General features: G+C 52.5%; 55 protein-coding genes and 1 pseudogene (2 of these 56 cut by a window edge). 19 read left to right on the forward strand and 37 right to left on the reverse strand.

The window, feature by feature from the left end; translation table 11 throughout:
- On the forward strand, positions 1-247 hold the 3' portion of the coding sequence (locus AC1MDE_RS11525; RefSeq protein ID WP_182058968.1) for a cation acetate symporter. 1,406 nt of this gene lie to the left of the window's left edge; 247 of the gene's 1,653 nt are visible here — the last part of the coding sequence; its start codon lies beyond the left edge, outside the window; the stop codon is at positions 245-247.
- An 83-nt stretch (positions 248-330) separates the two neighbouring features.
- On the opposite strand, the gene AC1MDE_RS11530 is transcribed toward AC1MDE_RS11525, so the two are convergent.
- The 3 genes from AC1MDE_RS11530 to AC1MDE_RS11540 form a co-directional block, all read right to left on the reverse strand.
- Positions 331-876, reverse strand: a complete 546-nt coding sequence (locus tag AC1MDE_RS11530) for a YfaZ family outer membrane protein (RefSeq protein ID WP_034826879.1) — start codon at positions 874-876, stop codon at positions 331-333.
- Between the two features lie 120 nt (positions 877-996).
- The gene (locus tag AC1MDE_RS11535) at positions 997-1,692 is read right to left on the reverse strand and encodes an LrgB family protein (protein ID WP_034826881.1); all 696 of its coding nucleotides are present in this window, start codon (positions 1,690-1,692) and stop codon (positions 997-999) included.
- Positions 1,685-2,110 carry a CidA/LrgA family protein gene (locus tag AC1MDE_RS11540; protein WP_034826883.1) on the reverse strand — a complete coding sequence of 142 codons (426 nt, stop codon included), beginning with the start codon at positions 2,108-2,110 and terminating at the stop codon, positions 1,685-1,687. Before AC1MDE_RS11540 ends, AC1MDE_RS11535 begins: the two co-directional genes overlap by 8 nt.
- A gap of 104 nt (positions 2,111-2,214) precedes the next feature.
- Here AC1MDE_RS11540 and AC1MDE_RS11545 point away from each other — a divergent pair, with 104 nt between their 5' ends.
- On the forward strand, positions 2,215-3,117 hold the full coding sequence (locus tag AC1MDE_RS11545) for a LysR family transcriptional regulator (protein ID WP_058960088.1): 903 nt from the start codon (positions 2,215-2,217) through the stop codon (positions 3,115-3,117).
- 30 nt (positions 3,118-3,147) lie between these two features.
- Here AC1MDE_RS11545 and AC1MDE_RS11550 read toward each other — a convergent pair whose 3' ends face one another.
- The 4 genes from AC1MDE_RS11550 to soxR form a co-directional block, all read right to left on the reverse strand.
- A complete protein-coding gene (locus tag AC1MDE_RS11550) occupies positions 3,148-4,797 on the reverse strand; it encodes a Na+/H+ antiporter (RefSeq protein ID WP_058960087.1) in 1,650 nt (549 codons plus the stop codon).
- Positions 4,798-4,936: 139 nt separating this feature from the next.
- Positions 4,937-6,286, reverse strand: a complete 1,350-nt coding sequence (locus AC1MDE_RS11555) for an NCS2 family permease (protein WP_479397962.1) — start codon at positions 6,284-6,286, stop codon at positions 4,937-4,939.
- A 714-nt stretch (positions 6,287-7,000) separates the two neighbouring features.
- Complete coding sequence (locus AC1MDE_RS11560) at positions 7,001-7,663, reverse strand: glutathione S-transferase family protein (protein WP_479397961.1); 663 nt, start codon at positions 7,661-7,663, stop codon at positions 7,001-7,003.
- A 44-nt stretch (positions 7,664-7,707) separates the two neighbouring features.
- Positions 7,708-8,184 (reverse strand): redox-sensitive transcriptional activator SoxR, encoded by a 477-nt coding sequence (soxR, locus tag AC1MDE_RS11565; RefSeq protein WP_034826898.1) that lies wholly within the window; start codon positions 8,182-8,184, stop codon positions 7,708-7,710.
- Between the two features lie 97 nt (positions 8,185-8,281).
- Here soxR and soxS point away from each other — a divergent pair, with 97 nt between their 5' ends.
- Positions 8,282-8,710: a superoxide response transcriptional regulator SoxS gene (soxS, locus tag AC1MDE_RS11570; RefSeq protein WP_034826899.1), complete on the forward strand. Its 429-nt coding sequence runs from the start codon at positions 8,282-8,284 to the stop codon at positions 8,708-8,710.
- A gap of 252 nt (positions 8,711-8,962) precedes the next feature.
- Positions 8,963-9,244, forward strand: a complete 282-nt coding sequence (locus tag AC1MDE_RS11575; protein WP_034826901.1) for a YjcB family protein — start codon at positions 8,963-8,965, stop codon at positions 9,242-9,244.
- A 55-nt stretch (positions 9,245-9,299) separates the two neighbouring features.
- On the opposite strand, the gene AC1MDE_RS11580 is transcribed toward AC1MDE_RS11575, so the two are convergent.
- On the reverse strand, positions 9,300-10,250 hold the full coding sequence (locus AC1MDE_RS11580) for an ATP-grasp fold amidoligase family protein (protein ID WP_034826903.1): 951 nt from the start codon (positions 10,248-10,250) through the stop codon (positions 9,300-9,302).
- A gap of 8 nt (positions 10,251-10,258) precedes the next feature.
- On the reverse strand, positions 10,259-11,515 hold the full coding sequence (locus AC1MDE_RS11585; RefSeq protein ID WP_058960083.1) for an oligosaccharide flippase family protein: 1,257 nt from the start codon (positions 11,513-11,515) through the stop codon (positions 10,259-10,261).
- A 527-nt stretch (positions 11,516-12,042) separates the two neighbouring features.
- On the opposite strand from AC1MDE_RS11585, the gene AC1MDE_RS11590 reads away from it, so the two are divergent.
- A complete protein-coding gene (locus AC1MDE_RS11590) occupies positions 12,043-12,438 on the forward strand; it encodes a transposase (RefSeq protein ID WP_034826907.1) in 396 nt (131 codons plus the stop codon).
- A gap of 903 nt (positions 12,439-13,341) precedes the next feature.
- Here the strand turns inward: AC1MDE_RS11590 and AC1MDE_RS11595 are convergent.
- Complete coding sequence (locus tag AC1MDE_RS11595; protein ID WP_479397960.1) at positions 13,342-14,295, reverse strand: DMT family transporter; 954 nt, start codon at positions 14,293-14,295, stop codon at positions 13,342-13,344.
- A 72-nt stretch (positions 14,296-14,367) separates the two neighbouring features.
- Positions 14,368-15,198, reverse strand: a complete 831-nt coding sequence (locus AC1MDE_RS11600; RefSeq protein ID WP_479397959.1) for an AraC family ligand binding domain-containing protein — start codon at positions 15,196-15,198, stop codon at positions 14,368-14,370.
- A 124-nt stretch (positions 15,199-15,322) separates the two neighbouring features.
- Between AC1MDE_RS11600 and AC1MDE_RS11605 the strand changes: the two genes are divergently transcribed.
- On the forward strand, positions 15,323-15,850 hold the full coding sequence (locus AC1MDE_RS11605; RefSeq protein WP_034826913.1) for an isochorismatase family protein: 528 nt from the start codon (positions 15,323-15,325) through the stop codon (positions 15,848-15,850).
- A gap of 55 nt (positions 15,851-15,905) precedes the next feature.
- Here AC1MDE_RS11605 and AC1MDE_RS11610 read toward each other — a convergent pair whose 3' ends face one another.
- From AC1MDE_RS11610 to ssb1, 3 genes and pseudogenes are all read right to left on the reverse strand, one after another.
- Positions 15,906-17,135: a DNA-processing protein DprA gene (locus tag AC1MDE_RS11610; RefSeq protein ID WP_480344565.1), complete on the reverse strand. Its 1,230-nt coding sequence runs from the start codon at positions 17,133-17,135 to the stop codon at positions 15,906-15,908.
- Positions 17,135-19,230 (reverse strand): annotated as a pseudogene (locus AC1MDE_RS11615) (RecQ family ATP-dependent DNA helicase). The gene AC1MDE_RS11610 and the pseudogene AC1MDE_RS11615 overlap by 1 nt, the downstream one beginning before the upstream one ends.
- Positions 19,231-19,344: 114 nt before the next feature.
- Complete coding sequence (gene ssb1 / locus AC1MDE_RS11620; protein WP_034826920.1) at positions 19,345-19,896, reverse strand: single-stranded DNA-binding protein SSB1; 552 nt, start codon at positions 19,894-19,896, stop codon at positions 19,345-19,347.
- Positions 19,897-20,118: 222 nt separating this feature from the next.
- On the opposite strand from ssb1, the gene uvrA reads away from it, so the two are divergent.
- Entirely contained in the window at positions 20,119-22,950 is a 2,832-nt protein-coding gene (uvrA, locus tag AC1MDE_RS11625) for an excinuclease ABC subunit UvrA (RefSeq protein ID WP_480344566.1), read from the forward strand.
- 290 nt (positions 22,951-23,240) lie between these two features.
- Positions 23,241-24,305 carry an NAD(P)-dependent alcohol dehydrogenase gene (locus tag AC1MDE_RS11630; RefSeq protein WP_034826924.1) on the forward strand — a complete coding sequence of 355 codons (1,065 nt, stop codon included), beginning with the start codon at positions 23,241-23,243 and terminating at the stop codon, positions 24,303-24,305.
- On the opposite strand, the gene AC1MDE_RS11635 is transcribed toward AC1MDE_RS11630, so the two are convergent.
- Positions 24,306-24,662 carry an MmcQ/YjbR family DNA-binding protein gene (locus AC1MDE_RS11635; RefSeq protein ID WP_480344567.1) on the reverse strand — a complete coding sequence of 119 codons (357 nt, stop codon included), beginning with the start codon at positions 24,660-24,662 and terminating at the stop codon, positions 24,306-24,308. It lies immediately after the preceding gene.
- A gap of 327 nt (positions 24,663-24,989) precedes the next feature.
- On the opposite strand from AC1MDE_RS11635, the gene AC1MDE_RS11640 reads away from it, so the two are divergent.
- Positions 24,990-25,616 carry a sce7726 family protein gene (locus AC1MDE_RS11640; protein WP_480344568.1) on the forward strand — a complete coding sequence of 209 codons (627 nt, stop codon included), beginning with the start codon at positions 24,990-24,992 and terminating at the stop codon, positions 25,614-25,616.
- On the opposite strand, the gene AC1MDE_RS11645 is transcribed toward AC1MDE_RS11640, so the two are convergent.
- From AC1MDE_RS11645 to dnaB, 7 genes are all read right to left on the reverse strand, one after another.
- Positions 25,599-26,633 (reverse strand): beta family protein, encoded by a 1,035-nt coding sequence (locus tag AC1MDE_RS11645; protein ID WP_480344569.1) that lies wholly within the window; start codon positions 26,631-26,633, stop codon positions 25,599-25,601. The two genes, AC1MDE_RS11640 and AC1MDE_RS11645, sit on opposite strands and share 18 nt — an antisense overlap.
- Before the next feature lies 1 nt (position 26,634).
- Positions 26,635-27,189 (reverse strand): ImmA/IrrE family metallo-endopeptidase, encoded by a 555-nt coding sequence (locus AC1MDE_RS11650; protein WP_211729074.1) that lies wholly within the window; start codon positions 27,187-27,189, stop codon positions 26,635-26,637.
- Entirely contained in the window at positions 27,176-27,925 is a 750-nt protein-coding gene (locus AC1MDE_RS11655; RefSeq protein WP_480344570.1) for a hypothetical protein, read from the reverse strand. The genes AC1MDE_RS11650 and AC1MDE_RS11655 overlap by 14 nt, the downstream gene beginning before the upstream one ends.
- A 562-nt stretch (positions 27,926-28,487) precedes the next feature.
- Positions 28,488-29,681: an amino acid aminotransferase gene (locus tag AC1MDE_RS11660; protein WP_153012282.1), complete on the reverse strand. Its 1,194-nt coding sequence runs from the start codon at positions 29,679-29,681 to the stop codon at positions 28,488-28,490.
- Positions 29,682-29,729: 48 nt separating this feature from the next.
- Complete coding sequence (locus AC1MDE_RS11665; RefSeq protein ID WP_034826930.1) at positions 29,730-30,344, reverse strand: YitT family protein; 615 nt, start codon at positions 30,342-30,344, stop codon at positions 29,730-29,732.
- 230 nt (positions 30,345-30,574) lie between these two features.
- Positions 30,575-31,066 carry an Lrp/AsnC family transcriptional regulator gene (locus tag AC1MDE_RS11670; protein WP_034826932.1) on the reverse strand — a complete coding sequence of 164 codons (492 nt, stop codon included), beginning with the start codon at positions 31,064-31,066 and terminating at the stop codon, positions 30,575-30,577.
- A 128-nt stretch (positions 31,067-31,194) separates the two neighbouring features.
- Positions 31,195-32,601 carry a replicative DNA helicase gene (gene dnaB, locus AC1MDE_RS11675; protein ID WP_034826934.1) on the reverse strand — a complete coding sequence of 469 codons (1,407 nt, stop codon included), beginning with the start codon at positions 32,599-32,601 and terminating at the stop codon, positions 31,195-31,197.
- Between the two features lie 73 nt (positions 32,602-32,674).
- Here dnaB and AC1MDE_RS11680 point away from each other — a divergent pair, with 73 nt between their 5' ends.
- Entirely contained in the window at positions 32,675-33,658 is a 984-nt protein-coding gene (locus tag AC1MDE_RS11680) for an NADPH:quinone reductase (RefSeq protein WP_480344571.1), read from the forward strand.
- A 185-nt stretch (positions 33,659-33,843) separates the two neighbouring features.
- Here the strand turns inward: AC1MDE_RS11680 and pspG are convergent, their stop codons facing one another.
- The 6 genes from pspG to AC1MDE_RS11710 form a co-directional block, all read right to left on the reverse strand.
- Entirely contained in the window at positions 33,844-34,110 is a 267-nt protein-coding gene (gene pspG / locus AC1MDE_RS11685; RefSeq protein ID WP_034826939.1) for an envelope stress response protein PspG, read from the reverse strand.
- A gap of 383 nt (positions 34,111-34,493) precedes the next feature.
- Positions 34,494-35,489, reverse strand: a complete 996-nt coding sequence (dusA, locus tag AC1MDE_RS11690) for a tRNA dihydrouridine(20/20a) synthase DusA (protein WP_479401256.1) — start codon at positions 35,487-35,489, stop codon at positions 34,494-34,496.
- A gap of 91 nt (positions 35,490-35,580) precedes the next feature.
- Entirely contained in the window at positions 35,581-36,906 is a 1,326-nt protein-coding gene (locus tag AC1MDE_RS11695; RefSeq protein ID WP_058960074.1) for an MFS transporter, read from the reverse strand.
- A gap of 48 nt (positions 36,907-36,954) precedes the next feature.
- Entirely contained in the window at positions 36,955-37,812 is an 858-nt protein-coding gene (locus AC1MDE_RS11700) for an NAD(P)-dependent oxidoreductase (protein WP_479401257.1), read from the reverse strand.
- 20 nt (positions 37,813-37,832) lie between these two features.
- A complete protein-coding gene (locus AC1MDE_RS11705; RefSeq protein ID WP_058960072.1) occupies positions 37,833-38,837 on the reverse strand; it encodes a transketolase family protein in 1,005 nt (334 codons plus the stop codon).
- Positions 38,834-39,694: a transketolase gene (locus AC1MDE_RS11710; RefSeq protein WP_480344572.1), complete on the reverse strand. Its 861-nt coding sequence runs from the start codon at positions 39,692-39,694 to the stop codon at positions 38,834-38,836. Before AC1MDE_RS11710 ends, AC1MDE_RS11705 begins: the two co-directional genes overlap by 4 nt.
- 183 nt (positions 39,695-39,877) lie before the next feature.
- Here AC1MDE_RS11710 and AC1MDE_RS11715 point away from each other — a divergent pair, with 183 nt between their 5' ends.
- The gene (locus tag AC1MDE_RS11715; RefSeq protein WP_034826948.1) at positions 39,878-40,771 is read left to right on the forward strand and encodes a LysR substrate-binding domain-containing protein; all 894 of its coding nucleotides are present in this window, start codon (positions 39,878-39,880) and stop codon (positions 40,769-40,771) included.
- 119 nt (positions 40,772-40,890) lie between these two features.
- Here the strand turns inward: AC1MDE_RS11715 and AC1MDE_RS11720 are convergent, their stop codons facing one another.
- Positions 40,891-42,141: a conjugal transfer protein TraF gene (locus AC1MDE_RS11720; RefSeq protein WP_058960069.1), complete on the reverse strand. Its 1,251-nt coding sequence runs from the start codon at positions 42,139-42,141 to the stop codon at positions 40,891-40,893.
- Between the two features lie 452 nt (positions 42,142-42,593).
- On the opposite strand from AC1MDE_RS11720, the gene zur reads away from it, so the two are divergent.
- Positions 42,594-43,115: a zinc uptake transcriptional repressor Zur gene (gene zur / locus AC1MDE_RS11725; protein ID WP_480344573.1), complete on the forward strand. Its 522-nt coding sequence runs from the start codon at positions 42,594-42,596 to the stop codon at positions 43,113-43,115.
- Positions 43,116-43,180: 65 nt separating this feature from the next.
- On the opposite strand, the gene AC1MDE_RS11730 is transcribed toward zur, so the two are convergent.
- The 4 genes from AC1MDE_RS11730 to AC1MDE_RS11745 form a co-directional block, all read right to left on the reverse strand.
- Complete coding sequence (locus AC1MDE_RS11730; protein WP_034826959.1) at positions 43,181-43,393, reverse strand: CsbD family protein; 213 nt, start codon at positions 43,391-43,393, stop codon at positions 43,181-43,183.
- Between the two features lie 164 nt (positions 43,394-43,557).
- Complete coding sequence (gene dinF / locus AC1MDE_RS11735; RefSeq protein ID WP_058960068.1) at positions 43,558-44,880, reverse strand: MATE family efflux transporter DinF; 1,323 nt, start codon at positions 44,878-44,880, stop codon at positions 43,558-43,560.
- 126 nt (positions 44,881-45,006) lie between these two features.
- A complete protein-coding gene (gene lexA / locus AC1MDE_RS11740; protein WP_034826962.1) occupies positions 45,007-45,621 on the reverse strand; it encodes a transcriptional repressor LexA in 615 nt (204 codons plus the stop codon).
- A 105-nt stretch (positions 45,622-45,726) separates the two neighbouring features.
- Entirely contained in the window at positions 45,727-46,095 is a 369-nt protein-coding gene (locus AC1MDE_RS11745) for a diacylglycerol kinase (RefSeq protein WP_034826963.1), read from the reverse strand.
- 127 nt (positions 46,096-46,222) lie between these two features.
- Here AC1MDE_RS11745 and plsB point away from each other — a divergent pair, with 127 nt between their 5' ends.
- The gene (gene plsB, locus AC1MDE_RS11750) at positions 46,223-48,646 is read left to right on the forward strand and encodes a glycerol-3-phosphate 1-O-acyltransferase PlsB (RefSeq protein WP_058960067.1); all 2,424 of its coding nucleotides are present in this window, start codon (positions 46,223-46,225) and stop codon (positions 48,644-48,646) included.
- A 63-nt stretch (positions 48,647-48,709) separates the two neighbouring features.
- Here the strand turns inward: plsB and ubiA are convergent, their stop codons facing one another.
- The 4 genes from ubiA to AC1MDE_RS11770 form a co-directional block, all read right to left on the reverse strand.
- Positions 48,710-49,576: a 4-hydroxybenzoate octaprenyltransferase gene (gene ubiA, locus AC1MDE_RS11755; protein WP_200538060.1), complete on the reverse strand. Its 867-nt coding sequence runs from the start codon at positions 49,574-49,576 to the stop codon at positions 48,710-48,712.
- Positions 49,577-49,600: 24 nt separating this feature from the next.
- Positions 49,601-50,119, reverse strand: a complete 519-nt coding sequence (ubiC, locus tag AC1MDE_RS11760; RefSeq protein WP_160868411.1) for a chorismate lyase — start codon at positions 50,117-50,119, stop codon at positions 49,601-49,603.
- A 90-nt stretch (positions 50,120-50,209) separates the two neighbouring features.
- The gene (gene psiE / locus AC1MDE_RS11765; protein ID WP_058960065.1) at positions 50,210-50,620 is read right to left on the reverse strand and encodes a phosphate-starvation-inducible protein PsiE; all 411 of its coding nucleotides are present in this window, start codon (positions 50,618-50,620) and stop codon (positions 50,210-50,212) included.
- Between the two features lie 70 nt (positions 50,621-50,690).
- Positions 50,691-51,389, reverse strand: a complete 699-nt coding sequence (locus tag AC1MDE_RS11770) for a UTRA domain-containing protein (RefSeq protein WP_058960064.1) — start codon at positions 51,387-51,389, stop codon at positions 50,691-50,693.
- A gap of 223 nt (positions 51,390-51,612) precedes the next feature.
- Between AC1MDE_RS11770 and AC1MDE_RS11775 the strand changes: the two genes are divergently transcribed.
- The 6 genes from AC1MDE_RS11775 to AC1MDE_RS11800 form a co-directional block, all read left to right on the forward strand.
- Positions 51,613-52,674 carry an ABC transporter substrate-binding protein gene (locus AC1MDE_RS11775; protein WP_058960063.1) on the forward strand — a complete coding sequence of 354 codons (1,062 nt, stop codon included), beginning with the start codon at positions 51,613-51,615 and terminating at the stop codon, positions 52,672-52,674.
- Between the two features lie 98 nt (positions 52,675-52,772).
- Positions 52,773-53,582: an alkaline phosphatase family protein gene (locus AC1MDE_RS11780; protein WP_058960062.1), complete on the forward strand. Its 810-nt coding sequence runs from the start codon at positions 52,773-52,775 to the stop codon at positions 53,580-53,582.
- Positions 53,582-54,430 (forward strand): ABC transporter permease, encoded by an 849-nt coding sequence (locus AC1MDE_RS11785; protein ID WP_480344574.1) that lies wholly within the window; start codon positions 53,582-53,584, stop codon positions 54,428-54,430. The genes AC1MDE_RS11780 and AC1MDE_RS11785 overlap by 1 nt, the downstream gene beginning before the upstream one ends.
- Positions 54,431-54,433: 3 nt before the next feature.
- Entirely contained in the window at positions 54,434-55,219 is a 786-nt protein-coding gene (locus AC1MDE_RS11790; protein ID WP_034826980.1) for an ABC transporter permease, read from the forward strand.
- Positions 55,220-55,221: 2 nt separating this feature from the next.
- On the forward strand, positions 55,222-56,214 hold the full coding sequence (locus AC1MDE_RS11795; RefSeq protein ID WP_058960059.1) for an ABC transporter ATP-binding protein: 993 nt from the start codon (positions 55,222-55,224) through the stop codon (positions 56,212-56,214).
- A gap of 180 nt (positions 56,215-56,394) precedes the next feature.
- Positions 56,395-57,671 carry the 5' portion of a Na/Pi cotransporter family protein gene (locus tag AC1MDE_RS11800; RefSeq protein WP_479397950.1) on the forward strand. It continues 349 nt past the right edge of the window, so 1,277 of the gene's 1,626 nt are visible here — the first part of the coding sequence; the start codon lies at positions 56,395-56,397; its stop codon lies off the right edge, out of view.

Below are 57,671 nucleotides of genomic sequence, written 5' to 3' on the forward strand. Positions count from 1 at the left end.
ATTGATTACGGCGGTTGTGTTGATGATCCTCGGGCCGACCATCTGGGTGCAGGTGCTGGGGCATGCCACCCCGGTCTATCCGTATGAGTATCCGGCGCTGTTCTCAATGGCGGCAGCGTTTATCGGTACCTGGCTGTTCTCGATTACCGATCACTCCAGACAGGGTGCTGAAGAGCGGGCTAAATTCCGTGGTCAGTTTATTCGTTCACAAACGGGCGTAGGCATTTCGCAGGGCAAAGCGCACTAAACAAAAAATGCCGCCCAAATGGGCGGCATTCAGTTTGTGCGATGATGAATCCGACGCGCCATCAGGTGCATCGGGTTTCATCATTAAAAACGCAGTGACGCGCCCACGTATGGGCCATCGACCAGCACGTTGTCTTTGCGATCGCCTTTGTTGTTCAGCTCGATGTACTGATAACCCACACGCAGATTCAGCAGTGAAATCGGGGTGAAGCTCAGACCACCAGACGCTTCTTTGTAGCTGTCCAGACGATCGGAGAACGCTTCCGGCGCGTAGTAGTATTCGCCGTACAGGCCCCACATGCTGTTGAAGTTGTACTGTGCACCGGCACCTACAGCCACGGTGAAGCCATCACGACCATCTTCCGGATGGGTGAACAGTGCTTTGGCGGTAGGGGCAATGCGGAAGTCGCCAAAATCGATGTTGTAGCCCGCGCCCAGACCGTAGGTGCTGCCATCGTGATCGCTGCGCAGCCAGTTGCCTTTCAGGAACAGGCCAGGAGAGGTGGTGCCGAGGCCAAGGTTCAGGTTGGTGCTATGCTCACCCACGTCAACACTGCCCTCAATTGCCTGCGCGCCGCTGCTCAGCAGTGCCAGACCCAATACGCTTCCAGTAACAAGTTGCTTAAACATATGATTCCACTCCATGAAGGACAAATAAGTCGGCGCAAAGGGTAACAGCCTGGCAGCAGGAGACAACTTTATTTGGAAACCTTTACGTAAAAATCGATGACAGTGCGCAAAAAGCGACCATCAGGCCGCCCATAACAAGTGGCTCAACAGCGGTGCCAGAATCACCGTCACCACGCCTGACAGCATCATTACCAGGCTCGATACCACGCCCTCTTGCTGACCTAATTGATAAGCGCGAGCCGTTCCCGCACCGTGCGACGCAGCACCAAATCCGGCACCTTTTGCCACGCCCTGTTTGATGGCGATACGCAGAAACAGCACATCGCCTACTGCCATGCCAAACACCCCGGTGATCACCACAAACAGCGCCACCAAATCCGGCTGGCCGCCAATCGGTAATGCAGCCGCCAATGCAAATGGCGTAGTAATCGAGCGCACCGCGAGGCTACGCTGGATGGTTTCCGGCAGCATCAGCAGTCGCGCCAGCCATACCGAACTGCACACCGCCACCAGCGTGGCGGTTAACACGCCGACACTCAGCGATAGCCAGTGGCGCTTGATGATCTCCAGGTTCTCATACACCGGCACCGCAAACGCCAGCGTTGCCGGGCCCAGCAGCCAGATAAGCCAGTGGCTTTCCGCGATGTAATCTTTCCAACTGACGTGTGTCAGCAGTAGCAGCGCCACCAGCACCACCGGCGTCATTACCAGCGGCATCAGCAGCAATGTCTGTTTGCGGCGATAGAGGCGTTTGTTGACGTAATAGACCAGCAGCGTCAGCGCCAGACACAGCAGGCTAATGATGAAATCAGCCATGATGTGCCTGCTTACGCGCCGCACGCGCCAGTTCGAAGCGGTACAGACGATCCACCACCAGCGAGGTCGCCGCCAGCACTAATAAGGTACTCACCGCAATCACCACACAGATGCGCCAGCCTTCGCTGCGCAATAAATCGCTGTAATTGACCACCGCCACCACCGCAGGAATAAAGAACAGCAGCATTTCCGCCAGCAGCCAGTTGGCCCCGGCTTTCACCCAACGCAGCGGCACCACGCGTGTCATGATCAATAACAACAGCAGTACCATTCCCACCACATTGGCAGGCAGCGGCAAATGCAGCCAGCTCACCAGTTTGTCGCTGGCCATAAACAGGCCGATATACAGCACCAACTGCAATGGCACAAAAACACGTTGCAGGATGTCCGTTCTGCGCGGACTCAATGCAAGCGCCATTTTCCTTCTCCCCAGAATTAAACGTTGGGCTTAGTATAAATCCGCGTCAAACTGTGAAAGAAATGAATTAAAATTATTCAAACTATGCCAAAAAGGAATGCTTGATGGACGTCCGCGCCCTGCGCTATTTCACCGAGGTGGTACGCCAGCAAAGTTTCACCCGTGCCGCTGAGAAGCTGTTTGTCACGCAACCTACCATCAGCAAAATGCTGCGCCAGTTAGAGGAAGAACTCGGCTGCACGCTGCTGCTGCGTGAGGGCCGCAAGCTGCATCTCACCGACAGCGGTCAGGCGGTGTATCAACGCGGGCTGGCGATTCTGCAGGAGTTTCATCAACTGGAAGCGCAGATTGGCGATATCAATGAATTGAAAACCGGTGAACTGCGGCTGGGCATCCCGCCGATGGTCGGGATGCAGATCGCCGGTTCGATCTCCGCGTTTCGCCGCCGCTATCCGGGTGTGCAGTTGAAGATTGTTGAGTCCGGCGGCTTAACGGTGCAGCAGGCCGTGCTGAACGGCGGGCTGGATATCGCCCTCACTGCGCTGCCGGTCGATGCGGATTTGCCGCTCAATACGCTGGAACTGATGCGTCATCCTTTGTGCGTGCTGCTGCCGCGCAGCGCGCAGTGGCTCAATCGCAGCAGCCTGGGTCTCAAGGAACTGGCGGCTCATCCACTGCTGATCCTGAATGAAGAGTTCTCGCTTAATCGTCAGTTGATGAAGGCATTTCAGCGTCAGGGACTGACGCCGGAGATTGCGGTGCGCAGTGCGCAGTGGGATTTCCTGGCAGCAATGGTACAAGCCGAAATGGGACTGGCAATTTTACCCGAGCCGATTTGCCAGCGGCTGGATAAGCAATCGCTGCTGTGGTTGCCACTGGAATCGGAGTTGCAGTGGAGTCTGGGTTTGATCTGGCGAGAAGGCAGCTATCTGTCGCGCAGTGCGCAGGCGTGGATCGATTGCTGCCGCGAGCATTGGCCGGACGCGCCGCCACGGTTATCAGTGTAGCGACGCTATATGCCAGCTATTGAGCTGTGCTTACTCCTCTTTCTCAATCAGCAACGCTTCCAGCAGATCGAGATCGCGCAGCAGCTTCTGCATCGTCTCATTAGAAATCTCCTGCGTCGCGCGCAGATGGTAAACCTCGGCGCGCTCGGCACGCAGGGCATTGAGGCGGAAACGACGCTCCAGGTTTTCGGCAAACAGCGCCTGATCCACCTCATCTTTGCCCACCACGCGGCGGCGCAAATTGCCAATCACGCGCAAACTGACCTCTTTTAACAGCTCCGGATCGATATTCTCTTCCGCATCGTTTTCCAGCCGCTGCTCCATTTTGTGCAGGCTCTCAATCGCCACATTGGCCATTGCCGCACGCGCATGCTGGATTTCACGGCGATGTCCCGATTTATCGGTGCTTTCCATACCGCGTAACAATATCGGCAGCAGAATCACCCCGACAAACAGCGAGAACAGAATCACGCCGGTGGCAATAAACACCAGCTCATAGCGCGCCGGGAACGGTTCGCCATTGCTAAGAAACAGCGGAATCGACAGCACACCGGCCAGCGTAATGGCACCACGCACACCGGCAAAAGAGGCGATGAGCAACTCGCGGAAAGAGTAGTTAGAGAATTCCAGCGGCTTCTTCTTCAGGAAACGCAAACTGGCACGTTGCATCATCCACAACCAGCCAAAGCGCACGATCATCAAGGCGATATACACCAGGGCAACATCGGTGAACAGCATCCACAGCTCGACGTTCGGATCGGCATTGGCTTGCGCGACGGAGGTTTCCAGAATGTCCGGCAGTTGCAGGCCCAGCATCAGGAACACCATGCCGTTAAACACAAACTCCAGCATCTGCCATACGCTATTCGCACGTAAACGCATCGCCAGCGGTGCCTGGCGGATAATGCCAGAGCGCGTGATGGTCATACCCGCCGCAACTGCCGCGAGGATACCTGACACGCCCAGATGCTCAGCAATCAGATAAGAGGCGAAAGGCAGCAGCAGCAGTAGCACGGTTTGCGTCGCCGGATCGTCACCGCTCCAGCGGCTCAGCAGACGCAGCGAGCGGCCATATAGCCAGCATACCGCCACACCCGCGACCAGACCGCCGATCGCCACTTTGAGGAACTCCACGCTGGCGCCACCCCAGGTAAACACCATGGTGCCCATCGCCACCGCGACCGCAAACTTCAGTGATACCAGGCCGGATGCGTCGTTCATCAGGGCTTCGCCCTGCACAATCGACATGATCTTTTTCGGGATGCGCCCTTCCCCGACAATGCCGGAGAGCGCCACGGCATCGGTAGGTGACAGCACCGCAGCCAGCGCGAAGGCAGGGATCAGTGGAATACCCGGCACCAGCCAGTAAATCAGATAACCAATTCCGACCACGGTAATCAGCACCAGCACCAGTGCCAGGCCCATGATTTCGCGTCCGTGGTGCAGGAATTCGTTAATCGGCGTTTTCCAGCCATCGGCAAACAGCAATGGCGGAATGAACAGCACGAGGAACAGTTCGGGGTCAAAATCGACATGCAGGCCAAAGCTCGGCACGGCCAGCAATGCACCAGCGGCAATCTGCACCAACGGCAGGGGAATTTGGAACGGCAATATGCGCGCCGCCACGCCGGAGAGTGACACCACCAGCGTCATGATGAGAATAGTAAAGAAGATTTCCATGCTTTCCTTAGGCGAATCAATTTCATTAAAGCGATGTTGTTGCGCAGGAAAGTGTAAAACAAAACGCCGCACAAAGGGGCAACCCTGCGTGCGGCGTGAACCAGAAAGAGACTTATCTGGAAATAAGCGCGTTTAAAAGTCAGATGGCCCAGCCACCCGCGTAGAAGGCCACCAGTGCAACAGCAATCACCACGGTTCCCACGTTCAGCCTGCGCCATTCACCCGCAAAGAGGCGGCCAATCACCAACGAGCTGAAGCCGAGCATGATGCCGGTGACGATGTTGCAGGTCAGCACGATGAACACAGCAGTGACCAAACCTGACATCGCATCGACGAAATCATTGAAATCGATTTTCGCCACATTGCTTAGCATCAGCAGGCCAACGTACATCAATGCTGGTGCCGTCGCGTAGGCCGGTACCAGATAGGCCAGCGGGGACATAAACAGAATCAGCAAGAACAACAGACCGACAACGATCGCTGTCAGGCCAGTTTTACCGCCCGCTGCCGTTCCGGCGGCCGATTCGATATACACCGCCGCAGGCGAAGCACCGACTAAACCGGCAAACAGACTGCTGACGGAGTCGGTGGTCAACGCGCGGCCACCGTTAATGATCTGGCCGTCTTTATCCAGCAGATTCGCCTGGCCCGCCACTGCACGAATGGTGCCGGTGGCATCAAATACCGCGGTCATCACCAGCGCCAGCACACTTGGCAGCACCACCGGTTGCAGCGCCCCCATGATATCGAGACTAAACATCGCGGATTGGCCATTGGCATCCTTCAGGCTCGGCATGGCAAACAGCCCCTGATAGGTCACCGCAGGATCAAAGATCAAACCCACTACCGAAATCGCTACGATGGTCAGCAAAATTCCGCCTGGCACACGACGTTTTTCCAGACCAAAGATGGCTGCCAGCCCAATCAGCGCCATGATCACCGGGAACGAGGTGAAGTGGCCGAGAGCCACCGGCAAGCCCGGCGCCGGGTTCTTCACAACCAGGCCAATACCATCGGCCGCAATCAGCAGCAGGAACAGGCCAATACCGACTCCCGTGCCGTGCGCCACGCCCATCGGCAGGTTACGCAAAATCCAGGCGCGAATCCCGGTGACCGAAATCAACGTGAACAGCAAGCCCATCAGGAATACCGCGCCAAGGGCAACCGGGACGCTAATGTGCTGGCCCAGCACCAGGCTAAACGCGGTGAAGGCGGTCAGGGAAATCGCACAGCCGATCGCCATGGGCAGGTTGGCCCACAATCCCATGATGATCGAACCAAAGCTGGCGACCAGGCAGGTTGCCACAAACACAGCGGTCGGCGAGAAGCCGGCTTTACCCAGCATACCCGGTACGACAATGACGGAGTAAACCATGGCTAAAAAGGTGGTTAAACCCGCCAAAATTTCCTGACGCACGCTGCTGCCGCGTGCCGAGATGTTGAACCAGGCGTCCAGTTTTCCACTGGCCGGGCGTGAATCGCCAGACATAGTAAATCCTCTGCGTTTTTTAAGATGTAATGAGCCCCACGGCCCGCGTTTGCGCATCATCCTGGTGAAGGTTCTCAAAGAGAAAAGAGGCAAACGTTTACGTGGCCGCGTATTCCAGGTCGTAAAAGGAGGACACGGAAAAAGGCAAACGATTATCTGGCGTTTGCTATGGGGTTTTCAACTACTAATCGATTATCAGGCAGGATAAAGCGCAGACTGACGCGGGTTAACAATGTGGTTACACTGCTTTTGGCGAAACTTAAGGGGTCGGAACTGGCTGGAAAATCTTGGTTTTTTCAATTTATCGCCTGGTTTTCCTCACCAACTGCACCCGAAGTATGAGGTTGCTACAATTTGAAGCGATGTCCAACTTGGGGTCCAGCAAATATCCACCCTAAGAGCAAAGCGTCCGCGCCATGGATGCGTGGAATATCAAAGCATGTTCCATTCATCGCAAAATTTTCCTCACCCACCGCACCAGAGGTGTGAGGTTGCTGCAACTTGAAGCGATAACCAAGTCGAGGCCCAGCAAAGGCCCGCCCGAAGAGCAAAGCGTCCGCGCCATGGACGGCGCGGCCGATCTGCATGGATGCGTTATTCCTTTGCGATCGGGCGGGCCTTTGTTGGGCATGGCACCCAACCCACAGCGATAATCCACAACACCCAACTCACAGCGGCTAATCCACAGCACTCAATCAACAGCAACTAACCAACTTAGCTGAACGAGATAACCCCGCCCTGCTCAATCGCGCGTTGCCAGGCAGCACGTTGCTGCATTGCTTCCAGCCAGCGCGCGGTGGACGGCATCTCATTCAGCGATCCCCGCACTTGCAACGCCAGCAGCGGGAAACTCATCTGCACATCGGCGATGCTAAACCGTGACCCGGCGAAATAACGATGCTGGCTAAGATGCTGCTCAATCACGTCGCCGTGCAGTTTTAGCTGCTTGTTCAACCAGGCCTTCTGAATCCCTTTGCTCAACGCCACGCCTGCCGGACGTAAAATCCACGGCACCGGCTTCTTCCCGAGTTGCCCAAACACCAGCTTCATCACCAGCAATGGCATCAGCGACCCTTCTGCGTAATGCAGCCAGTAACGCGCCTGAATCTGTTCATCCTCGTCCGTGATGGCGAACAAATGCTCGCTGTCATATTTCTGCTGCAGATACGCCAGAATCGCCCCTGACTCGGCGATCACCCGATTGCCATCAGTAATAACCGGCGACTTCCCCAACGGGTGAATTTTCTTTAATGACTCTGGTGCCAGCAGCGTGTCTTCGCGCTGATAACGTTTAATTTGATACGGCACCGACAGCTCTTCCAGCAGCCACAACACGCGATGCGAACGGGAATTTTCCAGATGGTGAACGGTAATCATGCGGTTTTCCTTGCCGGTCAAAGTCTCCCGGCAAGTATAGCGGATTAACCTTTGTGCTCGTCTTGCTCAGGATCGAGTAACACCGCCCCCGAACCTTGCTGTGCCAGACGGTCACCGGGATTGCGCAGTGGACAATCACGCATCGATAAGCAGCCACAGCCAATACACCCGTCCAAATCGTTACGCAGGCGCGTCAGGGTTTCGATACGCTTATCCAGCTCTTCACGCCAGTGCTGCGTCAGCGCATCCCACTCCTGCGTCGACATACGCTTGTTGGCTGGTACATGCATCAAACTGTCGCTGACAGTGGCCAGCGGAATACCGATGCGCTGCGCAATCTTGATAATCGCCACACGGCGCAGCACATCGCGGCTGTAACGCCGTTGATTGCCGCCATTGCGCGAACTGAAAATTAAACCTTTGGTTTCATAAAAGTGCAGCGCGGAAACGGCCACGCCGCTACGTTTCGCCACTTCACCCGGCGTTAACACCGGTTTTGGGTAATTGCGTTCTTTTTTCATTTAGGGCCTTTACCTCAAGTTAACTTGAGGAATTATACTCGCACCCCATCAAAACTTCGAATTTCAAACCCGATAAACCTTTCAGAAGGATGAGGCTATGATGCAACAGGAAATCATTCATTCACTGACACATTGGATCGATGAAAATCTGGATAAGGCCCTGTCGATCGACGAAGTGGCAGCAAAATCTGGCTACTCAAAATGGCACCTGCAGCGTATGTTCCGTACCGTGACGAAACAAACGCTGGGTGGCTATATTCGTGAGCGCCGCCTGACTCTGGCCGCTGAAGCGTTACGCCAGACCCAGCGTCCAGTGTTCGATATCGCGATGCAATACGGTTACGATTCACAGCAAACTTTTTCGCGCGTGTTCCGCCGTCAGTTTTCCCAGACGCCGACCGCCTATCGTCACACCATGCGCCGTCAGGCGATGATTCAGCGTCCGCGTCTGCTGAGTTTCGATTGCAGTGAAAACATGAACAGCTTTGCCCAGCGCACAACCGGCGAGTGCTGCCCGGTTCAGTGACATTCTGCGCGCCCTTCACGGGCGCACCTTCCCGCTTTGCCTCTGCCATCTCCCCCGCTTCGATAAAAATCTTTCTACCATACCAGGTATAAATTTTGTTCAAACTTTCAAATCGGGTGATATAATGTGACCCAAGTCACAGATTTACCCCCGCGTAAGACGGCCAGAAGGGCCTCCCTGACCCTCCTTCTTTGCCGCCAGTGATGTCCAATCAATGTCAGGGATATTACTGATTTGAAGAGGTTTTTGCAGATGGCTACGTTAACCACCAGTTTAATCGTCATGCGTTGGGAGCTACTCAGCGCCATCATGATGTTCTTTGCCAGCACCATGAAAATTAAACTGCGTCAGAACAGTCACCACGTGATGGCACTGATGTGCGGCGGTATTGGTGTAGGCATGTCATGCTGGTTCGTTACCGGCCTGCTCGGCATTACCCTCAGCATGGAAAATCTGCACAACTTCATGGAAATCTCCAAAAACGCCTTCGTTGAAGTGATGAGCCAGACGCCTGCTGATTGGCCGATGCCTTAATCGCAGCTAATAAAAAACCCCGCTAAGCGGGGTTTTTTATTTTGCTGTGTGATACTCAAATTTTCTTCAATACGGCTGGAATAGCGACTTCCGGCACCGTCACACCCGGTATCTGCGTACCGCGGCGGTCTTGAATCCACATATCACCCATCATCTGGTTTAATCCACGGTCCAACCCGGTTACCAACCCGGCACCTGGCGTAAACGTCAGCTCGCCAAAGTAAATCCGATCACCATCGATATACCAGTCCACACGCACATAATCAAAATCGCTCGCCAGGGTTTTACTCAGCGCTAATGCGTGCTGTAACTGCGCCATTTGTGGATTCACATCCAGCCCGGTATCGCGAATTTTGTGGTACGCCTCATTGAGGTTGTTCACATAAAAATTCATCGACAGTAACGGGTTACATCGGTTGTAAATTACCTGAAGCACATATTCAAAGCTGCCGTCACGCTTGTTGAACATGTGAAACTTGTAATCAATCGGCGCGGTTTTGCCATCACCAATGTACTGCTCCACCAGGATACGCGGCTTGATGTAGCGATAGTGAATCTCACGCGCTTCATTGGCAAAGTCGGTCTTCAACCAGCGATGGCAGTCACTGATAATTTTCTGCTTCTTCAGCGCATCCGGCTCTTCCAGCAGAATTTCCACCATATTGGAGCCGTGATTGGGCTTAATTACCGTGTTCTTCCAGCTCGGCAGCGTATGCAGCGAGTGCGGGTCGCTGGTCTCATACACCAGTGGGATCAGGTATTCGCTGCCCACTTTCTCGGCGATGTATTCGCGCACCGAATATTTATCCGACAGGCGGCCATAGATTTGGTAATCGCCAAAAACGAATTTCCGGTACAGCACCTTCTCATTAAACACTTTCGGTTGACGCAAATTGGGCAGTTTGCGGAATTTATGAAAGTAATAGATGCGGTCCTGGTAAGCCCAGGGCATCTTCTTGATGAAGTACTGGACACTTCTTCTGAGTTCATCTTTCAACTTGAGCATATCGGACCTCATTTGTAGGTTTTGTAGTTGAGTGAGGAAACTTGAATCTTCTGAATGACGCCGTTATTGAAGAAGTAATTCATTACGGTGAGGGACAGAAGTTCAGAGATGAAGACGCTCCAGGCGGCACCCATGATGCCGTAGCCCTGGATCAGCCACCACGACAGCGGCAGACTGATCACCATCAGGCAGATGATCTTCTTCAGCAGATAGTTAAATCCGCCCTCTTTCACCATGTAGCGATACGCTACGGTCCCCATTGCCGAAAAGCAGGTTGCTAACGACAGTAACGTAATGAGACTCCCTGACTGTGTGTACTCGTGACCATACAAAGCGATGATGATTTGCTCGCCATACAGCGCAATCACCGCTAACAACAACAATGAAACACCCATGACATAGCCGTTCAGCCGCGCAGTGAGCTTGATGGCGGCTGCTCCGCGCTCCCGGAATATCTCCGAGAAGCAGGAAGTGATGATGGCAACCGGAATGAATATCCAGGACGCCGAAATGGTATTGGCGGCAGCAAACAGGCCGAGGTCGCGAGCGGAGGCAATGCCCGCCAAAAACATCTGGGCCGCCTTAACCTGCACAGAAATGAAGATGCTGGAAATCGCCAACGGTAAACCTGCGTACAGCAGATAACGCAGGTAGGTATTGCGCTTCTCCTGTGGCGGCGCCATGTCCTGGTTTTCGCGATAAAAATTAGACCGTTTGATGACGTACGGCACCAGCGTGACCATGACAATCGACAGCGTCAGCCACAAGGGATTGAGATGCAGCCAGGCAATGGCGAAACTCAGGGTAAAGCCCAACAGCAGGCCGACCGAGTTGGCCACGGTGTTGAGTCGGGAAGCCAGACGCGCATTGTTGTAAACGCTGAACGTATCCTGCGTCACAAAAACGGAGGAGATAAACGAGGCCAGGGCAAATGCGAGGAAATTTTCCTGCATGTTGTACCACACCCAAATCAACACCGGGATAGAGGTCAGCAACAACAAGACCAACCGCATGGTGCGGGCCACCGCCATCAGCCGCAGGCCTTTCGGCGCGCTTTTGCTGATGCGTTTGAACAGGATGGTTTCGGTACCGAAAATCGCTACGGTCTGTACCATCGAGAACAACGAGGTTGAAAACGCCATCTGACCGAATATGGTAGGGCCAAATGACTTCGCCACGTAGGAGGTCACAAATATGACGCCGAACACCGAGACGATCTTCTCAGACATCATCCAGGCGGCATTAGACATTACGCTCAATTTCATCGACTGATCCTTAGTATTACTTACAGCAACTGCCTTTCGGTACAACGTCCTTGAAATGAATTAACAAGCGCTCAGTGGGCCTGACTTAAATTAATAACTTCAAACCAAACTGGTCCGAAAAATGAGACTCCCGTCAGGATTCTTTGAATGAATTCAGGAAAATTCCGATTAAACCTGGTGCGAAACTCTGCGGATGTAAACGATTTCAGCCTGAATTCGAAGCAAAGGTTTACTGGCACACCCTGTGATTTTCACAAACAGGTTATGCCGTATTTCCAATGATTGTAGTATTTTTCTGCATTTGGGATGAAATGAATCTATATCAAAAACCCAAAGCCAGGAAGGCGTTCAATGGCATTCAGAATAAAATAAGATTTATCCCATGATGATATTTATTCCAAATAACTTAATTTAAACCTCGCAATTCAAATCGCGCACTTTAATACTGCATTAATACTCTTTTTGCAGTACCAGATATTAATACAGTAATTCTCATCCACTAATTGATAAGAAAGGTAAGAGCATTTATGAGAAAGTCACGATATAGCGAAGAGCAAATCACAAATGCCATTAAAGCTTCTGAAACGGGAGTGAAAGTCAGGGAGATTTGTGAAGAGCTTGGCATTTCCGAGGCCACCTTCTACAGCTGGAAGAAAAAGTTTTCTGGGCTTTCTTCAGAAGAAGGGAGAAAAATCAAAGATTTGGAGGATAAACTACAAAACCTTACCCGTGAGCTACAGTCACTGAGTTCCGACAAAGAGATGCTGCAAAGCGTGCTGAAAAACTTCTTCACCACAAATGAGAAGCGGCAAGCTGTTAACTTCCTGCAAACCACCTTCGACATTGGAACGCGTCGCAGCTGCCGCTTGCTGGATATTAGCCGCAGTGTTTACCACTATCCTTCAGGCTCCGATAATCGTTAACACCATTAAGACCGTTGTTATTTGACTTAATGCTGAGATTTGTTCTTACCAGAAGAGATGAAGATCATTTAATTCGGCGTTCGTAACATAACAATTCGCACCATTTTTTCCTGATGAATATCATCGCGGATTTGCTTCCTTTTTTGCGGTAAAATTGATTCACATCAGCAAAAGTCTCGCTATTCAAGCCTTTTAGACGCAGCCCAGTCTCATTACGGTGAGATTGGTGCTTCGTTTTATTACTTAACTGATATTAATGATCAGGACTGAATACAGATAAATCTGTTAAGCAGTCATGAACAACGGCATGTAATCGCTCACACAATGACTCTTATTTTTATTGGACCTATCACTTTAAGTGATGATCACGGATTGCCATCTGGCCAGAGCGATACGCTGATAACCGCACCAGGATTATTCCGGATTAAAAACGTTATCACACCTAAACAATAACAGTAAAAAATGGCGACTTTTGGAAAATATCGCCCGGTAATTCATCTCTGTGTTTAATCATTTTTTCATGCAAATTCAGCGGATGTTTCTCAACACCTGAGCGGCATCTTGAGAAAATCGTGGCTCAAAGCGGTGATTTTCAGTGCCAAATCGCAATAAAAATGCAGATAGAACACCTTTTTAACCCTGCCGGCGCCGGCTTTTTTACCCTTCCCCGCGGGTTATCACCTCGTTTCCACCCGCTGGAGTGACCGGATTGCCCCCCTGAATGCAACATGGGTTATGACAAAGTGGGGTAAAAACAGGCAAGGATAAGCGAGGGAAAGTTATATCGCGGTGGTGACTGAGGATATAAATGGCGAAGAGGAGCGCAAAACAGAGGGGGCAAATTCCTAAAAACACTGAAGAAAGGGCTGCTGAGCCCCTCTACTCAGCAGCCAGAAATTCATGTTAAAGCGCGCTGACTTTCGGCTGCGGTTTAATACGCATGGCATAGATTACGCCAACGATGAGACAGCCAATACCGATGCCAGTGAGCAGCGGCGGCCAGCTCTGTCGCCAGAGGAAGGTCCACAGCAGACCCGCCAGCGTTTCGAACACAATCAGCGGCCCCATGATGACCGTTGGCACACGCTGGCTGGCCGCATTCCAGCATAGCGTGCCTAACCATGAACATATCAGCCCAATTGCCAGCATGATGAGGAGAAAACGCGTGGGCTGTGGGCCAAATGGCAGAGCGAACTCAGGCTGCTGCCAGTAAAGCTGACCGCACACGAATAAATAGAACACCAGCGCCAGCGGTAAGGTCACCAACCCTTGTGCCGTTGCCCAGCTACCGGCTTTATGCTGTGGATGCGCGCGCAGCCAGATGCCATTACGCAGCGGATACCAGGTCCAGCAGGCGACCGCTAAAATCGCCAGTAACAGCCCTGTCAGGTAGCGCGACCAGTCAAATTCCGGTCCCTGCATTTGCATCTCAGCGGCATTCACGCAGCCCAGGCCAGCAGCAATAATCAGTAGCGCCGGAAAGAGTTTACGCCAGGAAAGTCGCCCTTCAAGATGGCCGTAGCAGAGGTTGGCCGTCACGGTGATGACCACCGGCAAGGTGCCAATTATCATGGTCGAGATAGGCGCACCGGTGCGCTGGATAGCACTGGCGAGGCAGGCGTAATAGAACAGATTACCGACCAGCGACAATTTCAGCGCTTCCAGCCAATCTTTACGTGCCAGCTGTTTCAGACGGCGGCGATCCAGCCATGCCAGCGGTAATACCACCAGCCCAAAAGCCACGTAGCGTCCGGCCGATTGTAAGGTACCCGGATAGTCAGGTATCAGCAGCGGTCCAACAAAAATGAGCCCCCACATTAATCCTGCGGCAAGTGCAAACACGATTCCTGCAAACATTCTCTTTTCCTTTATCACTTTTCCGTCGCAGTGTGGCGTAACCGGATAATAAAGGCTTGTAGCAGATTGCGGTTAACGCGAGGGGAAAACTTGCTTTTGATAACGCCCTGGCGTGATGCCATAGCGGTGAGCAAACGCGCGCGTGAGGTGTGCCTGATCGGTCAATCCAACGGCCGCCGCTACCGAAGCCGCGCTTTCTCCCATTCCTAAACGTTGCTTGGCTTCGAACAGGCGAAAGGCCATCAGCATCTGATGTGGCGTAACATGGAAGTGTTGTTTGAAACTGCGGAGAAAATGCCACGGCGACAATGACGCCAGGGCGGCCAGCTCATCAAGACGAACCGGCTCCGCCAGGTTTTCACGCAAATAGGCTTTTACCGCATCAAAGCGATGGGCGCCCTCTTCGGGTCGGGATTTTCCCTGATGTGCCAGCGGGCGTAATAGCTCCAGCAGTTCCAGCAACAGACTCTCGCGTTCCAGCGCGCTTGTGGCTTGCCACATCTGTGCCAGTCGCTGGGAAAAGGGCTGCGCCAGGCGGACATCTGTGCGCAGCGCCTCACTAAACCACCAGTGACGATCGCCGGTAAGCCGCTCCATCTCCTGCGGATCAATATAGATCATGCGATAACGCCAGCCCTCATCACAGGCCGATTCCCCGGTGTGCAATTCATCAGGGTTCATCATCACCAGTGAATGCTGCGGTGCCGTATAGTGCGTGCCGCGGTAGCGAAAACGCTGTGCACCCGATTCAATGGTGCCGATACCGAAGGCTTCATGGGTATGCGGCTCAAAAGCGTAACGCGAGATGTGCGCCTGATACAGCTCGATACCCGGCAGTTCAGCAAAATGCTGGAACTGCGCCTGATCGCACTTATCAGGAAAGATTTCCGGAACCACCTTCACGTCACACCTCCTAAAAACAGGTTAATTAGCATGCGCGGCGGCGAGATGAAATGCAAAACAGATTTGCTTTACCTGCATGCATCACAATCGCGATACTGTCATCCTCTATATAAAGGAGGCAGTGATGGCTAATCGGGTTGTCGTGGTAGTGGATATGCAAAACGGCGTGCTGGCTTCGCCACGTTTTGATCGTGACGGACGTTGTCAGCGCATCAATCAACTGACGGCAGCGGCCGATCAGGTGATTTTTATTCAACACGTTGAGCCAGGCCTCGAAGTGAACAGCGAAGGCTGGCAAATCGTGCCGGAATTGGATCAGCCAGCCAACGCGATCTACGTTAACAAGACCGCCTGTGACAGTTTTTGGCAAACCGACCTGGCGGCTCAGCTTGATCAACATGGCATTGAGAGCTTTGTGATTTGCGGCTGCGCGACCGATTACTGCGTGGATACCACCATCAAGGTGGGTGCCAGCCTGGGTTATCACATCACCGTTGCCGCCGATGCGCATACCACCGCTGACCGGACTTACGTTTCCGCACAACAGCAGATCAATCAACACAATGAAATCTGGGCGGATTTGATTCTGCCGGGCAACCCGGTGTTAGTGCGTGATACTGAGGTATTGCTGCGGGAGTGGCGGCCGCATTAGCAGTCACTTTGCCGGGCAGAATTGTCCGGCTTCCATTATGGGCGGCATTCAGCAGCTAGATTTTACGCTTCCATTGATAACGGTTTGATCCTGCCAGCTGTTCAATCAGCCCCTCATGCTCCGCACGCTGCAACCATTCAGTCAGCTGAATCTGATGCAGACCGGTCCGCAAGCCCAGATCTTCAATCGTGACCGGATAGGCGGCCAGTGCAGGCAATTGCGCCTGAAAAATCAGGTAAAAATCGGATGGATGCCAGATTCCTTCTGGTTCCTGAGCCACATTAGCATCCGCGATCTTGTCGGGCATCGTGTGCCATGTGCCGCTCAATAGATCATCCTGCTGGTAAGGCTGATGACGGTGAGTCGTCATCCATTGCGCAACATCAATGTCATCGGGGTGAGCAGCGCACCATTGCCCACCCTGTGTGACCAGCTGGGCGTTGCTGGCCTGTACATCGTCGGTCGGCTTAACCCACAACGGTACCCATTTCTTGCGCAGATTCTCTTCCGCACCAGCCAGCGTACCGCCCTTGTGACCCGCGTGTACGACCAACGCACTCTTCGCCAGGCAATAAACATATCGATTGCGCGCCATCGCGTGACCCACAGTAAAGCCTGCTTCCGGATAGAAAGGCGAAAGCAGCAATAACTTTCCTGCCATGAGACCTTTACGCCATTTGGCGCTGGTCGCAGCGGTGAGCAGACTATCACTGAGGACACCAATGACGGCTCCGTTATGTTGCAAAGCGCCCAGCATCGCGGCTTCATCAATGCCTCGTGCACCACCCGAAATCAGATTTATATTCGCAGAGACAATTCTTACCGCAACCTGACGACTGAACGTTAAATCCCGCTCGCTGGCATTTCTTGACCCAACCACCGCAAGGCCTGGGTGATTTAACAGAGTGATATCACCACAGCCGAACAGCACCGGCGGCGCGTCAGTGCGCAGCTGTTGCTTTAGCAGCCTTGGATATTCAGCGTCAGAACGTGTTAACACCCACAACCCCGCACGCTGCCAGCGTTCAATCGCTAACGCCAGGCTATGTCCACGGCTCAGTAGCGCTTCAATACGCTCGCGCGTGATATGAGAATCAACCCAGCTGGCTAGCATGACATCAGCACCAGAGCCGAGCAGATCGGCGGGTGTTGCAGATTGTTGTTTCAGCCACAGGGCGAATCGTCCCCATTCAGCATTACCTAGCGGCTTCACCTCATCCTCACTCTGGCGCGAGAAGTCGCTGGTTAACAAAAGCGTTGCCTGTGCAATAGGAGATAAATTCATCACTCTTTCACCGTTGAGGTTGCCAGCGCCAATGGATAGACAATGCCGCTTCCCGCTTGCTGAAGCAGGGCTGCAGTCACTGCCATCGTCCAGCCTGAATCGACAATATCGTCTACCAGTAACACGGCAGTGGCTGGCAGATTAGCGCTGGTGGCAAATGCGCCATCCAGATTACGACATTGATGGAAGCGATTATTTTGCAGACGCTGCCGAGGGTTATCTTTCACTTTCTGCAGTGCATCGACAAAGGGTATGCCGAGTCGCTGTGCCAATCGGCGGGCAAAATCCGCTACCAATTGAGGCTGACGCAACGACGGTACGCAGCAAACCCACCGTGGAGCAGGTGCTGGCTGCCAGCGCTGTTCAATCATTTCCACTATGGCAGCAACCAGTTCATCACTGAAATGACCGGCTGCTTTCTCGGCCACTACGCGAGATCCCCATCCGGCATCTCCCCAGCGCGAAAGCACCCGACCTTCCTGCGCACGCAGAGCGGCAGGTAAATTGCCGCGAAAACCGTACTCTTCAAATGCCTGAGCAGCCACCTGAATTTTGGGCAAAATCACCGTTTCGGCGCGCTGTAGAAAGGTCGCTGCCTGATGAGCCAGTGTCGCATCCACCTGCGGGTCAATCAAAGGTCGACCGAGGAGCTGGCACATTTGCTACAGGATACGGGGTCTGTGTCATCCAGTGATAATCGCAGAAACGTCATCAGGCAACCGCGCTGTGAGATATAACGCTGCACCTCCTGCCACTCTTGCTCGCGCTGTTGCGTCAGATGCACGATACGTTCGCGATCCAGCAGATAAGCGACCGGCGTTCTCCGCCATTGGGATTTGACCTTAATCACCGGAGCAGGATTCTCAACGCTGAGCAATTTCAGCACTTTTTCAATTTGCCCCTGACGCAGATTGGTCTGCTGTTCGATATCACGAATCGACAACCCATCACTCTCCTCCAGCACTTGCAAAATATCATATACCTGAGTTTCTGCTGGAAAAGCAGACTGCCGGAAAAACTGGTGAATATCGCGATCTTCACCGCCTGACATCAGCACGCCAACCGCATGGTCGATGCCACGTCCCGCACGCCCTACCTGTTGGTAGTAAGCAACAATGGAAGCGGGTGCCTGATAGTGCAGCACGAAGCTCAAATCAGGTTTGTCATATCCCATTCCCAGTGCGGTGGTCGCCACCAAAACTTTCAATTGGTTAGTTAGCAGCAAGGTCTCAAGGTGTTGACGATAGTCGTTGCTGCTGTCGAAACCAGCGGCCTCAACGCTGCCATGATAGGCGCGCGCATCAATTTGCTGCGTGCGTAACCAGGCCGCAACCTGCTCGGCATCCCGCACGGTGAGCGTATAGACGATACCGGTTCCCGGAAGAGAGGGAATGACCTGCGCCAGCCAGGCAAGGCGAGAGGCCTGATTCGGCAAAATGAGCGTTTGCAGCGCCAGACTTTTACGAATCAGCTCACCGCGCTGAATCACGATGTCGCCCATCTGTTGCTGTATATCTGCAACGACACGATTATTGGCGGTAGCGGTGGTGCCGAGCACTGGCGTATTCGCCGGTAGTTGCCGCAGGATGCTGACAATGCGCCGATAGTCAGGACGGAAATCGTGCCCCCAATCGGAGATACAGTGCGCCTCGTCAATCACCATGAGCGCGATACGGTTGGCAATCGGCTGCAGTACGGTTTCGATGAATTGATCATTGGCGAGACGTTCTGGAGAGATGAGTAAACAATCGACCTGATTGTCCAGCACCCGTTGTGTCACTGAAGACCAGTCAGTGCTGTTCGAAGAATTGAGGGTTTCAGCAACAATACCCAGTCGACGAGCCGACTCAATTTGGTTACGCATCAGCGCCAGTAGCGGTGAAACAATGATGGTCGGACCCATACCGCGATCGCGAAAAATTTTGGCGCTGATAAAATAGACGGAGCTTTTACCCCAACCCGTGCGCTGCACCACCAATAATTTCTGTCGATGATTGACCAAAGCATCAATCGCTTCCCACTGCCCACGACGAAACTGAGCCTGCTCATCCGCCAGTGCGGTTTTTAATAACACTTCTGCCTGATGCTGTTTCATTATCACTCCTTGATGGGAAATGCGTCCCTTCTTTTGATTGAGAAACCTGAGAGCCAGATACAAAAAAGCCCCGTAAAACGAGGCCTTAGCGAGTAGTTATGCGTGAGCGTTGACTCAGAACGGGATGTCGTCGTCAAAGTCCATTGGCGGTTCGTTGTTCGCCGGTGCGCTCTGCTGCTGCGGACGCTGTTGTGCGCCGCCGCTGAACTGGTTGCCGCCCTGAGGCTGCTGCTGAGGTTGCTGTGGCTGGCCCCAACCGTTGTTATTGCCGCCGCCCTGGCCGCCCATCGGTGCGCCGCCTGCGTTCGCGCCCTGCTGACGTCCACCCAGCATCTGCATGGTGCCGCCAACGTTAACAACCACTTCGGTGGTGTATTTTTCCTGACCGCTCTGATCCTGCCATTTACGGGTACGCAGCTGGCCTTCGATGTAAACCTGAGAGCCTTTACGCAGGTATTCACCCGCCACTTCAGCCAGTTTGCCGAACAGCACAACGCGGTGCCATTCAGTGATCTCTTTGTTTTCACCGGTTTGCTTGTCGCGCCAGCTTTCCGACGTGGCCAGCGTAATGTTGGCTACCGCGCCACCATTTGGCATGTAGCGCACTTCCGGATCCTGACCCAGATTCCCGACAAGAATCACTTTGTTTACGCCACGACTGGCCATGTTGCTGTCTCCCGATGAGTTGATGCTAAAAGTCTAAGCCAAAAATTGTATCACGTCACAATGACGGTGCCCACTTCAGAGCAGGCTCGCAATTTTTATTTGGCACACAGAATAGCAAAAACACTGGATATTTATTCAGTTTATTTTTTGTGCCATACTAACGCGTTTCTGCTGGTCATGCTGGCAAGGCATGGCGAGTGTTGTTCAATCCGGGAAAGGTGAATGGATAAGATCGAAGTCCGCGGTGCTCGCACCCATAATTTGAAGAATATCAACCTGATCATCCCTCGCGATAAGCTGATTGTGGTCACCGGTCTGTCGGGTTCCGGTAAGTCTTCGCTGGCGTTTGATACGTTGTATGCCGAAGGTCAGCGTCGCTATGTTGAATCGCTCTCGGCCTATGCGCGCCAGTTTCTTTCATTAATGGAGAAACCGGACGTCGACCATATTGAAGGTCTCTCGCCCGCTATCTCTATTGAGCAGAAATCTACATCGCATAACCCGCGTTCTACAGTCGGGACCATTACCGAAATCCATGACTATCTGCGTCTGCTGTTTGCCCGTGTGGGTGAGCCGCGCTGCCCGGATCACGATGTTCCGCTGGCGGCACAGACCGTGAGCCAGATGGTGGATCAGGTGATGGCGCAGGAAGAAGGCCGTCGTCTGATGCTGCTGGCACCCGTGGTGAAAGAACGCAAAGGCGAGCACACCAAAACGCTGGAAAACCTCGCGGCGCAAGGCTACATCCGCGCCCGTATTGATGGCGAAGTCTGTGATCTCTCCGATCCGCCAAAGCTGGAATTGCAGAAAAAACACACCATCGAAGTCGTGGTGGACCGCTTCCGCGTGCGCGATGACCTGGCAACGCGCTTAGCCGAATCCTTTGAAACCACGTTGGCACTGAGTGGTGGCACCGCCATCGTCGCCGATATGGATGACAGCGATGCCGAAGAGCTGCTGTTCTCGGCTAACTTTGCCTGCCCTATTTGTGGCTACAGCATGAGTGAACTGGAACCGCGCCTGTTCTCGTTCAACAACCCAGCCGGCGCTTGCCCAACGTGTGATGGGCTCGGCGTGCAGCAGTATTTCGATCCCGATCGCGTGGTGCAGAACCCTGAACTGTCACTGGCTGGCGGTGCAATTCGTGGCTGGGATCGCCGCAACTTCTATTACTTCCAGATGCTGCGCTCGCTGGCAGAGCATCTGGAATTCGATGTCGAAGCGCCGTTTAACAGCCTGAGCGACAAAGCGCGTGAAGTGATTCTGTACGGTTCCGGCAAAGAGAGTATCGAATTTAAATACATCAACGATCGGGGCGACACTTCAGTACGTCGTCATCCGTTTGAAGGTGTGCTGCACAACATGGAACGCCGTTATAAAGAGACGGAATCCAATGCGGTGCGTGAAGAGCTGGCGAAATTCATTAGCAATCGCTCCTGCACCAGCTGCGAAGGCACACGCCTGCGCCGTGAAGCACGCCATGTATTTGTTGAGAATACCAACCTGCCGACCATCTCTGAGATGAGTATTGGCCATGCCACCGACTTCTTCCGCAATCTGAAACTGAGCGGGCAGCGTGCGCAGATCGCCGAAAAAATCCTGAAAGAGATCGGCGATCGCCTGAGCTTCCTCGTTAATGTCGGTTTGAATTATCTGTCGATGTCGCGTTCGGCTGAAACCCTCTCTGGCGGCGAAGCGCAGCGTATTCGTCTGGCAAGTCAAATCGGTGCGGGTTTGGTGGGCGTGATGTATGTGCTGGATGAGCCCTCAATTGGTCTGCATCAGCGCGATAACGAACGTCTGCTTGGTACGCTGATTCACCTGCGCGATCTCGGCAACACCGTGATTGTGGTCGAGCACGATGAAGATGCGATTCGCGCCGCTGACCACGTGATTGATATCGGCCCTGGCGCGGGAGTGCACGGCGGTCAGGTGGTGGCTGAGGGTGACGTGAATGCCATTATGGCTAACGAAGCCTCGCTGACCGGTCAGTATCTGAGTGGTAAGCGCGAAATCGCCATTCCGCAACAGCGCGCGAAAGGCGATCCGGCAAAAGTCTTGAAGCTTACTGGCGCGCGCGGCAACAATCTGAAAGACGTCACGCTGACGATCCCGGTGGGTCTGTTTACCTGTATCACTGGCGTATCCGGTTCCGGTAAATCCACGCTGATTAACGATACGTTGTTCCCGATTGCGCAGCGGCAGCTGAACGGCGCGACCACCACGGAGGTGGCGCCTTATCGCGAGATCGCCGGTCTGGAGCATTTCGATAAAGTCATCGACATTGACCAGAGCCCAATTGGCCGTACGCCGCGCTCGAACCCTGCTACTTACACCGGCATTTTCACTCCGGTGCGTGAGCTGTTTGCCGGTGTGCCGGAGGCGCGTTCCCGTGGCTACAATCCAGGACGCTTCAGCTTTAACGTGCGCGGTGGACGTTGCGAAGCCTGCCAGGGCGATGGCGTGATCAAGGTCGAAATGCACTTCCTGCCGGATGTGTATGTGCCGTGCGATCAGTGCAAAGGCAAACGCTATAACCGCGAAACGCTGGAGATTAAATACAAAGGCAAAGGCATTCACGAAGTGCTGGATATGACCATCGAAGAAGCGCGTGAGTTCTTTGATGCTGTCCCTGCGCTGGCGCGTAAACTGCAAACGCTGATCGACGTGGGCCTGTCCTATATTCGCCTCGGCCAGTCAGCCACTACGCTGTCAGGCGGTGAAGCGCAGCGTGTGAAACTGGCGCGTGAGCTGTCAAAACGCGGCACCGGGCAGACGCTCTATATCCTTGATGAGCCAACCACGGGTCTGCACTTTGCTGATATTCAGCAGTTGCTGGAAGTGCTGCATCAGCTGCGCGATCAGGGCAATACCATTGTGGTGATTGAACACAACCTCGACGTGATCAAAACCGCTGACTGGATTGTCGATCTCGGCCCAGAAGGCGGTAGCGGCGGCGGCGAAATCCTGATTTCAGGCACGCCAGAAACCGTGGCGGAGTGTGAAAAATCCCACACCGCACGCTTCCTTAAGCCGATGCTGAAGAAGAAGTAAAATTGAAGGCCCGTAGTGCGGGCCTTCTTATTTCTTTCAATCCACAGACGCCGCACTCTCTAGTTTACTCGCTGAATATTGCAGTCAGTCGGGCCTGATACCTCGCTGTCAGATTCCGCAGCAAAATGCAGAAACAGGCAAGAATCAGACAACTTCAGGCATATACGCATCTCATCCTGCTGACTATCCTTACACAGTTCCTTTTTGGCGTAGCTCGTTACGCCTTTGTCCCTTCAGCTCGCTGAACGGGATCCCGCAAAACACTCACGACACACCCGATTGGAGACACCATGAATATTACGCATGCCTATGCCGCACAGGACGCGAAAACTAAACTCGCCCCGTTCGACTATAAGCCGCGCGAGCTGCGCGCTCATGATGTGCAGATTGAAGTGTTGTACTGTGGCGTTTGCCACTCTGACCTGCATCAGGCGCGCAACGAATGGAAAAACACCATCTTCCCGGTGGTGCCAGGCCATGAGATCGTTGGACGCGTTACCGCCGTTGGCGGCCACACTCACAAATACAAAGTGGGCGATCTGGTCGGTGTCGGCTGTATGGTTGACTCCTGCCGCAGCTGTCCAAGCTGCCAGGAAGGACTGGAGCAGTATTGCGAAAACGGTTTTGTTGGCACCTATAACGGTGAAGATCGCGAAACCGGCGCCATCACCTACGGTGGTTACTCCACCAGCATGGTGGTTGATGAAAGCTTTGTGCTGCGCGTGCCGGAAAACCTTGAGCTGGCAGGCGTTGCCCCGCTGCTGTGTGCCGGTATCACCACCTACTCACCGCTGCGTCACTGGAACGTCGGTCCAGGTAAGAAAGTGGGCATCGTCGGTCTGGGCGGCCTCGGCCATATGGGCGTGAAAATCGCGCATGCGATGGGCGCGCATGTGGTGCTGTTCACCACCTCACCATCGAAGATTGAAGACGGTAAGCGCCTGGGTGCTGATGAAGTGGTGATTTCGAAAGATGCTGATCAAATGGCGCAGCACAACAACAGCTTCGATTTCATCCTCAACACCGTGGCTGCTCAGCACGATCTCAACCCGTTTATTGCCCTGCTGAAACGCGATGGCAACATGACGCTGGTGGGCGCGCCAGAGCACGATCATCCGGCTCCACAGGTCTTTAATCTGATCTTCAAACGTCGCAGCATTGCCGGTTCACTGATCGGTGGTATCGCTGAGACACAGGAGATGCTGGATTTCTGCGGCAAGCACGGTATCACTTCAGATATCGAGCTGATCGCCATGAACCAGATTAACGAAGCCTACGAACGTATGCTGAAAAGCGACGTGAAATACCGCTTCGTGATTGATATCAACACCCTGCGTGAAGAGTCAGCGGCTTAATTAGCGCGCGTCTTCATCATGGCTGACGCCCGCCGCGCGCGTGGCGTCAGCCTGTTGCCAGGAAGCCTCCACCAGATAATAAATCTGCGAATCCTTTAGGGATCCATCCAGCCACAGCGTGCTCCAGTGCGACTTATTTAGATGCTCGCTCGGGAATACATCATTGTGCTCTTCGCGCAATAAATCAGCCAGCGCAGGCGAGGTTTTCAACGAGAGCGCCGGACGCCCTTTCACCTCATGCACCATGGCAAACAGTACGCCTTCGCTTTTAATCTGCGTTGCATCCCATTCATTTTTATAGCTTTGCTCCGCACCCGGCTTGCTCATGCAGTAGGTGAGGAGATCCGAAATGTTCATTGTTTTATTCCCCCTATGGAATGGCAAAAAAATGCCAACATAATGAATACACATTTAGTATGACTCATAAAAAACAATTCGCTCCAGATAAGTCGTCTAATCTCAAAAAAATCAGAATAAATAGTGCCTCATGAAGTTTTTGTTTAATTTAGAAAATGATATCGCAGAAGATGCGCATACGAAAAAATTTATTAAAAAAACACAATATCTTTGAGGTTTATTTAAAAGTAAGCACCAATCTTAAAGTTTAAACCTTCAAAAAACACCCTGTACATAAAAACAGTATTTTGTTATAATAGAATAGGTAATTCAATAAGTTTATGTGAAATGAAAGAAATTGAAATAAAAACTCGCTTAGTAGAATTTCTTCTTGAATTCGGAGATACAGATGCGATTTTATCCTCTGAGTTCCGTTTTAATTTTGGCTCTCGCAGAGCTGACTTAATTTCATTGCATGAGAACATGGCAACATCCTATGAAATTAAAGGGACTTCCGATAACACTTCTAGGCTTGACTATCAAATACTTAGTTATAAAGACTATTTCGACTATTGCTACGTTGTTTGTGAAAAAGAGAACTTGAAATCCATTAGAGATATCTTACCTCGTAGCATAGGTATAATTGTTGTTTATGATAATTTCTGCAAAGCAGTGAGAAAGCCAATTCAAAATAAAAATCACAGTAAAATAATGCTTGCTAGTACACTATCAGTTGAAGAACTCAAATATTTAACCAAATATAAATTGAAGCTATCAAAATATGAGCTTTGCTTAACACTTTCATCACAAAAAAGCCTTAAATTTATAAGAGATACATCTAGAAAAAGCCTACTTAAATATTCAGAAAATCGTTTTAAAGTTTTTAAATCGGAGATAGGTAATAAAATATCCTCCGACGACATCCTTACAATCACCAGGATGCCATCAGATAAGATATCAAAATTTATTTCTTAACATAACTCGCGTGCTCATATAATAGTTCATCCTAACAGAAATCCAAAAAGATGGGCTAATCCCTGAGGGTTCATCATTTGAAGCTTTGTTTATTTCACTATCAGCCCAAGATCCTAAATTTACATACCTTTTATCTTCAAGGACTTTTTTCGCACAAAGTGAATAACTTCCTTTGTCACGTCTATATCTTTTATAAAAAAACTTATCATCCAACGCAATATCGATTCTAGGAACAAAAGTCCCGCCTCGAATTTCTACTTGTTCAATGTTAATTGAAGCATAATCGCCATATTTAACAGGATATTCCCTAGAAACGGAATGAAAAATTCTTTCCTCCACTATTGGAACATCACCATGATCATCATATCCAATTGACGCAGGAGATAATGGGAACGATGTTGATACTATGACAATAGTGTCGATCTTATGAGAATATTCCTCGATATTTTTACATGCATAAATAAGTGAGTCACTAACATCATCCATGTTTTCAGAAGAAACTTGCTCAGCATCGAATATAATAATTAGCTTACAACCCAAGCTTAACTGATTGACAATTGGATTTATAAATTTTTTATAATCTTCTAAATCATGAGGAACACGCAATGCTAAATATTTTTTTTCTTGTGATACCAAATTAACAAACTTTTCAGTATCAGATAGATCATCCTCATCATAAATATGTATCATTGGAATAATATTAAGATCTGAATATAGCCCAATGAAATAACGCCACTCCCTAAACCCATCATTTTCATCAAGTAATTGTTCAATCTGAGGATTGATGTATTTTTCATTAGATGTCAAGTCAAGAATAAATGGCCTATCTTTCTGAACATCTCTAATGGATGACATTTTACGATGAATATCACCATCAGGAGCAACAGTAGTTTTACGAGATTTAGTTAATTCATATATTGGAAGTGTATGGGAAAAGGTCCTATCATCTAAATTCGAGATAGCCTTCAATTCCGCATCACGAGTTTTAAGTAGAGGAAAATATATAAATTTATCCATGTTATAAATTATGCCCCTTATAGCCTAACTGCTTAGCTCTTAAACGAACTGCCATGGAAGAAACCTGAAAATATAAAGCAATATCCTCTACAGTTTTTGACTTCTCATTGATAAAATTATGAAAATCAGTCTCTGGCATTAGTAGTTCGGCAGCAAATTTATTTGCCTCAGTTTCAATTTTATTTATCTTACCATCTCTAAAAAATACTGAATCATTGAATTCATCCGATATTATGGTATGTTTTATGAAATGAGCCAATTCATGAGCAATGGTGAAACGTTGCCTATGTGGATGATGTAGAGAATTTATAGTCATCACCCATACTCCATCTTTTCCACGTTTCAGAGAGCCTGACTCATCTCCTTTCATTGGTTCCATTCTCATGGTAATACCAAGCAGTTTAGTCAAAGAAGAAACATCTAGAGGTATTACTCTGATATTGTTTTTATCGGCAAAATCGAGCAACTCAGCTGGCGAGTTCAATGTATATTCATTTAACGGAGATTCGTTAAGTGATTTAACTTTCTCCTTCATTTTTCCTTTAAGAAATGCCATACGTTCTGTCTCCCAAAACTAAATCTGCGCCTTCATTGTCAACTTCATCTCTTTCTGAAAGTTCCTGCATAATGATTCTTAAACTTCTACTAAATTCTGAGCTATCACTCTTCAATTTCTTTATTATGAATTCATCACTTTCCAAGCGAGCTAATATTTGCTGCGCAGCATCAATTAAACCTGAGAAATCCTCTTGCATATCTTTGATTTTAGGATTCATAACAAGATCTGTTTTTTTGTTAACTACATCAATTAAAAAATTACTAAACATTGTGCTATCAATATATTTTTTCATTTCGATAACTGCTTCGGCTTTTGCCTCTTCTCTAGCTTTATTTATTGAAGATGTTTTAATTATAAAGAAAGAAAATGCTGCAATAATTCCGTTAATAGCAATTAATGCCGTAATTATAACCTGATAAAGGTTACTCTGAAATGACCAAAAATCATCCAAGCTCAATATAGTCCCTGTAGATACCATTTCACCGATGTTATGTAACATTAATGGATCTTTGATAGACTCTGGCTTTTTAAGTATATAACTATCCGCCATGCCAATGTATTTATAAAATGCAGGGCCTAATATTAAATGAAAGAAAAATAGCAAAAAAAGTAGAGTACTAAGGCAACAGAATATTATCGTGGCGAAAGTAACGCTTCTTGCATGAAATCCTTCGGTAAAAGGCTTAGAATTATTGCTACTTTGAGTAGGTAAATCATCAGCTTTGTTTGTCATAATTATGAGGCCTATTTAAAACAACTCAGAAATCAAATTAAGTAAATTCCAGCATTAGTAGATATTATGTCATGGTGGATTAACTTGAATGATAAGTAACAGAGTATTTCAACATCGTTAATACATTATCATTCCTGATTATTTTACGCCACAGACATTACTCAAAAAAACTTATAAATTTCGGAATACCAGTATCTTAAGATCTTACCCCATCCAAAATCTCATCAAATCTACATACTACTTTCTGCCTTTTAGCCGACGTCCGCACACCATATCGCTGCGCATCGTAGAGTTCAATTCCTAAACAACGCAATAACGCTAAGGTGTGTTGCAATTGTAAATGCTTCAGCCCGGTACACTGATTGGGCGCCCCTGTACGATGCTCAGCATTTTTGCCTTCAAGCCGTAACATTTGATGAAACCACAGAAAAATCCCTAACGTCATGACAACGTTTAAGTTTTCAGCAAGTCAGCCAAAGGTAAAGGCGGTGGCACCAGATAACGCGCATAAAAAAACCGCCAGCCCGAAGGCATGACGGTTTTTCTCCTGCTGCGTAGTGCGTTACATCACGGCAGCAAAGGCTTCAGCCACCTGGTTAACGTTACGGCTGTTGAGGCCAGCCACGCACATACGGCCGCTGGCAATCAGATACACGCCGAACTCATCACGCAGACGGTCAACCTGCTGCGCACTTAAACCGGTGTAGCTAAACATACCGCGCTGCTTCAGCAGGTAATCAAAGTTTTTGCCCGGCAGTTTGGTGCTCAATACGTTGACCAGCGTCTGGCGCATTTCGATGATGCGCAGGCGCATGGCTTCCACCTCGGCCAGCCAGTTTTTCAACAGTGCTTCATCGTTCAGTACGCAAGAAACCACCTGCGCACCAAAGTTTGGTGGGCTGGAGTAGTTGCGACGCACGGTGGCTTTCAGCTGACCCAGCACGCGTGCAGATTCTTCTGCGCTCTCGCACACGATGGACAGGCCGCCAACGCGCTCGCCGTACAGCGAGAAGATTTTCGAGAATGAGTTGCTGACCAGTGCTGGCAAGCCCGCAGCCGCAATCGCGCGAATCGCGTAAGCATCCTGCTCCATACCGGCACCAAAGCCCTGATAAGCGATATCGAGGAACGGAATCAGTTCCTGCGCTTTCAATACTTCGGTGGTTTCATCCCACTGTGCGTTGGTCAGATCCGCGCCAGTTGGGTTGTGACAGCATGGATGCAGCAGCACGATAGATTGCTTCGGCAACGTTTTCAGCTTGGCAATAAACGCATCAAACTTAACGCCATTGGTTTCTTCGTCGTACCACGGATAAGTCTGTGCGTCGAAACCGGCACCGTTGAAAATCGCGATGTGGTTTTCCCAGGTTGGATCGCTCACCCAAACATTTGAGTTCGGGAAGTAACGCTTGAGGAAATCCGCACCCACTTTCAGTGCGCCAGAGCCACCCAGTGTCTGGATAGAAGCAATGCGACCCGCTTTCAGCATTGGGTGTTCTTTGCCAAACAACAGCGGTGCAATCGCGTTACGGTATGGGCCCAGGCCTTCCATCGGCAGGTAAAGTGACGCCTGATGCGGCTGCGCCTGCAGGCGTTCCTCTGCGGCAGCCACGGCTTGCAACTGAGGAATGATGCCCGCCTCGTTGTAATAGAGACCAATGCTCAGATTCACTTTATTGTCGCGTGGGTCCTGTTTGAAGGTTTCCATCAGCGACAGAATTGGATCGCCAGCATAAGCATCAACGTTTTGAAACACGGTGCAGATCTCCATGATTGGTCATAAATAGTCGGTAAAGAGGCGTCATTAAACCATGTAGCGGCCGGGACGATGATTCATAGCGATGATGAGATTGAGGATCACCGCGCCCGCAATTGAGGCCAAAAGTATCGGCAGCGACACCACGAAAAGCGAAGCGAGTACCACGCAGGTATCTACCGCCATTTGCAGTTTGCCGGCGCGCAGACCGATGCGGTCCTGCAGCCAGAGTGCCAAAATATTGATACCGCCGAGACTGGCTTTGTGACGAAACAACACTATAAACCCAATCCCCATCACCACGTTACCGAACAATGTCGCATAAAACGGATTTAGCGCAGAAAAATGGATGAACATCGGATGCAAGTGTGTGAACAGTGAAACCAGCCCCACTGCGCAGAACGTTTTAATCGTGAATTCCCAGCCCATGCGGCGCACTGCCAGCCAGTAAAACGGCAGATTGATCAGGAAGAATGCGCTACCAAAGGAGAGGTGCGTCAGATAGCTAATCAGGAAGGCGATACCCGCGGTGCTTCCGGTGAGCGCGCCCGCTTGTTTCAGCATCATCACGCCAAAGGAAACCATTAACGTGCCGAGCACTATCGCCAGCGCATCTTCAATACGTGAATGAGGAATTTTAGTGGGTTGAACAACGTTATCCATGGAGTAATCTCAGTGCAAATGATGCGGTTCAAATGCAAAAAACGCACCACATAGGCAGCGCTAAGTCGCCACCTATGGGGTGCCAGCGATTATCCAATTGATATCAAAGGCGCTTTTATTGCAGGTTTTTGTGCATCAAACCAAAATTCAACCGTTGATTCATGCACAAATCTGTTTTCTGGTGCGCGTTATTTGCATTCAATGTGCGTTAATTGCACCAGATTAGCACATCATGCACTTTTTTGGCGCGTTTTGTGCTCGGGGATAATCATCAAGCCGTTCTCTTTTAAACGGCTCAACACCACGGAGGTTTTCACATGGGCCACACTCTGATGGCCGGCCACCAACTGACTGATCAACGCACTCAGCGAGGCTAAATCAGCCACGGCCACTTTCAGCAGATAATCAGCATCACCGGTGGTTTTGAAGGCATCAACAATCGCATCCTCCTCTGCCACCATGCGATGGAAACTCTCTTCATAATCTGGCGTGTGATTCTTTAAACGCACTTCAATCAAGCCCACCATGCCAAGACCCACCGCGTCCGGCGAGAGCCGTGCGTGATAGCCGAGGATGAGGTTTGCCTGTTCGAGATTGATGCGGCGGCGTGAACATTGAGACGCCGAAAGACCGACTAAATCACTGAGTTCCTGATTGGTAAGGCGGCCGTTAGATTGTAATAGTGTCAATATCTTAAGGTCGTAATCGTCTACCTGAGTCATTCTGCTTCCACAGCGTTATAGGGTGCGCTTTGGTACAGATAACCTGATTAAAGCCAAGGTTGTCCAACACTATTTTCTGATGACGTGAAATGCATGCACAAATCGTGCATGCATCTCGTTGGAAAGGATTATTCGTCGTCGTAAGACGGCCCTGCGTAGTTATCAAAACGCGACCACTGACCATTGAAGGTCAATCGTACTGTGCCGATAGGGCCGTTACGCTGCTTACCGAGGATGATCTCGGCGATGCCTTTAAGATCGCTGTTTTCGTGATACACCTCATCGCGATAGATGAACATAATCAAGTCAGCATCCTGCTCGATCGATCCCGATTCACGCAGATCCGAGTTCACCGGACGTTTATCGGCGCGCTGCTCCAGTGAGCGGTTAAGCTGCGACAACGCCACCACCGGAACATTCAGCTCTTTCGCTAAGGCCTTGAGCGAGCGCGAGATCTCTGCGATCTCCAGCGTACGGTTGTCCGATAGCGCCGGCACGCGCATCAACTGCAGGTAGTCGATCATGATCAGGCTTAAACCGCCATTCTCACGAAACACGCGGCGCGCGCGCGAACGCACTTCCGTGGGCGTCAGACCAGAAGAATCATCGATAAACATGTTCTTCTTCTCAAGCAGGATGCCCATGGTGGCAGAGATGCGCGCCCAATCTTCGTCTTCCAGCTGGCCGGTACGAATGCGCGTCTGGTCCACGCGCGACAATGACGCCAGCATACGCATCATCAGCTGTTCGCTGGGCATCTCCAGACTGAAAATCAGCACCGGTTTGTCCTGTAGCATCGCGGCGTTTTCGCACAGGTTCATGGCGAAAGTGGTTTTACCCATCGACGGACGCGCCGCCACGATGATCAAATCTGAACCCTGCAAACCGGCGGTCTTTTTGTTGAGATCCTGATAGCCGGTATCCACTCCGGTGACACCATCGTGCGGGGTCGACACCAGCGCTTCAATACGCGATACCGTGGCTTCCAGAATTTGCTCAATGTTCTGCGGGCCTTCTGCTTTATTGGCGCGCTGTTCAGCAATCTTAAAGACGTTGGATTCTGCGAAATCGAGCAAATCTTCACTGCTGCGCCCCTGCGGATCGTAACCGGCATCAGCAATTTGGTTCGCGACCGAGATCATTTGGCGCACAACGGCACGTTCACGCACGATATCCGCATAAGCGCCGATGTTCGCCGCACTTGGCGTGTTTTTCGCCAGCTCTGCCAGATAAGCAAAGCCACCGGCCATCTCCAGCTCGCCCAGTGTTTCCAGCGATTCAGAGAGCGTAATAAGGTCAATCGGCTGGCCCATTTCCAGCAGACGCTGCATCTCAGAGAAGATCATGCGGTGCGAACGGTTGAAGAAATCATCCGCCACCACGCGCTCGGAGACGTTATCCCAGCGTTCGTTATCCAGCATCAACCCACCGAGCACCGACTGCTCCGCTTCAATAGAGTGCGGCGGCATTTTCACGCCTTCCAGCTGACGATCGCGGGGTTCGTTGGATTTGTTGGTGGGTTTATTTCCTGCCATAGTGAATGCATTACCGATCGTGAAAGGGACGCGCAAGTATACCGTCCCAGGATGAACAATCACAGGAGTCAGAATGGCAAAGCGTATTCAGTTCAACCAACACGGTGGCCCGGAGGTACTGCAATGGGTCGATTTTGAGCTGGCCGATCCCGCCGAATATGAGGTTCAGGTCGAAAATAAGGCGATTGGCATCAACTATATCGACACCTATGTGCGCAGCGGGCTCTATCCGGTGACAGCTTTCCCGTCCGGGCTGGGCACTGAAGCCGCTGGCGTGGTGAAACGCGTTGGCTCAGGCGTGACGCGCTTTAAGCCCGGCGATCGCGTGGTCTATTGTCAGGCTGCGCTGGGTGCCTATAGCGAAATGCATAACGTGGCGGAAGAGCGCCTGGTGATCCTGCCGGAGAGCATTAGCTTTGAAGAAGGTGCTGCCTCGTTTTTGAAAGGCTTAACCGTGCAGTATTTGCTGCGTCAGACCTACAAAGTGAAAGCCGATGAAATCTTCCTGTTCCATGCCGCAGCGGGCGGCGTGGGACTGATTGCCTGTCAGTGGGCTAAAGCGCTGGGCGCGCATCTGATTGGTACCGTGGGCTCCGCCGAAAAAGCGCAGATTGCAAAAAATGCCGGTGCCTGGGCGACCATTAACTATCGCGAGGAGAATATCGCTCAGCGCGTCAGTGAATTGACTGACGGTGAAAAGGTCGCGGTGGTGTATGACTCGGTGGGGAAAGACACCTGGGAGCCTTCTCTCGATAGCCTGCGTCGTCATGGCTTAATGGTGAGTTTTGGTAATGCCTCGGGCCCCGTCACCGGCGTTGATCTTGGGATTCTGAACAAGAAAGGTTCGCTGTTTGTCACACGCCCTTCGCTGTTTGGTTACATTACCAATCGTCAGGAACTGGATAATGCCAGCAACGAGTTGTTCTCGTTAATTGCCAGTCGTGCGATTCAGCTGAAGGTACCAGAAGAGCAGAAATTTGCCTTGAGCGATGCGGTGCGCGCGCATCAGGTTCTTGAGAGCCGCGCCACGCAAGGTTCCAGCTTGCTGATTCCCTAAAAAGTTAAGGGCTTCCCGAAGGAAGCCCTTTTTTCTTTCTTTTTATAGTTCGCGCTGGTGTAGGGTCAGCGGCGATGAATTCGTTTTGAATTACTTTACGCATCCTGACAGAAAACATAAGTAAAAAATATGTTTAATTGCAGATTCGTACTAAGCAATTACCGACTCTGTGATCGCTCCCGCATTTAGCGCCAACCACGCCGCTCTAACTTACTGATTTTTCTTTTCAGTCTGTTCAATTTCACTTCACCGCTCGGTGTCGTAAAGGCGCGATAAAGCCACACGGCGACCACAGCCAACACCAGCCACGGTAACAACTTGATAACAAGCGCGAATAACCCGCCGAGGAACATCACAACGGTGGCAACAACCAATGCAGCGATAACGCCCAGCAGTGAAACGCCAGTCAGTAACAGCATCAGAAAAAAGCCGATAACAAATAAAATTTCCACGAAGGCTCTCCTGTGTAAGTAACACAGAATGTATTACAAGATACGTGCCAATATAGGCATACGGTTAATACATTGAAAAATAAGATGTTATATTCAGAGGAGGTATTTCAGCAGTGATGAAATTCACTAATTATTGGTGCATTTTAAACCGTATTAACGGCAGGGATGCTCCTCTGAAGGGACAGAAATGGCCCGTCAGAAAAGCAAAGCTTCCGCGCCAGAGACAAATACGCTGAGAGCGATTTCAGCCATGCGCAGCATCGGGCCGTTTCCCAAAAATGGGGCGAAGGTTCGCGCGGCAGATCGGCACAGAGGTGCTTTCCCTGGCGTTCGGACTGCCCTTTTATGGCCGGGCACACCGGCCCACCGCGACTCACCTACAATCAGGCTTCCTGTGGAATCTTATCCGCGACCAGCGCCAGTGCCGCTTCCAGCACCCGTACATCGGCACCCGGCTTATGGGCATTCTCACTTAAATGACGACGCCACTGGCGCGCACCAGGAATGCCCTGGAACAGGCCCAGCATATGGCGTGTAACGTGCCCCAGATAGGTGCCTTTGCTCAGCTCCGCTTCGATGTAAGGGTACATCGCACGCACCACCGCGACCGAATCGACAGACGGCGTATCGCGGCCGAACAGTTCACGATCCACTTGCGCCAGGATGCCGGGGTTCTGATACGCTTCACGGCCCATCATCACACCATCCATATGTTGCAAATGCGTTTTCGCCTCTTCCAGCGTCTTGATGCCGCCGTTAATCGCCATGGTCAGCGCCGGAAAATCACGCTTCAGCTGATAGACACGCGGATAATCCAGCGGCGGAATCTCACGGTTCTCTTTCGGGCTTAAACCAGAAAGCCATGCCTTACGCGCATGGATAATAAAGGTATCGCAGTTGCCCTTATCGGCCACCGTACCAATGAAATCACACAGAAATGCGTAGCTGTCCTGCTCATCAATTCCGATACGGGTTTTCACTGTCACCGGAATACTGACCACATCGCGCATCGCTTTAATGCAATCTGCAACCAGCGCGGCGTCAGCCATCAGACAGGCACCAAAGCGCCCATTCTGCACGCGATCGGATGGGCAACCGACGTTAAGGTTAATCTCGTCGTAACCGCGCGCTTCCGCCAGCTTCGCACATTGCGCCAGGGCTGCCGGATCGCTGCCGCCCAACTGCAGCGCCAGCGGATGCTCCTCTTCGCTGTAAGCCAGATAATCGCCTTTGCCGTGAATAATGGCGCCCGTGGTCACCATTTCGGTATACAGCAGCGTATCGCCGCTCAGCTTACGGTGAAAATAACGGCAGTGGCGATCGGTCCAGTCCAGCATCGGAGCGATAGAAAAACGTTGCGAAGAGAAAGTATCGGTCATGAAACGCAGTAAATCCGGAGTTAGTGAGTGACGAGAAACTGCGCAATGATACCACAGCAATAACGGGCGACACAGCCGCCCGTTATTTCACTCACACCGTCGGGGCTGTTGAGGTTGATGAGGCTGGCAGAGAGGGCTCGCCCACTTTCACCGGCGCGGTTTCCCGTGTGTTGAAGGCGACCCAGGTTGAAATGACACCCAGTAACGAGAACATCACCGCCGGTCCGATCCAGCCGACCATGCCATACACGCCTGTTGCGATGAACGGCAACAGCCCCGCGACCACGGAAGCGCCGTTGTAGCCCAATGAAATACCCGAGGAGCGGACGTTAGCCGGAAACTGTTCGGAGAACCAACTCGACTCTACGGCAAATATCGGGTCATGGCTAAAGAGCAGAGACATAGCGACAGCGACGATCACCATCATCACTGCACCGGTGTTGATCAGCATAAACATGGGGATGCCAAACAGAATGGTGAAGATGGCGCCAATCAGGAATATTGGGCGACGTCCCACCTTATCACTTAGCGCGCCATACAGCAGATGGCTGCCGAGCCCCAGCGCTGAACCAATCAACGTGCCCCATAACACATGGCGCGTATCTGTGATTTCCGCCAGCACCACATAGGACAACATAAAACTGGTCGTGATGTAGTAGCCACCCGTCTCTGCCAGGCGTAGCCCCATAATTTTGACGATGGTGCGCCAGTCGCGACGAATGACCTCCAGCGCGGGCTGTTGCACAATCTGCTTATCTGCTTTGGCTTTCTCGAATTCCGGCGATTCCGCGACCTGCATTCGGATAAAGATGCCAATGGCCACCATCACAAAAGAGATCAGGAACGGCATGCGCCACACCCAATCACCTTCAAACAGTGCCGCAGAGAGCAGGAAAGAGCCATTCGCCAGCAGCAGGCCAAGCGGTATCCCGAGTTGCGGTACTGCACCATAGAAACCGCGCTTTTTCACGGGCGCATGCTCAAATGCCATTAACACCGCGCCGCCCCACTCTGCGCCGAATCCGATCCCCTGGATCATGCGTAATAAGATCAACAAGATCGGTGCCAGCACGCCAGCCTGCTCATAGGTTGGCAACGCACCGATCAATACGGTGGCACCGCCCATGGCCAGTAATGACCAGAACAGCACGGTTTTTCGGCCATAGCGATCGCCGAAATGACCGGCGAGGTAGCCGCCAAACGGGCGCATCAGGAAGCCGACCGCTAAAGTGGCGAATGCCGCCAGAATGCCGACGATAGGCTCTTGCGTGTGGAAAAAGATCTTACCAAACCAGGCTGCAGCGGCGGTGCCGTAGATAAAGAAATCATAGCTCTCCACCGCTGAGCCAATCATTGAGGCGAAAGAGACTTTCGCCGCATTGTCGCGGGTGTTTGCAGGTACAGAAGTCGTGTTCATGTGTTACCCCGGTATTATCGTATTTTTCGGGCAGCAGTGATGGAGCGGTTAATTTGCAGGTTTGCTCCAGGTCTCGATCACTCTGCTGTCATCACGTTGCCCCAATCCGGCTTCTGCTGCCGCCAGATAACGAGCATGAGCGACCTGTAACAGCGGAACCTCAGCGTGGCAGGCGGTCGCCGCCTCTGCCACTAACCCGCTATCTTTGACAAAGATGTTGATGGCGCTGGAGACCGAGACATCTGTCCCCTCCAGCATGCGCGGACCACGATCTGACAACATCCACGATCCCGCCGCGCCGCGCTCGACCAGTTTCAATACCTGAGCGGGTGCTAACCCCAGCGACTTTGCCAGACTTAGCGCCTCCGCGGCTGCCACAATATGCACCGAGCAAAGGTGCTGATTGATCACCTTGATCCCCTGCCCCTCGCCAACCTCGTCACCCACGATCGACACCGATCCCATGGTTTTGAGTATCGGCTCAACAAAGGCAATGGCGGCAGGTGCGCCGGAGGCAAAGATCACTAACTCACCGGTGCTGGCGCGGGCGGTTCCGCCCGTGACCGGTGCATCCACGACCTGCGCACCGGCAGCAATCAGTGAAGAAGCCGCCTCACGTACCGCCTGCGGCCCGACAGTGGACATGATGACCCAGTGCTGACCAGCCACCTGCGGCAGCGCTTCCGCCACCAGCGCCTGCAGCTGTTGTGGCGTGGCGACCATCACCACCACTACATCCGCTTCAGGTGCTTCTGCAATGCGACTAACCGCTTCAATCCCCTGCGCCTGAGCACGCTGGCGCGACGCTTCAAACACATCCACTCCGATTACCGCATGCCCTGCACGCTGAATCTGGCAAGCCATAGGAACACCAATTGCCCCGGTGCCGACAAATATCACCTTCATGCTGTTCTCCTTTCGCGCCGTTATGCCAGCCAGACGCGAATCGCGCTGACCATCGCTTCTGTGGAAATGCCGTAGCGGTCGTGCAAAGTGGGCAGCGCACCCGCATCCAGGAACTGATCGGGCAAGCCGATTTGACGAAACACGGGCATGACCTGCGCATGCATTAACGTGGTCGCCACCGCCTCACCCAAACCGCCGACCAGGCTATGGTTCTCAACCACCACCACTAAACGCCCGGCACGGCGGCACTGGGTGATAATGGTTTCAGTGTCCAGAGGCTTGATGGTCGGTACGTGCAATACCGCAACATCGACGTTATCGGCTGCCAGCGCTTTTGCTGTCTCCAGTGCTCGCATTGTCATAATCCCACTGGAAATCAGCAGCACATCACGGCCATCGCGCAGCAATTTGGCTTTGCCCAGTTCGAATTGATAATCGTATTCGTTCAGCACCAGCGGCACCTTACCGCGCAACAGACGCATATAAACCGGCCCCTGATGGTCAGCGATAGCGGCAACGGCTTGCTCCGTGTCCAGCGCATCACAAGGATCAACAATGGTCATGCCCGGAATACCCCGCATCAGCGCGATATCTTCAGTGGCCTGATGGCTTGGGCCGTAGCCGGTGGTTAACCCCGGCAGCGCAGCGCAGATTTTCACATTCAGCTGCTCTTCCGCGATCACCTGATGGATAAAGTCGTAGGCACGACGCGTGGCAAACACCGCATAGGTGGTCGCAAATGGCGTCATGCCCTCCTTCGCCATGCCACCGGCTGCGCCCATCAATAGCTGCTCTGCCATGCCCATCTGGAAATGACGTTCTGGATAGGCCTGGGCGAAGATATGCAAATCGGTGTATTTGGACAGGTCGGCAGTCAACCCAACGATCGACGGCCGGGTCGCAGCGGCTTTGACCAGCGCATGACCAAAGGGCGCAGCAACCGTGGCTTGTCCTTCTGCGGCAATTGAGGCAATCATCGCCGACGTTGTCAGGCGTGGCTTTTTCTCTGTGGTGATGCTGCTCATTGCGTGGCCTCCTGAGCCTGATCGAGGATGGTGATGGCCTGTTGCCACTCGTCAGCATCCACACGAATAAAATGATTCTTTTCACGCGCTTCCAGGAATGGCACGCCTTTACCCATTAGCGTGTCCAGCAGAATGACGCGCGGCTTGGGTTCGCTTAACGCGCGTGCCCGATCAAATGCCTGCTTCACAGCAGCAATGTCATTGCCATCCACACGCTGTACTTGCCAGCCAAACGCCTGCCACTTATCTGCCAGCGGTTCAAATCCCATGACTTTGCCAGAGGGGCCATCTGCCTGCTGCTGGTTGATATCCACCATGACGATCAAATTACTCAGTTGATGATGTGCCGCCCCCATCGCAGCTTCCCAGGTTGCCCCTTCATCCAGTTCGCCATCCGACATCGAGTTGTAAACAAAAGCCGGATTTCCTTTATGACGCAATGCCAATGCCATACCGACACCAATCGTCAGCCCCTGTCCGAGCGATCCGCCTGAAATTTCCATGCCTGGCGTGTAGGTCGCCATGCCAGACATTGGTAAGCGACTATCATCAGATCCATACGTTTCCAGCTCCTCCACAGGAATCACGCCCGCTTCAATCAACGTCGCATAAAGTGCAATCGCATAGTGGCCGTGGGAAAGCAGAAAACGATCGCGGCCTTCCCATTCGGGTTCTTCCGCGCGGTAATTCATCGCATGGCACCATGCCACGGCCAGCATATCAGCCAGTCCCAGAGCCTGGCCGATATAGCCTTGCCCCTGTACTTCGCCCATTTGCAACGCGTAGCGACGAATACGATAAGCGTGCTGTGACAGTCGCTGTGTAAGGCTCAATTCCGGTTCTGCAAGAGTCGTCATATCTGTTCCTGAAAGAAGAGAAAATCAGCAGAGTTGGCAAGCAGAAGAGCGATCTGTCATGGTGAAAGCTGCAGCGGATTCACGTGCCATTTTCACCTGCTTGCCGTTTAGCAGCAGATTACTCAGCCTTGGCGCCTGCCGACAAAAGCAAAAAATGCATCAACTGTTGAATGGGATTCACAAATGACATTATTAAAAAAAGCCCCACTGTCACTGTTGCGCGCGTTTGAAGCCGCAGGCCGCACAGGGGCATTTACCGCCGCAGCGCAAGAGTTGGATTTGTCGCCTAGCGCCATTAGTCATGCGATTCGTAAGCTGGAGGAGACGCTCGACACGCGCCTGTTTCAGCGCAGTACGCGCGAAATCATGCTAACCAAAGAAGGGGCAATCTTGCTGGAACATATCCAGCGGGGATTTGATGAGATGCAGCGTGGGCTTTCGCTCGTCACTGCTGATGAATCGCGGCCACTGCGTCTGCACACCGCGCCAAGCTTTGCCCATCAGTGGCTATTACCCCGCCTGGGAAGCTTTATTGCCGCACACCCACATATTGATCTGCGTCTTTCAGCCAGCACCGAATATGCGCGCTTTGAGCAGGATGACTATGATTTAGATATTGTTTATGGCGAGCCGCGTCCTTCGCCTTACGAGAAAATCCCGCTGGCCGTGGAGGAATTAACACCGCTTTGCTCACCAGAGATTGCCGCACGCATCCGCTGCCCGGAGGACCTCTATCACCAATCGTTGATTCAGTGCGATGTGCAACTCTACCAATGGAAGGGCTGGTTTGAAGCCAATCACCTGACGCCTCCGCGCCATTATGGTTTGCGCTTTGACCGCAGTTTTATGGCGATTGCCGCTGCCGTTGATGGTCTGGGAGTGGTGCTGGAATCCAAATTATTAGCAGAACGAGAGCTTGCCAGTGGGCGCTTAGTTTGTCCGCTGATTGAGACCACCCAGGAGATTCACTATATCGGCCATTACCTGGTGTTCCCACGGCATCAGCATCGCCACTTTGCGTTAGATAGCTTTAAAGATTGGCTACTTTCCCAGTTGAATCTGGCACAGCTTCGCTGATTGATAACGATCACAAATTCTGCGCCCAGGAATGAAACAGGCCGCCAATGGCGACCTGTTTTTGTGAGCATGTTCACGCCATTTAAGGGTGAATGTTAGCGTGATGTGAAATGACGCAATCAGAAGTTAAATCCGAGCTGCAGCATGCCGCCCCAGGTATTATCGTCACCCACTGAACCAGCAAGATCCAGATGCACCGTGTTGTTAAACGGTGAAACGCCCAGACCTGCGGTAACCACATTGGCATCATTTGATTTCATATCCGCACGATAACCCGCGCGCAGTGCTAACCAATCCAGCACGCGATACTCGGCCCCCACTCCCGCATATTGGCTGCTTTCTTCCGATTTGAAACGCTTGGTTTGCGTCAAATCAACATCGCCTGCCAGGGTGAACGCGCCGTAGTTCCAGGCCAGACCTGACGTGACCAGCGGACGGATTTGATAGGTATCGCGGTAGCCTTCCACTGTTTTGGTGTCAATGTCGCGTGAGATCAGGTTCTGCCCTGTCACACCCAACGTCCAATGCTCACCAAAGTCGGTCGCGATGCCTGCATCAATATTGAAGCCGGTATCGGAACTGCGGTATTGGCTGTTGTTGATATTACTTTTATCAAAGTTATAAATACTGGCGGTGTAGTTATACAGCCAGGTTTTTTGCAGCTTTGGTGTCACGCCCACAGAAACCGGATGGCCAGCGACATCAAATTCATGTGCCAGTGCCACACCATAGTCCGTGACTAGTGCTGCCAGACCATGACCGCTCGAACTCAGTTTATCCTGATCACCTGGCACGGGGATCACCGTGCCGTTAGCCACACCGCGCAGATAGGTAATATCGCTGCCCACAACGTTAGCCTGCACACTGGCCGTGCCGTAGGCTTTGGTAATAAAGGCAAAAGGCAGTGTTTCATTCGGTACAGTAACAGCAAAAGCGACACCCGCAGTACCGTGTGCTTTATCACCCTTTAAGTCATCCAGCTGATTAGCCATATCACCAGCCGCAGCCTTTAACTCCGGATAACCTCTTAAATAGTCGGCAAACGTCAGGTTGTCGATCACGTTTTTGTAGCGATCAACACTGTCCGTGATGTCATCAACTTTGTTAATTAATTTGTCTTTGTCGGTAACCTGCACACCGGCTGAAGGGAATATGACGCTGACATTATCTTCAGGTTTGGCTTTGGTCATCAATGCCGGGTTAGCCAGCACCGCTGAACTCCAGGTTGACGAAGCGACGCCGGTGCCACCCATGGCATCGTTACGCGCGTCATACCATGTACCTGCTGCCAGAGCTGAAGAAGAAAGAAATACTGCATTCAAACCAACAAGATAAGCTACTTTTTTGTGCCTGAATAATGTCTTCACCATGAGCCTGCCATCACCTTTGAAATGTCGCTGAATAACTCAGAAACGAAACAGTTTAGTTAGCCGCTATTCTGAACCCTGGCTAACGCATCATTGCTGTGAATTAAAAGGAAATAGCACTGCTGTTCGCAGAATTGGATACAACCACACCATTCTGCTGTTTAGTTATGCAGAAAAATGAACAAAACCTAAATTGATGCCAGATATTACTTAAGACCTTTTGAACCTTAGACGCTAACCCGGTGAGTTGCAAAGCAAAAATAGCGTGATAATTACGCTATATGACTGATCTCATAGAGGGTCTGAAATGAGCAGTTTTATCAGCACAACAGGAAGGTTAAGTTAATTTATTGATTAACGGGATTTTTCTAGGTCTTTAACCGGGTAAAAAGCAATCACAGCAGGGTAAAAGTTTGTGTGATAAAATAACATCGCCTGCAACCTGGAGAACACTTATGTCAAACCTCACGCCCGCACAACTGCTTACTCAGGCAGAATCCCTTTGCCTTGACCGCGGCGTGCGCCTGACCACTCAACGCGCTGAAGTGTTGCGTTTAATGGCTGAGCAGAATGGTTCGATCAGTGCTTACGATCTGCTGGATCAACTTCGCATCAGCGAGCCGCAGGCTAAACCTCCGACCATTTACCGCGCGTTGGATTTTCTGCTGGAGCAGGGTTTTATTCATCGTGTCGAATCAAACAACAGTTATGTGGTTTGCCACCATTTCGACGAGCCTGCGCATACTTCGGTGATGCTGGTGTGTGATGGTTGTGCGGCAGTCAATGAAAAACACGCACACGGCGTAGAAAAGATTATTTCGGGATTGGCCGATCAGGCCGGTTTCTCATTGCGCCACACGGTTATTGAAGCCCATGGTTTGTGCGAGAACTGCGCAGAAGTCGCAGCATGCAATCATCACGATAGCTGCGATCACGATCATGAGATTGATACGAAAAAGAGAGTGAGAAAAGGGTGAGTGGCACTTCCTTGTGCCTTGCCGACGGGTGATCGGCGGGGTAGGAGCATCTTCCTTAATTCCGGTTACCAGCGGTAATCTTTATTGTGACTTTCCCAGTCTTTCACTTCGCTTTCGGCCTGGTCTTTCGCGTAGCCGTAGCGTTCCTGAATTTTACCGACAAGCTGATCGCGCTTACCTTCGATGACCGTCATATCGTCATCCGTCAGCTTGCCCCACTTCTCTTTCATTTTCCCTTTAAACTGCTTCCAGTTACCGCTCGCTTCGTCTTTGTTCATCATAATCCTCCACATCATCCTGAGTGAGATGCGATGATCTCCTGATAAATCAGGTAATCACCCACACAACGCGCTACTCAATTGCGCCGTTTGAGATAATTATAGTAGCCAGATAGGATTACGCAAAAAAATACAGAATAATCTGTAGGTTACGCTTCGCTTATTCAAACAGTGAACCAGCTGTCGTGTCGCCAGTGGCGTCGCCACATCCACCAGAGCGTCAAGCCACGCAAGGCAAGAAACACCGTCACCGCCAGCCATAAGCCGTGATTACCGAGCCACGGGAGTGTCAGTAAGGCAAGCCCATAACCCACTGCCGCCATCATCATGCTGTTGCGCATTTCGCGCCCGCGCGTGGCGCCGATAAACATACCGTCCAGCAGATAACACCAGACACCGATCAGCGGCAGAATCACCTGCCAGCCAAGATAGCGATCGGCCATCTCTCGCAGTGGCTCAAGCGAGGTGAGCAACGCCACAATTTGGGGGCCGGTTATCGCATAGATGGCTGCGAACGCCAGGGCAACGATACCAGCCTGACGGCAGGCAGCATGCCAAATCAGTAATAAGCGACTGCGATCTCGCGCCCCCACCGCTTCACCGGAGCAGGCCTCCACGGCATAGGCAAAACCATCCAGCGCATAGGCCGTAAACGTCAGGAACATCAGCAGTACGGCATTCACCGCAACAACATCTGGCCCTAAACGCGCGCCCAGCAAGGTGAGTGACGCGAAACAGATTTGCACCATCAGCGAACGCAGCATGATGTCGCGGTTGAGCCGGAACAGGCGTGCCGCATCACCACGCCAGCTCTGTTTTAGCTGGTTGAAAGAAATGCCGCGCAACTTAAGCACACGTACCACCATCCATAACCCCACACCCAGCGTGACGTACTCTGCCACCGCCGTTGCCGCCGCCGCACCTGCAACGCCCCAGTGAAGCTTCAGCACAAACAGGAGATCGAGCAGGATATTCACCAGGTTACCGACAATGAGCAGCACCATCGGCGCTCGCGCATATTGCACGCCAAGCAACCAGCCCAAAATCACCAGATTGGCTAAGGTCGCCGGTGCGCTAAGCCAGCGAATGTTGATAAAAATTTGTGCCTGGTGCTGCACTTCCGGGCTGCCGCCCATTAATGAGGCTGCGATCAAACTAAAGGGCGCGCGCAGTAATAAAAACAGCACGCCCGCCACCAGGGCGATCAGCAGAGGTTGCGTCAACGCCCGCGCTAAGGCGGTTTTATCGTTCGCGCCAAACGCCTGCGCAGTCAAACCCGTGGTGCTCATGCGCAGGAACAACAGCAACATAAAGATGAAACTGGTCGCCGTTGCACCTACCGCCACGCCACCGAGGTAAATGGGGCTATCGAGATGGCCAATCACTGCCGTATCGACGACACCGAGCAGCGGAACGGTAATATTGGAGAGAATCATCGGCAGCGCCAGCCGCCACAATGCTTTATCTGAGGAGGAAAACAGCCGCATTCGCCCGTTCCATTGTTGCGCTGGTCAATAGGACCATTAACCGACAATCAGCCTGAGGAGGAAAATCAATGTATCAGACTGCGGTCAGCACAGCGACCAACCGCAGCGGGGGAATTCAATGAGAGATTAAAGCCATTCGCCGTTACGTACGATGCCCACAGCCAAACCTTCAACGGTCAGAGCCTGCTCACGGGTATCGACCACAATCGGCTGGAATTCGGTGTTTTCTGGCAGCAAATGCACAATGGCACCCTGCTTTTTCCAGCGTTTGACGGTCACTTCATCATCAATGCGCGCCACCACAACCTGACCATTACGGACTTCCTGGGTTTTATGCACTGCAAGCAAGTCGCCGTCCATAATCCCGATGTCTTTCATCGACATACCACTCACCCGCAGCAGAAAATCGGCGGTAGGTTTAAACAGATTGGCATCAACCTGATAGTGCGCTTCGATGTGCTCTTGCGCCAGCAGCGGCTCACCGGCGGCCACGCGACCGATCAGCGGCAACCCTTCGGAGACTTCTTCTTCCATTAGCAGGCGGATGCCGCGAGATGCACCGGATACAATCTCGATGACGCCTTTACGCGCCAGTGCTTTCAGGTGTTCTTCCGCAGCATTGGGCGAGCGAAAACCCAGTTGCGCAGCAATTTCCGCACGCGTTGGCGGCATGCCGGTCTGGTTAATGTGGTCGCGAATCAGATCATAGACCTGTTGCTGCCTGGTGGTTAACGCTTTCATCCCGCCCCCTGGTTGTTTATACAGTCGCTGTGAGTATATACAGGTATTGGCGAAATGAAAACCAAAACAGAGGGAAAAATCAGCGGTTTGAAGATTCTGGAATACCTATCGCAAATGCGACCAGAGCAGTGCGATCCAGACAAACAGAGCCAGTAAGATAGCCAGCAACACCGCCGCTGAGCCCATATCTTTTGCTCGTCCGGCTAAAGGATGACGCTCTTGCCCAATGCGGTCCACCACCGCTTCAATGGCGCTATTCAGGATTTCAACGATGATCACCAGCACCACGGAGCCAATCATCAGCACACGGGAAATCGCATCAACATCCAGCCAGCAAGCCACCACAATCGCCACCAGTGCAGCAATGGCTTCCTGACGAAATGCGGCTTCATGTTTCCAGGCGGCGCGCAAGCCCTGCCAGGAATAACCGGCTGCATTCACTATTCTTTGAATACCGGTGACGTTATTTGCCATGCTTTGGAACCCTTGATGTGATTTGGCGTCAATATGTGGGCTATCTGAGGTCGTGTAAGCCACAGATCTTCGTTGCACTTTCTGGTATGCTTGCCGCGCTTTGCTAACAAGAGGCTTTAAGTTGTCTATGTCAGGTTGGCGTAAACTTTATTACAAACTATTGAATTTACCACTCTCTTTTTTGGTAAAGAGTAAGGTCATTCCGACCGATCCTGTCTCAGAACACGGGATCGATCCGACTCGTCCAGTGATGTATGTTTTGCCTTATGATTCAAAGGCTGACCTGCTCACTCTTCGGGCACAGTGCCTGAAACATGATCTGCCCGATCCGCTGGCTCCGCTGGAGATCGACGGCACGCTACTGCCGCGTCACGTGTTTATTCATGATGGCCCACGCGTATTCCCCTATTTCGTTGCCAATCCTGAGTCGGTGAAGCTATTCCACGACTATCTCGATTTGCACCGCAGTAACCCTGATCTCGACGTACAGATGTTACCAGTTGCGGTGATGTTTGGTCGTGCGCCGGGACGCGAAATCCAGGGAGAAGATACGCCACATCTGCGCATCCTTAATGGTGTAGAGAAATTCTTCGCCATTTTGTGGCACGGACGTGACAGCTTTGTGCGCTTCTCGCCGACCGTTTCCCTGCGCCAGATGGCGACGGAGCACGGTACGGATAAGTCGATTGCCCAGAAGCTGGCACGCGTGGCTCGCATTCACTTCGCGCGTCAGCGCCTGGCTGCTGTAGGCCCACGTCTGCCTGCGCGTCAGGATCTGTTCAACAAGCTGCTGCAATCCAAAGCGATTGAAAAAGCGGTTGAAGACGAAGCGCGCAGCAAAAAAATCTCGCACGAGAAAGCCCAGCAGAATGCTGTTGAGATGATGGAAGAGGTCGCAGCGAACTTCTCGTATGAGGCCATTCGCGTCACAGACCGCGTGATGGGCTGGCTGTGGAGCCGCCTTTATCAGGGCATCAACGTCAACGGTGGCGAGCGCGTGCGTCAGCTGGCGCAAGATGGCCATGAGATTGTGTATGTGCCCTGCCATCGCAGCCACATGGACTATCTACTACTCTCTTACGTGCTCTACCATCAGGGGCTGGTGCCGCCACACATCGCGGCCGGCATCAACCTGAACTTCTGGCCAGCAGGTCCGATTTTCCGTCGTCTGGGTGCTTTCTTTATCCGCCGTACCTTCAAGGGCAACAAACTCTATTCCACGGTGTTCCGTGAATATCTCGGCGAGCTGTTCAGCCGCGGTTATTCGGTAGAGTACTTTGTTGAGGGTGGACGCTCGCGTACGGGCCGACTGCTGGATCCTAAAACCGGCACCCTGTCCATGACGTTGCAAGCGATGCTGCGTGGCGGTAGCCGTCCGATTACGTTTGTTCCGATCTACATCGGCTATGAACACGTCATGGAAGTGGGTACTTACGCTAAAGAGTTACGTGGCGCGGCCAAAGAGAAAGAGAGTTTCCTGCAGATGGTGCGCGGGTTACGTAAACTGCGCAATCTTGGCCAGGGCTACGTTAACTTCGGCGAACCCCTGCCGTTGATGAACTATCTGAACAAAAACGTGCCGGAATGGCGTGATGCGATCGATCCGATTGAACCACAACGCCCGGCATGGATGACGCCGACCGTAAATGATATTGCGGCACGTCTGATGGTGCGTATTAACGAAGCCGGTGCCGCCAACGCCATGAACCTGTGCGTCACCGCGCTGCTGGCTTCTCGTCAGCGTTCCCTGACGCGTGAGCAGTTGATTGAGCAACTGGAATGCTACACCCAGCTGCTGCGTAACGTGCCTTATTCACCGGAAGCGACTGTGCCGGAGATGAGTGCTGAAGCGCTGCTTGATCACGCCATGGGCATGAACAAGTTCGAGACGGAACAAGACAGCATTGGCGATATCATCATTCTGCCGCGCGAGCAGGCCGTCCTGATGACCTACTACCGTAACAACATCCACCACATGCTGGTCATGCCATCGCTGATTGCCGCTATTGTGCAGCAGCATCGTGAGATCAGTGAGGCGGAGCTGCTGCGTCAGGTGAGTCTGGTTTACCCGATGCTGAAGAGTGAGCTGTTCCTGCGCTGGGATAACGCAGAGCTGCCAGGCGTGCTGAATGCCCTCTGTGCTGAGATGGCGCGACAAGGCCTGATTACCGAGCATGATGGGCAGTTACGCATGAATCCGGCCCGCCATCGTTCATTGCAACTGCTGGCTGCCGGTATCCGTGAAACGCTGCAGCGTTTTGCCATCACCTTCGCCATTCTGAGTGCCAAGCCGACGATTAACCGCGGCACGCTGGAGAAAGAGAGCCGCACGCTGGCGCAGCGTTTGTCGGTGTTGCATGGCATTAACGCGCCAGAGTTCTTCGACAAAGCAGTGTTTACCGCGCTGGTGCTGTCACTGCGTGATGAAGGCTACATCAGTGATTCAGGCGATGCCGATGCGGAACGCACCCACATTATGTGGCAGATGCTGGCAGAGCTGGTGACCAGTGATGTCCGTCTGACCATTGAAAGTGCTGTAGCCCACGAATAACGTCGGGCATAAAAAACAGAAAGGCGACCTTCAACGGGTCGCCTTTTTTATGGCAGCAACCCCTTAAAACAGGTCAATAAATGGCTGAGTATTGAGAAGTACGCCGATAAACAGCACCAGACCAACGTAGTTATTATTTAGAAAGGCCTGGAAGCAAGGATCGCGTTCACGTTGAGCAATCAGCTTTTGTTGATACACAAAGAAGCCGCCCGCCACCAGCAGTGACCAGTAAAACGCCCCGTTCAGATGCAACATCAATCCGACTAGCGCCATTAGCCCCAACGTGGCCAACTGCAATAAGCCGATGATCAATTTATCGAAACGTCCGAACAGAATCGCTGTGGATTTCACGCCAATCTTTAGGTCGTCATCACGATCAACCATCGCATATTGCGTGTCGTAAGCCACCGTCCAGCAGATATTCGCGAAGAACACCAGCCAACAAACAAGAGGTAAGGACTCACTAACCGCCGCCCAACCCATTGGAATCGCCCAGCCGAATGCCGCTCCCAATACCACCTGGGGTAAATGGGTGTAGCGCTTCATAAACGGATAGACCCACGCCAGTGCCAGGCCACCAAATGACAGCAAAATCGTCATACGGTTCATGGTCAGCACTAGCGCAAATGCCAGCAACCCGAGCACGACAAACAGGATTTTGGCCTCTTTCTCCGTCACCGCGCCGCTCGCCAGCGGACGCGATGCGGTCCGTTTGACATGACCATCCACCTTACGGTCCGCATAATCATTGATCACGCAGCCCGCGGCACGCATCACAATGACGCCGAGCACAAATACCACCAGCACAGACAAAGGCGGCACCGCCATGCCTGATAACCACAGTGCCCACATGGTGGGCCACAGCAGCAACAGCGTGCCAATCGGTTTATCGATGCGCATCAGGCGCCGATAAGCCTGCCATTTGGTCATAGTTAAGGTTTTTTCCACAATCCTTTATCCTTGATTCAGCGCGCGATACAACGGCGACGCTGGTAAAAACAGTTCAGTTAGCAGCAGCGGTTTGCCTGATAAACGCAGGCGCGAGCGACGTCCCCACAGATCGTCCACCTGACCGGGATCGATAAAATCGCGGCTCAGCGTCGAGGAGGCGAAAAGATAGCGCCCCAGCGGACGGGTGCCAAGATTTTGCAGCATCTGCTCCGGGCCGTTCAACGTGCTTTCTGGCACCACGGTTCGCCCAATCAACCAGGGTTCGCCATCGCCGCACAGCACGATTTCACGTAACCAAAAGCGATCATCGGCGGGCAGGAATTCCGCTTCTGGCGCCATCTCGTCAGCGGTAATAAAGCTTTCGCGGATCAGTTCCACCGTCACCTGCTGGCAATGCTGCTCGAAGCGACGCGTCATGGAGTCTTCCTCCAGCAACCAGTCAAGCAGAGGGGGGGAAAGCAAGGGGGAAGTGGCTGGCAGCCAATGCAGTGCGAGTAACTGGCGCAGCGCGTGATGCGACATCAGGACATCTCCGGAGAAAAAGTTGCCCTAGTTTAACGCAGAGAATCGGGCGTGGCACTGCTGGTTGTGCCACGCCAGACAGAAGGGGGATTATTCGCGCTTTAAGCGATTACTATTGGCTAACCACAGCGTGACCACCAGAATTAAAATCGCCGCTGAATAATAAAGCGTGTCGAACGGGTTTTTATGGTCAACGATAATCAGACGAATGATTGCGGTGATGCCGATATAGATGAAATAACGCAGCGGGAAGTGATAGCCGGACTGGAAGTACTTCACTATCAGCGCGATAAATTCGAAATAGAGAAAATAGATCACGATGCCTTCGATCAGCAGGTAAGAAGACGCCTGCTCACCGGTGCTGAACAGCACATTGGCTAAATGGATTGTCTCTTTGCCAAGAAACACCACCAGGATGATGGCCAACGTCACCAGGCCAATATTCAGAACCCACTGTAATACCGAAGCAATAAGCTGCCCCGGTGCTGATTTTGTTGTCATTTTTGTGCGCCTCAAAGTACGGAAACTCTCTGAGGCTATCATGCTGTAGTGTGATCGAAATCACAATATGCTACACATCAACATCCACACAGAGCGCGTCATAGCGCCAGTACTCGCAGTCACAGTCGATGACCCGTTTGTGTTGATCGCGGTTAATGCGTGTAATGAGTAATCCGGGAGTTCCGCTGGCGACATTGAGTGCAGGTGCCGCGCGCGCAGGAAGCGGGCCGGGCAGAATGGTAAAGCGAGCGCCGCCGTAACGAATGCCATAGCGCTGATCGTAGAGATCGGTAAGTGAGCGGGTGAGGTCTTCCTCTAGCAGGCCGGGAAAAAAGGCCGGATTGAGGTAATGCTCCACGTACAACACCGCGCGCCCATCAATACGTCGCAGGCGTCGAATGCGAAACACGCTATCCCCTTCCAGTAACTGCAAATGTCGTGCAATCACCAGCTGTGCCGGGACTTCCCGTGCCTCAATCACTTCAGTGAGAGCGATGCGCCCTTGCTCGGCGGCCATGGCATGAAAGTGGCTGTGATGGGCCGGGTTATACACCAGCCTGGGTGGGGCGAGAAACCAACCTCGACGCAGTTCACGGTAAATGACGCCCTGCGCTTCCAGTAAGCCCAGCGCCTCACGCAGGGTAATACGCGTGGTGGAATAATGTTCACTTAAACTGCGCTCTGCCGGCAAACGTCCGCTGGTAAATTCACCGTTTTCAATGCGTTCGCTCAGCGCCGCAGCAATCACATCCACCGTTTTCGACGACATTTTTTAGCCTCATTTTGGGGCAATTCTGCACTATGACAGTTCGATGACTACAATATGACAGGCATATCCCACGCTTTTGCGCGCTGTATCCGCATGTGGAGCTACGCGTCACACCACATTTCACCACCATGGTCATAAAACCTTCATCTGATCGGGCTACATTGGCTCGGTTCTTGCTGGACTAGACCAAGACGTCCCACAACTTACACCCGGAGCAACCGAGATGAAAGCGTTTATCTCCTCTGTAGTAGCCAGTGCCGTACTGCTTGCGCTGCCCGCCGCGCACGCCGCCGATAACGACCTTGCCGCGCTGGAAAAAGCCGCGCGTGCTGAGGGCCAGGTCAACAGCGTCGGTATGCCAGACAGCTGGGCGAACTGGAAAGACACATGGAATGACATCAACAGCAAATATGGCCTGAAGCACAGCGATACCGATATGTCATCGGCGCAGGAGCTGGCTAAATTTGATGCAGAGAAAGAGAACGCCAGCGCCGATATCGGTGATGTGGGTGCCGCGTTCGGTCCGGTTGCTGTGACCAAAGGTCTGGCACAACCGTACAAACCAACGCATTGGGATCAGATTCCGAGCTGGGCAAAAGACAGCGATGGAAACTGGATGCTGGCTTACACCGGCACCATCGCCTTCCTGATCGACAAGCAGCAGGTGAAAGATGCACCGCACAGCTGGGCCGATCTGAAGAAAGGTAAGTATGTGGTCACTATCGGTGACGTCGGCGTGGCTGCTCAGGCGGCTAACGGCGTACTGGCGGCCAACTACGCGATGGGCGGTGATGAGAAGAACCTGAAGCCAGCCCTGAAATTCTTTGGCGAGCTGGCTAAAGAAGGCCGTCTGGGCGTGACCGATCCGGTGATTGCCAACATTGAGAAAGGTGAAATTCAGGTTGCCGTGGTATGGGACTTCAACGGTCTGAATTATCGCGATCAGATCGACAAAAACCGCTATGAAGTGGTGATCCCGTCTGATGGCTCCGTGATTTCCGGTTACAGCACCATCATCAACAAATACGCCAAACACCCGAACGCCGCCAAACTGGCGCGTGAATACATCTTCTCTGATGCCGGTCAGATCAACCTGGCGAAAGGTTATGCACGTCCAATCCGCGCTGAGCATTTAACTCTGCCAGCCGATGTGCAAGCCAAACTGCTGCCGCAGTCTGAGTACAAAAATGCCCGCCCGATCAAAGATCAGGCTGCATGGGATAAGAGCTCGAAAATGCTGCCGCGTCTGTGGCAAGAGAACGTGATTATCAATATGAAGCAGTAATTTGCACACACCCTGGCGGCGCGATGTCGCGCATCGATACGCAATACGTTGCGCCGCTAAGCGCAGTGCCCGCAATTTGAATGATGTAAGGAACGGGAATGAAGACAATCCTGGTGGTACTGGATGGCCTGAGCAATCAGGTGGCACAGCATGCGATGGGCTATCTGTTTGCTGAATGCAAACAGGGCAACGGCCAATACTACACGCTGACCTGCGAACTGCCTTCGCTGTCACGTCCGCTGTATGAATGCATTCTGACTGGGATTCCGCCAGTGCAGAGCGGCATTATTCATAACGGCGTCAATCGATTGAGCAATCAGCGCAGCATCTTCCATTACGCCCGCGCCGCCGGTTTAACCACGGCCGCTGCCGCCTATCACTGGGTGAGTGAGCTGTATAACCAATCCCCGTTCAACAATGCGCGTGATCGCCACACCGTCGCCCCCGATTTGCCGATTCAATACGGCCACTTTTACTGGGACGACAGTTATCCGGATTCCCACTTGTTTGAAGATGCCGAGAGCCTGCGTCTGAACCACGATCCGGACTTTTTACTGATTCACCCCATGAATATCGACGATGCCGGGCACAAGCATAGCCTGTCATCGCCACAATATCGCAACCGCGCACGTATGGCCGATGGCTATCTGTCGCAGTGGATGCCCGGCTGGCTCGCTGCGGGCTATCAGGTGATCGTCACCGCCGACCACGGCATGAACGATGACCGCTCGCACGGCGGCATTTTGCCGGAAGAGACGCAGGTGCCGCTGTTTGTGTTTGGTGCGGGCTTCTCCCGTCAGCCCGATCTCGAACCGCAGCAAACTGAACTGTGTGGCATCGTTTGCACGCTGCTGGGCATTGAGCACGATAAACCGGTGTGCCACGGTTTGCTGGCGGAGCCGCGTTAATGAAGGGCAAAACCCTCGCCACGCTATTGCTGCTGCCGTTCGCCTTCTTTTGGGTTGCCTTCCAGCTCGCGCCGCTGCTGTGGATCGCCATCAACAGCTTCTGGAGCGACATGAACGAGCGTTGGGGTATCGATAACTACATCGATATCCTCACTTCACCGTTTTACCTGCAGGCGTTTCGCCTGTCGCTGGATATCTCCATCTGGTCGAGCATTTACGGCCTGCTGATCTCGTTGATTGCCGGCTATTCGCTGCATCAGCTAGGCAGCGGCCGCTTTCAGCGCTTCCTGATGTCGTTTACCAACATGACCAGCAACTTTGCGGGTGTGCCGCTGGCGTTCGCCTTTGTGATTCTGCTGGGCATGAACGGCTGTCTGACGCTGCTGCTGCGCCACTTCGGCATGCTGGAAGGGTTCAAGCTGTTCTCGCGTGACGGCATGGTGCTGGTTTACACCTGGTTCCAGATCCCGCTCGGTATTCTGCTGCTCTATCCGGCGTTTGATGGCTTACGCAAAGATTGGGAAGAGTCAGCCGCACTGCTCGGTGCCAGCCGCTGGCGTTACTGGTGGCATATTGGCTTACCCATCCTGTTCCCGGCGCTGTTAGGGACTTTTGTCATCCTGCTGGCCAATGCGCTGGGTGCTTACGCCACCATTTATGCGCTGACCACCGGTAACTTTAACGTGGTGCCAGTGCGTATTGCGGCGCTGGTGTCGGGTGATATCTCGCTCGATCCGAATACCGGCGGTGCGCTGGCCATGTTGCTGGTGTTCATTATGGCGCTGATTACCGTGGTGCAGCAGTATCTGGTGCGCCGCAGTTATCTCAACGCGAAATCACAGGAGTAGAACGTGTCTCGCGCGGAAAAAATTTATCATCGCCTGATTATCTGGCTGCTGCTGATCATCCTCGCCGCCCCGCTGCTGGCGACGTTGCTGTATGGCATCTCGACTGACTGGAGCGACACCATTCTGCCGCAGGGCTTTACCCTGAAGTGGTTGATTGAGCTGTGGAGCGATCCGCGTTTCCTGACCGCATTGGGCCACTCCTTGCTGATTTGCTTTGGCGCGCTGCTGTTCTCATTAGTGCTGGTGCTGCCTGCGATGTTTGTAATCGCTTACTATTATCCGAAGCTGGATGCGGTGATGAACGTGCTGATTCTGATGCCGTTTGCCGTGCCGCCGGTGGTGTCATCCGTTGGCCTGCTGCAGCTTTATTCCTCGTCGCCGCTGATGATCACCGGCACGCCGTGGATTCTGGTCGGCTGTTACTTCACCATCGCGCTGCCGTTTATTTACCGTGCCATTGCCAACAATATGCAGGCGATCAACCTGAAAGAGCTGATCGATGCGTCTCATCTGCTGGGTGCCAGCACCTGGCAGGCAGCACTGTTTGTGGTGTTGCCGAATCTGCGCAAAGGCGTGTTTATCGCGGTGCTGCTCTCTTTCTCTTTCCTGATAGGTGAGTTTGTGTTCGCTAACCTGTTAGTCGGTACCCGCTATGAAACCTTGCAGGTGTACCTCTACAATATGCGTAACGGCAGCGGCCACTTCACCAGTGCGCTGGTGATCTCTTATTTTGCTGTCGTCCTGCTGGTCACCTGGCTGGCGAATGCCCTCAATCCTGAACGAGGCTGACCATGAGTTATCTGAACGTCACCCAGCTGAACAAAAGCTACGGCCCCACCAGCATCTTTGAAAATATCGATTTCAGCGCCGATGAAGGTGAGTTTGTTACCCTGCTCGGCCCGAGCGGCTGCGGCAAATCAACGCTGCTGCGCTGCATCGCCGGTTTGACCGATGTCGACAGCGGCAAAATTCTGCTGCAGGGCCAGGATATCGTGCCGCTGCCGCCGCAGAAACGCACCATTGGCATGGTGTTCCAGAGCTACGCGCTGTTCCCCAACATGACGGTGGAGAAGAATGTGGCGTTTGGCCTAAAAATGCAGAAACTGCCAGGCGGCGATATTCAGAAACGGGTAATGGAAGCGCTGGCACTGGTCGAGCTGACCGATTTCGCCCGCCGTTATCCGCACCAGCTTTCTGGCGGACAATGCCAGCGTGTTGCCTTAGCGCGCTCGCTGGTGACGCGCCCTCGTTTGCTGTTGCTGGATGAGCCGCTCTCCGCACTGGACGCGCGCATCCGGCGCCATCTGCGTGAACAGATCCGCAACATTCAGCAGGAGCTAAAGCTCACTACCATTTTCGTTACCCACGATCAGGAAGAGGCGCTGACGCTGTCGGATCGCATCGTACTGATGAACCGTGGCAAGATCGTGCAAAACGGCAACGCTGAAGCCCTCTACACGCAGCCAGCCGACCTGTTTGCCGCCGGGTTTATCGGCAACTACAACCTGCTGAGTGCGGAACAGGCAACGCAGCTCACCGGCCAGACATTTACGGGTCAGGTAGCGATTCGACCTGAGTCAATCCGCTTGAGTGCACCGCAGGATGGCATTCCGGCCACTATCCTCAGTCACAGCCTGCTGGGTAACGTGATTCGTTATCGTGTACTGGCGCATGGGGTTGAATTGTCAGTGGATGTGCTGAACCGCAGCGTGGCGGATTTGCACCCTGCTGGCATGCAAATTGGTCTACAGTTAGAGATGTCGACGTTGCGCCAGGTTGCTTAAATTTAACGAGAAATTGGCAACGCAACGCGGCAGTATTCAGCGTTAATGCAGCCTGTTAATCGTTGTCGCGGCGGCCTTTAGGCTGCCCATTGCCGCACTTCGGTGCGCCCGACACCTCGGTACTCACCCACAGGCTTGCAGTTGGTGCAATGTAAGTCTGAGGATAAGGAACCGCCCGACGTGTTGACCCTGATCAATCTCTTATCTGCTGTGGCCCTGCTGGTGTGGGGCACGCACATTGTGCGCACTGGCATCATGCGCGTGTACGGTGCCGATTTGCGCCGGGTGCTCAGCCGCAGCGTGGAAAAGAAGCCAATGGCGTTTCTCGCCGGGATTGGCGTCACCGCGCTGGTGCAGAGCAGCAATGCCACCACCCTGCTCGTCACCTCGTTTGTCGCACAGAATCTGGTGAGTCTGACGCCTGCGCTGGTGGTGGTGCTCGGTGCCGATGTCGGTACCGCCATCATGGCGCGTATCCTGACCTTCGATCTCTCCTGGCTATCGCCGCTCTTCATCTTCTTTGGTGTGGTGTTCTTCCTCAGCCGTAAGCAGACGCGGGCCGGACAAATGGGTCGAGCTGCCATTGGCCTTGGCTTAATTCTGTTAGCGCTACAGTTGATCGTGGCCGCTGCTAAACCCATTACCCAGGCGGCGGGTTTACAGGTGCTGTTCTCCACGCTAACCGGCGATGTCATGCTGGATGCACTGATTGGCGCGGTATTCGCCATCATCAGTTATTCCAGCCTCGCGGCGGTGCTGATCACCGCTACACTGACGGCAGCGGATGTGATTTCCTTCAAAGTGGCGCTCTGTCTGGTGATTGGTGCCAACCTCGGCAGTGGTTTGCTGGCAATGATTAACGCCAGTGGCTCAAATGCTGCGGGAAAACGCGTGGCGCTGGGCAGCCTGCTGTTCAAGCTCATCGGCAGTCTGGCGATTTTGCCGTTGGTGAATTACATCGCCGATATCCTTGATAAAATGCCAGTGGATGATGAGGAGTTGGTGATCTTCTTCCACGTGTTCTACAACCTGGTTCGCTGCCTGATTATGGTGCCATTCGCCGAACCGATGGCGCGCTTGTGCCGTCGTATGATCTCCGACGAGCCGGAAACCGATGCGCATCTCCGCCCTAAACATCTCGACCGCAGCGCGCTGGATACCCCTGCGCTGGCATTGGCCAATGCGGCGCGCGAAACCTTGCGCATCGGTGATGTCGTTGAACATATGATGGAGTCCTTCAATAAAGTGGTGCATGGCGAACTGCGTGAAGAGCGCGCGGTGCGGCGTCTGGATGATGATGTCGATGTGCTGTATACCGCCATCAAACTCTATCTGGCGCGCATGCCGAAAGAGGATTTGGCCGAGGAGGATTCGCGCCGCTGGGCCGAGGTCATCGAGATGGCACTCAACCTTGAGCAGGCGGGCGATATCATTGAACGCATGTCTGCGGACGTGGC

Source organism: Pantoea folii, assembly GCF_056678875.1.

Excerpts from the sequence above, each read along its gene's own strand:
- AC1MDE_RS11665 (WP_034826930.1), bottom strand. The coding sequence starts at position 30,344 with ATGGATAACGTTGTTCAACCCACTAAAATTCCTCATTCACGTATTGAA.
- AC1MDE_RS11770 (WP_058960064.1), bottom strand. The coding sequence starts at position 51,389 with ATGTCGTCGAAAACGGTGGATGTGATTGCTGCGGCGCTGAGCGAACGC.
- dusA (WP_479401256.1), bottom strand. The coding sequence starts at position 35,489 with ATGACCGATACTTTCTCTTCGCAACGTTTTTCTATCGCTCCGATGCTG.
- AC1MDE_RS11645 (WP_480344569.1), bottom strand. The coding sequence starts at position 26,633 with ATGGATAAATTTATATATTTTCCTCTACTTAAAACTCGTGATGCGGAA.
- AC1MDE_RS11535 (WP_034826881.1), bottom strand. The coding sequence starts at position 1,692 with ATGGCTGATTTCATCATTAGCCTGCTGTGTCTGGCGCTGACGCTGCTG.
- ssb1 (WP_034826920.1), bottom strand. The coding sequence starts at position 19,896 with ATGGCCAGTCGTGGCGTAAACAAAGTGATTCTTGTCGGGAATCTGGGT.
- ubiA (WP_200538060.1), bottom strand. The coding sequence starts at position 49,576 with ATGACCAAATGGCAGGCTTATCGGCGCCTGATGCGCATCGATAAACCG.
- AC1MDE_RS11610 (WP_480344565.1), bottom strand. The coding sequence starts at position 17,135 with ATGAATTTATCTCCTATTGCACAGGCAACGCTTTTGTTAACCAGCGAC.
- AC1MDE_RS11530 (WP_034826879.1), bottom strand. The coding sequence starts at position 876 with ATGTTTAAGCAACTTGTTACTGGAAGCGTATTGGGTCTGGCACTGCTG.
- soxR (WP_034826898.1), bottom strand. The coding sequence starts at position 8,184 with ATGAAAAAAGAACGCAATTACCCAAAACCGGTGTTAACGCCGGGTGAA.
- uvrA (WP_480344566.1), top strand. The coding sequence starts at position 20,119 with ATGGATAAGATCGAAGTCCGCGGTGCTCGCACCCATAATTTGAAGAAT.
- lexA (WP_034826962.1), bottom strand. The coding sequence starts at position 45,621 with ATGAAAGCGTTAACCACCAGGCAGCAACAGGTCTATGATCTGATTCGC.
- AC1MDE_RS11695 (WP_058960074.1), bottom strand. The coding sequence starts at position 36,906 with ATGAACACGACTTCTGTACCTGCAAACACCCGCGACAATGCGGCGAAA.
- AC1MDE_RS11545 (WP_058960088.1), top strand. The coding sequence starts at position 2,215 with ATGGACGTCCGCGCCCTGCGCTATTTCACCGAGGTGGTACGCCAGCAA.
- AC1MDE_RS11715 (WP_034826948.1), top strand. The coding sequence starts at position 39,878 with ATGACATTATTAAAAAAAGCCCCACTGTCACTGTTGCGCGCGTTTGAA.
- AC1MDE_RS11640 (WP_480344568.1), top strand. The coding sequence starts at position 24,990 with ATGAAAGAAATTGAAATAAAAACTCGCTTAGTAGAATTTCTTCTTGAA.
- dinF (WP_058960068.1), bottom strand. The coding sequence starts at position 44,880 with ATGCGGCTGTTTTCCTCCTCAGATAAAGCATTGTGGCGGCTGGCGCTG.
- AC1MDE_RS11670 (WP_034826932.1), bottom strand. The coding sequence starts at position 31,066 with ATGACTCAGGTAGACGATTACGACCTTAAGATATTGACACTATTACAA.
- AC1MDE_RS11795 (WP_058960059.1), top strand. The coding sequence starts at position 55,222 with ATGAGTTATCTGAACGTCACCCAGCTGAACAAAAGCTACGGCCCCACC.
- AC1MDE_RS11730 (WP_034826959.1), bottom strand. The coding sequence starts at position 43,393 with ATGAACAAAGACGAAGCGAGCGGTAACTGGAAGCAGTTTAAAGGGAAA.
- AC1MDE_RS11785 (WP_480344574.1), top strand. The coding sequence starts at position 53,582 with ATGAAGGGCAAAACCCTCGCCACGCTATTGCTGCTGCCGTTCGCCTTC.
- soxS (WP_034826899.1), top strand. The coding sequence starts at position 8,282 with ATGATGCAACAGGAAATCATTCATTCACTGACACATTGGATCGATGAA.
- AC1MDE_RS11550 (WP_058960087.1), bottom strand. The coding sequence starts at position 4,797 with ATGGAAATCTTCTTTACTATTCTCATCATGACGCTGGTGGTGTCACTC.
- AC1MDE_RS11710 (WP_480344572.1), bottom strand. The coding sequence starts at position 39,694 with ATGACGACTCTTGCAGAACCGGAATTGAGCCTTACACAGCGACTGTCA.
- dnaB (WP_034826934.1), bottom strand. The coding sequence starts at position 32,601 with ATGGCAGGAAATAAACCCACCAACAAATCCAACGAACCCCGCGATCGT.
- AC1MDE_RS11595 (WP_479397960.1), bottom strand. The coding sequence starts at position 14,295 with ATGTTTGCAGGAATCGTGTTTGCACTTGCCGCAGGATTAATGTGGGGG.
- AC1MDE_RS11585 (WP_058960083.1), bottom strand. The coding sequence starts at position 11,515 with ATGAAATTGAGCGTAATGTCTAATGCCGCCTGGATGATGTCTGAGAAG.
- psiE (WP_058960065.1), bottom strand. The coding sequence starts at position 50,620 with ATGACAACAAAATCAGCACCGGGGCAGCTTATTGCTTCGGTATTACAG.
- ubiC (WP_160868411.1), bottom strand. The coding sequence starts at position 50,119 with ATGTCGCATCACGCGCTGCGCCAGTTACTCGCACTGCATTGGCTGCCA.
- AC1MDE_RS11780 (WP_058960062.1), top strand. The coding sequence starts at position 52,773 with ATGAAGACAATCCTGGTGGTACTGGATGGCCTGAGCAATCAGGTGGCA.
- AC1MDE_RS11590 (WP_034826907.1), top strand. The coding sequence starts at position 12,043 with ATGAGAAAGTCACGATATAGCGAAGAGCAAATCACAAATGCCATTAAA.
- AC1MDE_RS11605 (WP_034826913.1), top strand. The coding sequence starts at position 15,323 with ATGGCTAATCGGGTTGTCGTGGTAGTGGATATGCAAAACGGCGTGCTG.
- plsB (WP_058960067.1), top strand. The coding sequence starts at position 46,223 with ATGTCAGGTTGGCGTAAACTTTATTACAAACTATTGAATTTACCACTC.
- AC1MDE_RS11720 (WP_058960069.1), bottom strand. The coding sequence starts at position 42,141 with ATGGTGAAGACATTATTCAGGCACAAAAAAGTAGCTTATCTTGTTGGT.
- AC1MDE_RS11555 (WP_479397962.1), bottom strand. The coding sequence starts at position 6,286 with ATGTCTGGCGATTCACGCCCGGCCAGTGGAAAACTGGACGCCTGGTTC.
- AC1MDE_RS11650 (WP_211729074.1), bottom strand. The coding sequence starts at position 27,189 with ATGGCATTTCTTAAAGGAAAAATGAAGGAGAAAGTTAAATCACTTAAC.
- AC1MDE_RS11580 (WP_034826903.1), bottom strand. The coding sequence starts at position 10,250 with ATGCTCAAGTTGAAAGATGAACTCAGAAGAAGTGTCCAGTACTTCATC.
- AC1MDE_RS11540 (WP_034826883.1), bottom strand. The coding sequence starts at position 2,110 with ATGGCGCTTGCATTGAGTCCGCGCAGAACGGACATCCTGCAACGTGTT.
- AC1MDE_RS11560 (WP_479397961.1), bottom strand. The coding sequence starts at position 7,663 with ATGATTACCGTTCACCATCTGGAAAATTCCCGTTCGCATCGCGTGTTG.
- AC1MDE_RS11775 (WP_058960063.1), top strand. The coding sequence starts at position 51,613 with ATGAAAGCGTTTATCTCCTCTGTAGTAGCCAGTGCCGTACTGCTTGCG.
- AC1MDE_RS11700 (WP_479401257.1), bottom strand. The coding sequence starts at position 37,812 with ATGAAGGTGATATTTGTCGGCACCGGGGCAATTGGTGTTCCTATGGCT.
- AC1MDE_RS11745 (WP_034826963.1), bottom strand. The coding sequence starts at position 46,095 with ATGGCAAATAACGTCACCGGTATTCAAAGAATAGTGAATGCAGCCGGT.
- AC1MDE_RS11635 (WP_480344567.1), bottom strand. The coding sequence starts at position 24,662 with ATGAACATTTCGGATCTCCTCACCTACTGCATGAGCAAGCCGGGTGCG.
- AC1MDE_RS11655 (WP_480344570.1), bottom strand. The coding sequence starts at position 27,925 with ATGACAAACAAAGCTGATGATTTACCTACTCAAAGTAGCAATAATTCT.
- zur (WP_480344573.1), top strand. The coding sequence starts at position 42,594 with ATGTCAAACCTCACGCCCGCACAACTGCTTACTCAGGCAGAATCCCTT.
- AC1MDE_RS11575 (WP_034826901.1), top strand. The coding sequence starts at position 8,963 with ATGGCTACGTTAACCACCAGTTTAATCGTCATGCGTTGGGAGCTACTC.
- AC1MDE_RS11630 (WP_034826924.1), top strand. The coding sequence starts at position 23,241 with ATGAATATTACGCATGCCTATGCCGCACAGGACGCGAAAACTAAACTC.
- AC1MDE_RS11680 (WP_480344571.1), top strand. The coding sequence starts at position 32,675 with ATGGCAAAGCGTATTCAGTTCAACCAACACGGTGGCCCGGAGGTACTG.
- AC1MDE_RS11705 (WP_058960072.1), bottom strand. The coding sequence starts at position 38,837 with ATGAGCAGCATCACCACAGAGAAAAAGCCACGCCTGACAACGTCGGCG.